Raw genomic sequence first — 57,671 nt, 5'->3', positions numbered from 1 at the left:
TCGGGCTTTTGGATCGTAGTAGCAAACAGCTGGCAACAAACACCTGTAGCCTATGAAATCGTGGTGGATTACGGAATTCGCAGGGCGGTGATCACGGACTTCTGGGAAATGGTCTTCAATCCTTCCGCGATGGTTCGCTTTACTCACGTGATCCTGGGAGCTTGGATTCAGGGAGCCTTTTTGGTAATGAGCGTTTCTGCCTACTATTTGATCAAAAAGATTCATGTGGAATTTGCCCAAAAGTCAATTGCCATTGCCCTGGGGCTTGCGGCCATTGCTTCCTTGGCACAGCCCTTGGTTGGGCACGAACATGCCAAGGTGGTCAGCGAGTGGCAGCCTGCCAAACTTGCGGCATTCGAAGGACTCTATGAAACCCAAACGAACGCCCCACTTTATCTCATAGGTTGGACTGATCCAGAAACTCGCGAGACTTCCGGAATTGCCATTCCCGGAATGCTGAGCTTTTTGGTGCACGGAGATTTTGATGGAGAGGTAAAAGGATTGGAAGAGTTTCCCGAAGAAGACTGGCCTGCCGTAAATGGAGTCTTTCAAAGCTATCACCTAATGGTCGCCTTGGGAATGCTGTTTATCGGAGCGACACTTCTGAGTCTGTTTTTGCTTTGGAGGAAAAAGCTCTTTACCCAGAGTTGGTCCTGGCTGCTCAAATTGTACATCCCGGCGGTGGCCCTGCCTGTACTCGCTAACCAACTCGGTTGGCTCTCTGCTGAGCGCGGACGTCAGCCATGGATCGTGCAGGGGCTTTTGCGTACCAGCGAAGGCGTATCCAAATCCATTTCAGCTCCTGAAGTGATGATTTCCTTGATCTTATTCGTGCTGGTTTATATTCTCTTATTCTTTGTTTGGCTTTATGTCTTGGACCGGGAAATCAAACATGGGCCAGATCATCTATCATCAGGAGTAGAAGCCGGTTTTCATAAAAAGTCCGAACGAATGGACGCCATCAAACCTCATTAAATCATGGATTTCAACGTAGTCTGGTATGTTTTGGTAGGAGTCCTCTTGATCGGCTATGCGATCCTGGACGGATTTGATTTGGGAGTGGGAATTCTTCATTTGAGAAGCAAAGGAGATCATGACCGCCGTATCCTGATGAATGCCATCGGGCCTGTATGGGATGGAAATGAAGTTTGGTTAATTACGGCTGGAGGAGCGCTTTTTGCGGCCTTCCCCAATGTATATGCGACGGCATTTTCCAGCTTTTACCTGCCCTTTATGCTCTTGCTGATCGCCTTGATTTTCCGTGCCGTCTCGATCGAATTCCGAAGTAAGGAGGCTAATCCCCGCTGGAGAAGCTTTTGGGATAAAGGATTTTCTATTGGTTCCATAGTTGCCACGCTCCTTTTTGGGATTGCCATTGGAAATGTGGTGATGGGGTTCCCGATCGGCGGCGATATGGAATATCAGGGAAATTTCTTTGACCTGCTCAATCCCTACTCTTTGATGGCCGGTTTTTTTGCTTTGACCATGTTTTCCCTCCACGGAGGAATCTATCTAAACATGAAAACAGAGGGGGAACTTCAAAAGCAAGTTCAAAGCTGGATCAAAGTGAATTACTGGATTTTTGTGGTTTTCTATTTGATTTTCTCTGGACTAACCTTGTATTTCAAGCCGGAGATGATTGCCAATTTCTCCTTTGGTAAAATTGACCTTCCGGGAAACAAGCATGAATTGGTGGAAAATCATCAAACACTGATTTCCGTCTTTGCTTGGACCATCGTGCTTCTGAATGTTTTGGCGATTGCCAATATTCCGAGAATGCTTTCCAAAGGCCGGGAGGGATGGGCCTTTATCTCATCAGCCTGTATGATTGCGGCGATCGTGATGCTTTTTGCTTTGGGTATTTTCCCCAATCTGATGGTATCCAACCTTGATCCATCTTTCAATCTGGACATTTACAATGCCGCCTCCTCAGCCTATACCTTAAAGACGATGGCGATACTAGCCGCTTTCGGACTGCCTTTTGTGGCATCCTACACGATCATTATTTATTGGACTTATCGGGGGAAAGTGAAGCTGGATGAAAGTAGTTATTGATTTGCCTAAGTGAGAAAAATCACTGCAAACCCGTAAATGATAAGTGAAATTCATCTTCACAAAACCTAGTGTTAAGATGAAACGAATCTTTCTCCCAGTTGCCTTGATGGTAATTTCCCTAACGGGTTGTCAAGAAGCAGAAAAGCCCTCGTCCACCCCATTGCTTTCCGAGCAGGAGTTAAATGATCTTCTTTTTACAAGAGAGGAAGAAAAGCTAGCTCATGACGTATACACCTATGCGTTTGAAAAGTACGGAACTTCTGTTTTTCAGAATATTTCCCGAAGTGAAACCCAACATATCGCTTCCGTCCTTCAGCTAATGGACGCTAATAAGCTTACGGACCCGTTGAATGGAAGTACCTCACCCGGAGAATTTTCGGATCCAGTCCTAAAGAGCCTATACGCGGAACTCACCTCTAAAGTAGACCAGTCTTTAGCTGATGCTATCCGAGCAGGACTTCTGATCGAGGACATGGATATCCAGGACTTGAGGCTTGCCGTAGCTTCTACCCAGAAGCCAGAACTGATTCAACTTTACGAAAAGCTCCTTTGCGGATCAGAAAATCACATGAGAGCATTTTACAGACAGGCACAGCTCCTTGGCGTGGAATATACCCCTGCCCACCTCACTCAATCTGAATTTGATCTTATCATTCAATCCGAAACTTCTTCCTGCCAACCCAATTGATTTATGCATTATATTCTGATTCTACTTACTCTTCTCTTTTTCTGTGGAGGAAAAACTCCTCAATGGGAACAAAGCTTCGACACCGACAGAAAGCTTTTCGTCAAACAAGTCTTGTCAGGGGAAGGACTGATTTTGCTGCAAAAGCACTGCTACACCTGCCACAACCCCAAGTCAAAATCGCATGATGAAATTATAGCCCCTCCGCTTTGGGGAATGAAAAAACACTACCTCGAAGCCTATCCTGAAAAAACAGACTTTGAAAAAGCCATGATAAGCTTCATTGAAAATCCAACAGAAGAAAAAGCCTTGATGAAAGGCCCAATCAAACGATTTGGGCTGATGCCCAAGCCCATGGTCGATGAGGATGACTTGAAAAAAATCGTCGAATACATCTATTCCAATGAACTCGAAAATCCTGCATGGCACATAGAAAAAGACAATGAGAAAAAACCCAAATCCGACCATCTGAGGTGACCTTGGTCACGATCGGCCGGAAAAGGGTTAGTTAAATTTGTTCTATCAAATTCAAAAAACAATAACAATCATACACATGGAAACTACAACACCAACTATGCCACGAATCGGAGACCTAGCTCCGGATTTTGAGGCAATGACCACTACAGGGAAAATAAAATTTTCCGAATACATCAAAGACAGCTGGACTATTTTATTCTCTCATCCTGCCGATTTTACACCGGTTTGTACCACAGAGATGAGCGGATTTGCTCTGGATCAAAACTTCTTTGATGAGCATCAGACCAAATTGATCGGTCTAAGTATCGATTCTATCCATGCCCATATCGCTTGGGTGAATAATGTGAAGAAAAACACTGGAGTCCTATTCGAGTTTCCGATCATCGCAGACATTGACATGAGGGTATCCAAACTCTATGGAATGCTGCAGCCCGGTGAAAGCGAAACCGCAGCTGTCCGTGCGGTATTCTTTATCGATCCTACCGGAAAGATCCGATTGATCATGTACTATCCTCTCAATGTGGGCCGAAACATGGAGGAAGTCAAAAGAGCATTGGTGGCTCTTCAGACTGCTGACAAACACAAGGTTGCTTTGCCACTTAACTGGACTCCGGGTGAAAAAGCGATTGTCCCTCCACCCAAAACTGTGGAAGAGATGATTGCCCGAGAAAACAGTGATTATGAGATGGTAGACTTCTATTTGGCTAAGAAAGATCTGCCATTGAATTAGATTTTTGGATTAAAGGGTTAATTAAATGGGAAAGCCTTTTCGAAATATTCGGGAAGGTTTTTTTGTTTTTTGATCAAAAAACAGAATTTCCAGGAAATCGATTTCACAAAATATCAAAAACCTATTTTTATATATTTTGCACAATTTTCTATAAAACAGGTTCATTTTTAAACCTATTTTTTGGTTTTAGACAAAATCAACGATTTATAAAGCATAAAAAAAGGGAGCCTTTTTTGATTTTGGCTCCCTGTTGGGGTTTATTGTTAATGGATTAAAACCATATAAACTTTGGCTAAGTACTGGGTTGAGCTATTTTTCTTGTTGCCAAAGTTGGATAAACCTATCAAAAGCAAATAAAAAATCAAAATTTCGATAAAAAATTTCTTGTTTATTTTTTTCCTGTTCTTTGAAATGACTTCGGAGTCATATGAAACTCCCGCTTAAATACCCGGATGAAATAGGCAATATTATTAAAACCCGCCATGTGACATACCTCCTGGATTTGATAGTTGCCGACCGATAGGAAGTATCGGGCCAGTTTCAACCGCTCAATGAGCACAAACTCCATTGGGGTCAATCCCAACTCTTGTTTGAATGTTCTGAGAAAATGCGCCTTGGACATACAGGCCTGAGAGGCCAATTCCTCCAATTGGAGATTTTCCCTGATATGGGTCTTTATGTAACCCACCACATGCGCCAATCGATTGCCTGAAGCTAGCTCCTTGTAGGTTTTTTCAAGCATCTCGCGGGCTTGGGTCTGTGTCAGTCGGATCAATAGCTCTTTAAGGGCCAATGAAGCAATCAGGTCTTTTTCTTTAGATCGCTCTTTCACTCCTATGCGAATAAAGCGATTAATAATCTCGGAAAGATCTTGAGTATTGATCAGATGAAAATAGGAAAGGTCCAAGCCCCATTCTTGGGTAAGTACTTTGGAAGAAAAACGTTCATTAAGCAAATTGAAGGTATTTTCTATCATTTCCTTGGAGATGGAAAGGGCAATGCATTGAGTCGGATTGTCCAATTCTGCCTCCGGAAAATCAATTTTCATCACCTCGTTGGGAGGTACAATTACTGATTCACCGGGAAGGTAATCAAAACCGGGATTACCGAATAGGTGCATCACTTTTTTCCCCTTTAGCATGGTGGTCAACACCAAATCTCCAAAGACAAGATTGACCTTTTCTGCTGCTTGATGGGTTTCAAAAATATTGAGTTCGCAGTTGTCCAGAGTATAGGTAGTCCGATTTTCTACCAGAGTCTTGAGGTCATTAGGCCTTCTCCAAGGCACAGTATATTGAAAGGGATTTTGGGTCATGGGAATGGGCTGGAATTGAGCTGATTATCCTAATTTTTCAAAAAATAGAAAAAAGAGCGAAGTAAAATTCTGACAAAAGTCACTTTAAGCGAATAAATTGATTATTCAGTGCAATTTTTTAAAATTCCTAAAGGGGAAATTTGGTCAAAACCAAAATAACCCAACATATGGAAACGCTAACTCTTTCAAAATCCAAGCCAGTAGACCGGCCTCTGATCAAATCCCAATACGACCATTTTATCGGCGGGGAATGGGTCAAACCTGCCTCAGGAGAGTATTTCGATAATATTTCTCCTATCGACGGGAAAGTTTTCTCCAAAGCAGCAAGAGGAAACAAAGAAGATATCGAGAAGGCACTTGATGCAGCCCATGAGGCGTTTGTGAGATGGTCAAAAACTCCAGCAGCCGAAAGAAGTCGAATCCTTCTCAAAATTGCAGATATCATCGAGGACAATCTTGAACTTTTGGCAAGGGTAGAAACCATCGACAATGGAAAAGCCATCCGGGAAACCCGAGCAGCCGATTTGCCTCTATGCATCGATCATTTCAGATATTTTGCCGGAGTAATCCGGGCAGATGAGAGCACGATGTCCGAGCATGACGAAACCACAGTCAGCATCAATCTACATGAGCCACTAGGTGTGGTGGGACAAATCATCCCTTGGAATTTCCCCCTTTTGATGGCTACCTGGAAGATAGCCCCTGCCCTGGCAGCAGGATGCTGTACCGTAGTGAAGCCAGCTGAACAAACTCCCACCAGCATCATGGTGCTGATGGAGCTCATCGCTGACGTAGTACCTCCCGGAGTGATCAATGTGGTGACTGGATTTGGAATCGAGGCGGGAAAACCACTCGCTACTTCCACAAGAGTGGCAAAGGTGGCCTTTACCGGTGAGACGACTACAGGCCGACTGATCATGCAATATGCTTCCGAAAACCTCATTCCCGTGACCATGGAGCTGGGTGGAAAATCCCCCAACATCTTCATGAAGTCTGTCGCAGATGCAGATGATGAGTTTTTTGATAAAGCGGTAGAAGGTGCCGTCATGTTTGCGCTCAATCAAGGGGAAGTGTGCACTTGTCCATCTCGAATTTTGGTTCACGAAGACATCTATGAAGTATTTATGGAGCGAGTCATTGCCCGCACCAAAGCGATCAAACTGGGCCATCCCCTTGCAGAAGACACCATGATGGGTGCGCAAGCCTCTAATGATCAATACGAAAAAATCCTCTCCTACATCGAGATCGGTAAGCAGGAAGGTGCTGTGGTCCTGACCGGTGGTGCTAAAACAGGCCTAAATTCCGGACTGGAAAACGGGTACTATATCCAGCCCACCATCCTCAAAGGCCACAATAAAATGCGAGTCTTTCAAGAAGAAATTTTCGGACCTGTCACTTGTGTCACCACCTTCAAAACCACAGAAGAAGCAATCGCCATTGCAAACGACACGCTCTACGGCCTAGGAGCCGGTCTGTGGTCCAGAGATGCTCATGAGTTATATCAGGTACCGCGAGCCATTCAGGCGGGTCGTGTTTGGGTCAATTGCTATCACGCCTACCCTGCACATGCTCCTTTTGGAGGATACAAAAAGTCTGGTTTTGGCCGAGAGACTCACCTGATGATGCTCAACCATTACCGTCAAACCAAAAACATGCTTATTTCCTACAGCAAGCAGAAGCTGGGATTCTTCTAATTCATAGCCAATTTCAGGAAAGGCAGGAGAATTTTCTTCTGCCTTTCCATTTAAAATGAAAACATGCCCCAAAGAATCCTCATAACCCCAAAAGCGGCAGAAATCATAACTGTACTAAAAAAGCGATATGCCTGCGAACTGATGTTCCACCAAAGCGGTGGTTGCTGTGATGGTTCGGCTCCCATGTGTTTTGAAAAAGGAGAATTCAAACTCGGTTCCCAGGATGTATTGATCGGTGAAATCGAAGGATGCGAGTTTTTCATGACACAGGACCAATTTGAATACTGGAAACATACCGAACTGACGCTGGATGTGGTCGAAGGAAGAGGTAGTAGCTTTTCTCTTGAAATTCCACTCGGACTCCGGTTTTTGATTCGTTCCCGAGTTTTTTCCTATGAAGAGTATCTTCAGCTACCTCCGATAAGATTAGGAAATGATCCTGCATTGTAAGAAATGAGCTGAAAATCTCTCTTTACACTCATTTTAGCTATATTAATCGGCAAAACCCCAGCCGATGAAAAAAATAATTCTCTTTCTCGCCATTCTCTTTGTGGTCTATCTGATTGGGATCAATACTGTTCCCTCCTACATAGAAAGCCAGCGAAACCCTGTAAAAAGTCCCGCACCCTACTCAGTCTCAGCCGAGGCCCAAGCGCTCTACGAACGATTGGATTTCATCAGTGACTTGCACTGTGATGCTTTGCTTTGGGGAAGAAATCTAAATGAACGCGGGGATCGAGGCCATGTAGACTTTCCCAGAATGCGGGAAGCCAATGTGGCTCTGGAGATGTTTACCATCGTATCCAAATCTCCGGCAGGGCAAAACATGCAAAGCAATTCCGAAGATGCCTTTGATAATATCACACCTCTTACCATTGCCAAAGGGGAAAGTCCATGGAACTGGTTTAGTCTGATCAACAGGACCCTTGGCCAAAGTGAAGCGCTTGCTCAGTTTGTGGAGAAGGAGGAAGGAAAAGCCATCTTCATCCGATCCAAGGCCGATCTCGAGGAGCTTCTAGACGCAAGAAAAAGCGATAAAAGCACCATCGGAGCCATGCTGGGAATTGAGGGTGGGCATGCCTTAGAAGGATCTATGGAAAACCTGGATAAGGTCTATGCCGCAGGGGTACGAATGATTGGCCCCACTCACTTTTTTGACAATGAATTTGGAGGCTCAGCACATGGGGAAAACGGGGCAGGACTTTCTGATTTTGGAAAGGCAGCGGTCAAGCGTATGAATGAATTGGGGATTTTTATTGATTTGGCGCATGCCTCACCAGCCATTGTAGAAGATGTATTGAACCTTACTTCCGAACCAGTCATCGTTTCTCATACCGGAGTTAGGGCTGTCTTGGATTCTCAGAGAAATCTGAGTGACGATCAGATTCAAAAAATCGCAGCCAACGGAGGAATCATCGGAATTGCCTTTTTTGATATGGCTGTCGGCGAACCCGAGTTGCCCAATATCATCGCCTCCATCAAGCATGTGCGTGATTTGGTTGGTGTGGAATATGTAGCCTTGGGTTCGGATTATGACGGTTCAGTAGCCGTTCCTTTTGACATCACAGGGCTTCCTTTGATCGTGGAAGGCTTGATGGAGGCGGGATTTTCTGAGGAGGAAATCCGCGCAGTCATGGGGGAAAATGTCAAACGCTTTTTCCTACAAAACCTCAACTAATCATGGAAGAAAAGCAGCATCTCCCCAATACCAATTTTGGAAAGCTTCAGGAATACCTCCGTGAATTTGTCTACGGGGGCATAGACGGGGCTGTGACCACCTTTGCCGTTGTAGCCGGTGGCTATGGGGCAAACCTCGACCCAGGTATCTTGATTATCTTGGGTTTTGCCAATTTGTTGGCAGATGGTTTTTCAATGTCAGTGGGAGCCTATCTTTCTGCCAAAAGTGAACGGGACAATTTCGACAAACACGAAAAAATCGAATATTGGGAAATCGAAAATCTTCCCGAAATCGAGCGAGAGGAAGTGGCTGAAATCTATCGGGAAAAAGGCTTTAAAGGTGAGCTTTTGGATAAAATTGTCGACCACATCTGCGCGGACAAGGATCTCTGGGTAGCTGAAATGATGAAAGACGAATTGGGCATGATGAAGGAAACCAAAAGCCCATTTAAAATCGGCTTGGCCACCCTGATTTCCTTTATTTTAGTAGGCTTTATCCCCTTGATGGTCTATCTCTGGAATTTCTTCTTTCCGATGGAAATCAACACCTTCTTTTGGACTAGTGTACTAACAGGGCTGGCTTTTTTGATTGTAGGGTGGCTCAAAGGAATCGTCAATCAAACCTCCACCCTTCGCAGCATTTTAGAGACAGTGGCTTTAGGTCTGTTGGCAGCAGTAGTAGCCTATTATGTCGGCGATGTTCTGGAAAGTTTTTTCAAATAACTCATGAAGACAATTGATGAAGTTTTGATCCGAATGGATCAGATTGTAGACGAATGCAGGACCTCCGATAGCCGAATTGGCTATTTCTCCATTCTTTACCGACAAGTAACCCGAAGAGTAAGAGACGGGATTTTGGCCGGGGAATTTGAGGATAATCCCCGGATGGAAATTTTGGACGTACTTTTTGCGAAACGATTTATCGATGCCTATGACTTATGGAAATCCGGTCAGAAACCGACCGAAAGCTGGAGATTGGCTTTTGAAGTAAGCAAAGATTCAGGGCATTTGGTTCTACAGCATCTTTTCCTCGGAATCAATGCCCATATTAATTTGGATTTGGGAATCGCTGCCTCAGAAACCATGGAAGGCAAAGATTTGAATGGCATTAAAGGGGATTTTGACAAAATCAATTCAATGCTAGCCGAACTGGTTGATGGAGTCAAGTCCAATATCAGCAAGGTTTCTCCAGTTTTCGGCCTATTGATTCCTTTGGCAAAAGGTCGGGATGAAATGCTCCTCAACTTCTCTATTCAAATCGCCCGGGATGGAGCTTGGAAATATGCCGGGGAATACCATGCAGACCCTGACAAAGCCTTTCAGATTAAGGATCGGGATAAAAACATTGCTTCCTTGGCCAACAAGCTGATCAATCCGGGAAAGTTTCTGGGCTTTTTGATAAAAATCGTAGGAATTGCAGAATGGAAATCCGTTCAAAAAACAATGGACCAGCTCGATCAGGTGGCCAATAAAACCCTCCAAGGGTCCTAAACGCCAGAAGGGTTAAAACTTTTAAAACACCACTTCTTCCAGAAACTTACGGCAATCATACACTGGGATTTCTGAAAAATAGAACCCTTCAGAATCCTCCGTAATGATGGCTTTGCAGTCAACCTGCAAAGCGGAATAATACTCCAAACCATCTTCAAAGTCCAACACACTGGGATTTGAAACAGCACTTTTGACAGTTTGGGAGTCCACAGCCGCAATGTGAATTTTGGAAGAAAGAACCTGCATTTTTTGCTTCGCTAGCGCTGTTCCTGATTTTTTCTCTGCAAAATAAAAAGCAATAGCCAGGCAAATCGGTGTAGTGTAGAGTTGGAACCTTAGCTGATCCGCCAAACTCAAAATCCTAGCAGAGTGGGGAAAAAGTGGGTATTCCTTATTCAACACAGATACCAGGACATTCGCATCCAGAAACACCCTCATTTTTTAGAATCGAAGAATTCATCCTTCATTGCCTTACGACTGGAAGGCATGCGCTTATATTCTACCTCTCCTTCGGAGACCCTACTCACCCAATCAGCAATCGGCAGCTCATCCAAAGACTTGTAATTTTTGGAAGTCATCTGGGCATAAAGAAACTCTGTCAGTCTAGAAAGACTGATGTTATTTTGGTCGGCAAAATCCTTGGCTCGATCAATGATGTCTTTATTGAAAGACAAGGTGATCTTGGTGTCCATAACTCGCTGATTTCTAAGTATGCCGTAAAGAAAAATAATTTTACACGTATTTCAAAACAACTCCCTGATTTTCTTTCCTTTTCACTCCCAATTGGCCAATTCCCGATCAGTTTCCGCCCGGTTTTTCCGGTTGGTTCTTTCCTTCTTCAAGTCTGTAGCATAGAAATGAGTATCCTGAAAGTAACCTACTCGTGCCTCTGATTCTCCTTTGGCAATGGTCCATTTTTCCCCTTTGAAGAGCTTCACTTTATCTTCATGAAGCTCCAAGAGTTCATCATAAGGTCCACGACTGGAAATCAGTTTGACAAAAATGGGAGCAGTCTCGATTGCTATAAAAAGCAGCATGATAAAGATATTCGCAAGAGCCATCGCAGAACTTTCCGTAGTCAACCCAGCTAGCTCATCCATCCGTGCTGCCAACCCGTCAAATCCTTCTATTCCGGGCTGTTTCTTTTCAAACTCCGCCTGACGAAGGGCCATAAATTTCCTGATTTGGGCTTCCAAAGTATCGATCCTCACTTGATTTCGCTTTCGCAGTTCATCCAAAGCAAGCTGAGCGGCATCGAGTTGTTGCTCCTTCTTTTTTGCATTAGTCCCCAATCCTACAATGCCGCTGGTGCCAGAAGTCTTTTCCCCGAATCGCTCTGCATCGTATTCCTCTTGTAGTTGATCCCGGAAAGCTTCAGCCTGTGAAACCTCTGATTTCAGGGTGTCGATTTTTCCCTCCAGCTCCTGGATTTCAGGAAAACCTTTGGCCAGATTGGCTTTAGACTGAGCGATAAATTCGGTCTTCTTCTCATCCAATTTCCGATTGATCTCTCGCTCAAACATTTTCAATTCCAAGGGCTTAGAAATCACCAAAGCAAGTAAAACTGCCAAAACCAATCGTGGGATGGCCAGTTTCCATTCTGCCCAAGCATTTTCCTTTTTTCGCATGCTGGATACGATAAACCGGTCCAGATTGAAGATCATCATCCCCCAAAACAGCCCAAAAAAGATAGCCGGAAGCAGACTTTGGAACACGGTAAATAAGGCATATCCAGCTGCCAAGGCCGCCAAAACTCCTGTGAAAAAGACGGTAGCACCGATTCCTACATACTTATTAGACTCGGTAGGGGTTCTTTTCAAAATGGCAAAATTGGCTCCGCTGCAAAACCAGAAAAACCGGGTGATCGAATTCATAGCAAGGGGATTTGGTAGATGAATAGCTGTATAACGCGAAAACACGACCAAAGAAATCAACCGAGCGGTCCATTCATTGATTTTGGGATGAAAAGGGGCGATTCTGGGATAGAAAGTGGCTTTTTGATCTTCACGGAATGCTGATTGACAAAATCAAAAATTGCTCGGAATGTTCACATTCGGTCAAGAGTATGAACGGTTTTGGTTCAGGTGATTTTTGATTTATGTTTGAGGCTATGAACAGATTTTCGCTTCAACTAATCTTCTCACTAGCTTTAATCAGTCAACTGGGTTTTGCACAGCAAGTACCATTTGAAAACGAGGTTAAACAAATTTCAGCCAAGTATGACAGCTTAGGCTGGAAAGCAGGATCGACGGTGTTTACCGGAAGCTCAACCATACGAATGTGGAGTAACCTGGAAGAAACTTTTCCTAGGGAAGATCTGATCAACACAGGTTTTGGAGGATCCAAAGCTTCCGATCTGGAACGGCATCTGTTCCCTTTGGTGATCAAGTTTGAGCCCAGCCGGGTCTTTATTTACGAAGGAGACAATGACCTCTGGGCAGGCGTGGAAGTTGCTGATATCCTGACCAGCTTAGACAACATTGTCACCCGCATTCACCTTATCAATCCTGACATTGAGATTTTTTTGATCGGAGCCAAACCCAGTCCTTCCCGCTGGGAGAAAAGAGCCAGCTACCAGATTTTCAACCAAAAGCTGAGCGAATACTGCCGGGCCAAGGAGAAGGTAGAGTTTGTGGATGTATGGAAAGCCCTGACCAATTCAGATGGGAGTCCAAGGCCTGAGCTTTACATCCAAGACCAACTTCATCTGAATCAGGAAGGGTATGTGATTTGGGCGGGGATATTTGAGGGATATTTCAAGAATTAGCCTATTCGTTCTTACGGAGCTTGGCTTCAAAAACGTTTAGTGGCAAAATTCCTCCAACTGACCAAGTGAGGCCTTCCCATCGCCGGTCAAACTGACTTGAAGGGGCATCCCCATATTGCACTTGGTACTCTCTGTTAGAGCCGAGGGAGAAAAAGGTACCCAATTCGAAATTAAAGAAGGCCGAATTAAACACCCTTAACCTGGAATGAATACCGGTCATAAAGAAAAATGGGCTTTTTGCTGAGGAAATGATGGAATACGTTTCTTGATTTTCTCCGACTTGGATCGTACCTGATCGGCTATCATCATCCTTCAGAGTGATCATTGACCAATTAGCGTTAATAAAAGCACCTATTCTGAGATTCTCCTTTTCCCCCGTAGGAATATCATAGCGCAAAGTAACTGGCAGAACCAAAAAGGATAAATCAGAATTCATTAAATATTCTCTTCTCTCCCAAATCGGAAAATAAATAGCGCTAGATGAATGATGGATAACTGATAATCCAGATTCCAAGGAGAGATTTAGCTTCCTATATCCAAAGCCCATTCCATATTTCAGACTCAAATCTTCTATTCCCGTTTGTAAATAATCAGGGACAATTCCATATCTCATCCCAAGATGAGGAAAAAAATAGTAGCCATTATCATCACTCAGGGATCGATAATTTTCACTTTTTACAATTCTAGAAGCTTTTTTAGAAGCATTGGTTTGTATCTGAGCCAAAGAATAACTGGCAATTCCACAGCTCATCAAGAGTAAATAAAAAGCTTTCATTGTTAGATCAATTTGATCTATAACTAAGCTTCAAAGAAAAAATTATAAATCCTCACAACTATTTTTCCCTCAACCCTTTCCTACTCCAAAAAGTAGCCAGAATCGACCCGGTCACATTCTGCATCGGTCCAAAAACAGCCGGAGCTAAACCCACGGTTGCTATCTTTCCCAAAATATTGGAAAGCCCAGAAGCCAAACCTGCATTTTGCATCCCAACCTCAATGGCGAGTGTTCGGGCATCTTGCTCCTTCATCCCGATCAATCTGGAAAATCCATACCCAATCCCATAACCCAGCAAATTATGCAGCAAGACCAACAGAATCAAAATCGGACCTATCGCCAACAAACTATCCCGTCCGGCTGCGGTAATCACCAAAATAATCAAGGCAATCCCGAGCATAGAGACCAGAGGTAGGAGTTTTTCAATCCAGGAAGATTTTGAACCCAAGACCTGATTCACGATAAGCCCAGCTCCCACAGGCAGCAGGATGATTTTAAAAATATCCCACATCATCTTGAGGAGATCAATCTCGATAAACTGCCCGGCCAAAAGCTTCATCAAAATCGGAGTCATCAGTGGTGCAATAAGTGTAGTAATCGAGGTCAAAGTCACGGAAAGTGCCACATTCGCCCGGGCTAGAAAAGCCATGACATTCGAAGCGGTCCCACTTGGAGATGAACCAACCAAAATCAGCCCAGCAGCGACCTCTGTTTCCAACCCGCTGACTTTGGCCAAGCCAAAACCGATTATGGGCATAATACTAAACTGAGCCAAAATTCCGATTCCCACAGATTTAGGACTTTTAGCCACAGCCCCAAAATCCCTCCAACTCAAAGTTGCTCCCATCCCAAACATGATGATCTGAATCAGAGGATTGATCAGTCCGGTCAATTTGAAGCCTTCGATTTCCTGAAAATACTGAGGGAAAAACATCCCCAAAGTGACTACTCCCAAAATAGAAACCGGAAAACTGAAAGCCTTCCATGTTGGTTTTGATTGCAACCCAAAAGCCAAGGCAAACCAAAAAAGCACAAACGCATACCCGGATTCTTCCAATCCGACGATCAAAAACGACCCTAACCAAAACAAAAAAAACAGGATGGGAATCAAAAAAGAAAGTCGAACCATGGATGAAGATTTTGAGCCCTTAAAAAAGCATCATTTTTGGAATTTGGACAAGCAGCAAATCAGGTAAGTCTCTGTCAATTGCACTTTTGGGAATTCAGAAACTTCATGGGGCGATAACCTTACTCCCAAATTAAATTCTTACTTTTGCGCCTTCAATTAGGCAAACCATGCAGAATATTCGGAATATCGCGATCATCGCTCACGTTGACCACGGTAAAACAACCCTCGTGGATAAGATCATCCACGCTTCAAAAATCTTCAGAGAAAATCAGCAATTCGACGACCTGATTCTCGACAACAACGACCTGGAACGTGAACGCGGCATCACTATTCTTTCCAAAAACGTATCTGTACGCTACAAGGACCACAAAATCAACATCATCGACACTCCAGGCCACGCCGACTTTGGTGGTGAAGTGGAGCGTGTATTGAAAATGGCCGATGGGGTAATCCTTTTGGTGGATGCCTTCGAAGGACCTATGCCGCAGACCCGATTTGTATTGGGCAAAGCGCTTGCTCTTGGCCTTACCCCTATCGTGGTAGTAAATAAAGTAGACAAAGAAAACTGTCGACCTGATGAAGTTCATGAGGCAGTTTTTGAGTTGATGTTCAACTTGGATGCTACAGAAGAGCAATTGGAATTCCACACCTTGTATGGTTCTGCCAAGCAAAACTGGATGGGACCGGATTGGAAAAATCCGACCGACTCCATCCTTCCTCTTTTGGATGCGATCTTGGAATATATCCCTGCTCCAAAAATCTCCGAAGGAACCCTTCAGATGCAAATTACCTCTTTGGATTACTCCAGCTTCGTGGGCCGGATTGCCATCGGTAGAGTAGCAAGAGGCACGATCTCCGAAAACCAGCAAATCGCCCTTTGCAAAGCGGATGGATCCATCAAGAAAATGAGAGTAAAAGAGCTTCATACCTTTGAAGGTCTTGGAAAAAACAAAGTACAGACCGTAACTGCCGGGGACATCTGTGCAGTAACCGGCATCGAAGACTTTGAAATCGGCGATACCATCGCAGACGTGGAAAATCCTGAGCCCCTTCCTCGTATTGCCATCGATGAGCCTACGATGAACATGCTCTTCACGATCAACAACTCTCCTTTCTTCGGAAAAGAAGGAAAGTTTGTGACTTCCCGTCACCTGAGAGACCGATTGATGAAGGAAACGGAGAAAAACCTTGCGCTACGGGTAGAGCCTACGGATTCTGAAGACCGATTCTTGGTCTACGGCCGAGGCATTCTTCACTTGTCTGTCTTGATCGAAACCATGAGAAGAGAAGGATACGAGCTTCAGGTAGGTCAGCCACAGGTAATCTTCAAGGAAATCGACGGAGTAAAATGCGAGCCGATCGAAACCTTGGTAGTAGACGTACCGCAGGAAACAGCCGGAAAAGTGATCGAATTGGCCACCCAACGAAAAGGTGAGCTTTTGATCATGGAGCCAAAAGGAGATCTTCAGCACTTGGAGTTCAAGATTCCTTCCAGAGGTCTGATCGGTTTGAGAAACAACGTGCTTACCGCCACTCAGGGTGAAGCGATCATGAACCACAGATTTACCGCCTATGAGCCTTTCAAAGGTCCAATCCCAGGCAGAATCAATGGATCTTTGATCTCGATGGAAGGCGGTCAGTGTACGGCCTATGCTATTGACAAACTTCAGGATCGGGGTATCTTCTTTATCGAGCCGGGTGACGAACTCTACACCGGTCAGGTGATCGGAGAGCACTCCAGAGACAATGACTTGGTGGTGAATGTGCAGAAAGGTAAAAAGCTGACCAACATGCGTGCTTCCGGGTCTGACGACAATGTGAGAATTGCCCCTCCAAAGCGTTTCTCATTAGAAGAATCTATGGAATACATCCAAAAAGACGAATACCTCGAAATCACTCCAAAATCTATCCGAATGAGAAAAATCCATTTGGATGAGAACGAAAGAGCCAGAATGGCTAAAAAAGAAGCTTAAGCAGAAAACAAAAAACCTCCTAAGGGAGGTTTTTTTATTCCATTTAGTTCCTGAGTATTTACCGAAAAACTAATTGAGAATCAATACTCTGACCATCACCAAAGATGATGGACCTCTTGCTTGATGTATTTTTCATAGACTTCCGCGGCCGCATTCATTTGACTTTCTGAGAGCGGAGGTAGATCAGCGGCTTGTACATTTTTCAATACTTGATCTGGCGATGAAGCTCCCGGGATTACAGTCCCGACTTCCTCAAACATCAATACCCATCGAAGAGCCTGAGCAGCCAAATCCACATTTCCTGAAAACTCCCCCTTCAACTCTTCGACAGCCGGAAATGCCTTCTCCAAAGGTACCCCTGAGAAGGTTTCTCCTTTGTCAAAAGCCTTTCCCTCCCGATTAAAGTGTCGGTGATCATCCTTTGAAAATTGCGTCTCCTTCGTGATTTTCCCGGTTAAAAGACCGCTTGCCAAGGGTACGCGGACAATCAGCCCAATATTATTTACTTTGGCATGCCTGAAAAAAAGCTCGGATGGGCGCTGACGAAAAAGATTGAATATAATCTGGACGGTGGATACAATATCATATTTCATCGCTGTCATCGCTTCATTGATTCGCTCCACTGATACTCCCATTGCAGCAATTTTCCCTTCCCTCTTCAAATCTTCAAAAAGAGAGAAAATTTCACTCCTTAAATAAACGGGGCTGGGAGGACAATGCAATTGAATCAAATCGATCTGCTCCACTCCAAGATTCCGGAGGCTATCCTCCACATACTTTCTCAATCGAACAGGTGTGTAACCTTCATCGACATGTGGCTGAATCCTCCGGCCGCATTTGGTAGCAATGAAGATTTTCTCACTTCTTTCCTTGACAGCCTTTCCTACCGCGGCCTCACTTAATCCTCCGTCATACACATCAGCTGTATCCACAAAGTTTACACCCTCATCAAATGCTGCATGCAGGATGAGGTTTGCCTTTTTTGGCTCAAAAGCACTTCCCCAGCCGCCTCCTACCTGCCAGGTGCCTATACCTATTTCAGATACTTGCCAATCCGTTTTCCCAAGAACTCGATAGTTCATAATTTTATATTGTAAAGACAGCCACGTTTGAAAAAAGCTAAAACGGTCTGATAAAGGAATAGCAATTTAAATTTTTATCTTTAAATCGCTTTCAAATTACCTTCTCACAGAGCTAATTTCTATCATCAAAATACATGACTTCAAGGAGAAAAGTCTTAAAATCCCTGGGAATGGCGAGTGCTGTTTCCTTATTTCCATTTCATTTTACTCAATCCAAATCCATGGCCCAACCACTTATTCATCAGGTCTATTTCTGGCTGCACAAAGAGTCTGATTTGAAAGAATTCATGACCGATGCCGCCCCTATGCTAGGAAGGTGTAAGGATGTCTCCCGCTTTATCATGGGAACTCCAGCCCCCACTGAAAAAAGAGAAGTAGTCGATCATAGCTTCCATGTGTCTTGCACACTCTTTTTCGATTCTCTGGAAGCACAGGCAGCCTATCAAACTGACCCCTTGCATTTGGAGTTTATTGAAAAGTATTCTGCAATGTGGAAGACAGTTAAGGTTTACGATATAGCCATCTAAACCTTTCCCACCCTTTACTTCGTTTATCGAAAAAAAAATCAGTTATGAAGAAGCTCAATTGGATATTTGGATTGGTGCTGGTAGGACTTTGGGCTTGTGACCCTGAGGAAACCCCCACTCCGGTAGTTCCGGGTCAGGAAGTGAAAAAGGCTATTGTTGATGTCATGAGAGAGTGGTATTTCTGGAATCTGGAATTGCCTACTTCGATCGATATTGCCCAATATGGAAGCAATGAGGATCTCCTCAATGCAATAATTTTCAAGCCACTGGATCGGTTTTCCTACCTGACGACACAGGAAGCATTCAACAACTCCTTTGTTGGGAGAAATGCAGGACATGGATTCGGGTTTGCCTTCACGGCTGAAGAAAGGTTATTTGTTTCCTTTGTCTTCAGAGAGGCCCCTGCCGGAAAAGACGGCTGGGAAAGAGGCTGGGAAATCATAGAAATCAATGGCAAACCGATTGCTTCCTATAAGACTTCCTCAGGAGGGTATGATTTTCAGCTGGGTCCTTCTGACCCGGGAGTCTCCAACACTTTCACTTTCCGACTTCCTGACGGTACCACGACCACCCGCACCAATGTTAAGGCTGAGTACCAGTCCAATTCTGTATTAGATAGGAGAGTTTTTGAAGAAGGAGGAAAAAAAGTGGGCTATTGGGCCTATCAGAGCTTTAGAGCCACTGCTGGACTTTCTCCTACACGGAGTCAGGAAGTCCAAAACTCCATGGAGTATTTCCAAAATCAGGGAATCAATGAACTAATCATTGACTTGAGATACAACGGCGGAGGTTCTGTGGCTGTGGCAGAACAGATTCTCAACTACTTGATCCAAGTCTCCAATACCGGAAAAGTGATGTACACCAACAAGCTCAATTCCTTAAAATTCAGCTTGAATGAAACGGAGAATTTCAATAAGATCGGAAATCTGAATCTCAATCGAGTCATTTTCATTACCTCGAGAGGCTCAGCCTCAGCATCTGAACTGATCATCAATAGTCTGGACCCCTATATGGAAGTGGTATTAATTGGAGATAACACCTTTGGCAAACCGGTAGGCTCCTTTCCTCTTTCCCGCTACAGCCGAACGCTGGAGACAAATAATGTCGAACTGGTACCCATTACTTTTGCAATTGCCAATTCTCAGGGAAAAGCAGAATATTTCGAAGGATTCCCTGCCAACTTCCGGGTTGGAGATAGTCCTGAATTCAACTGGGGTGACCCTAGAGATCTTCGGTTAGCAGCTGCGCTTCAGTACATTCAGGATGGAGGAGTCAGCGGAAGATGGGCAAATACGTATTACAAACCCGTTTGGGAGATGATTGATGCCTTCAAAGGCTTGGAACAGGAATTTCCAGCCTATTAACAATAGGCTCGAAGAGTAAGCCCGGAAGAATTTTCGGGCTTATTTTTTTTGGTGCCTCTGGATGAGTACATCCATCACCTCATCGAGTTCATACCCCTTGGCTTCGAGCAGTATGAGGTAGTGAAAAAGCAAATCGGCAGCCTCTCCAAGGAATAATTCTTTGTTGTCATCCTTGGCTTCAATGACTATTTCCACCGCTTCCTCTCCTACTTTTTGGGCGACTTTATTGATGCCCTTTGCAAACAGTGAAGCTGTGTAGGACTTATCCGAAGGGTTGTTCTTGCGGTCTTTGATGATGGCACGAAGTTGATCGATAAAGCCAGTTTTGGAGGTATTTTCTTCATCCCAGCAGGTATCCGAACCCGTATGGCACACAGGTCCTCTCGGGTTCGCCTTCACTAAAATGGAATCCCCATCACAATCCCCTGCAATCGAAACGACCTCCAAAAAATTTCCGGAAGTCTCTCCTTTCGTCCATAGGCGATTTTTGCTTCGAGAGAAAAAGGTCACCATTCCGGTCTCTTGGGTTTTCGCCAAGGCCTCTTCGTTCATATAGCCCTGCATCAGGACTTTTCCGCTCAAGGCATCTTGGACAATGGCCGGAATCAGGCCGTTCATTTTAGTAAAGTCGATGTTCATGTCTTCTATTTCTTTGAAATACTGTAGAAATACAATCGATATTTTGCCCGATAAATCGGGCTGATATAAATAGATATAAATTATACTCCTACAATTTCATCCTGACTTTTCAGAATCTATTTCTACTTTATTTCAACCGTATTTCTAATTATTTCCTAATACTTATCCCCTCTCCAATCAAATAACTCTTCAACTCCGGAATTCCTATTTCTTTAAAATGGAAAATACTCGCAGCCAATGCTGCATCTGCTTTTCCAAAGGTAAACACATCTTTGAAATGAGGCATATTCCCAGCACCACCTGAGGCAATGACAGGAATGGATAAGACTGAGGATATCTCCGCTGTCAATTCATTGGCAAAGCCTGCCTTGGTCCCATCATGATCCATTGACGTGAGCAAAATCTCTCCCGCTCCCCGATCGGCCACTTCCTGAGCCCAGGCTTGGGTTCTTAGCAAGGTGGGCTTTCTCCCTCCGTGAGTATGGACAAAATCTAATCCATCCACATTTCGGGTATCGATAGCCACCACCAAACACTGCGAACCAAATTCTTTGGCCATTTCGTCAATTACTCCTGGATTTTTGACTGCGGCGGAGTTAATGGAAATCTTATCTGCACCCGCTGCCAAAAGCACTTTCACATCCTCCACAGTTGAGATTCCTCCACCTACCGTGAAAGGAATATTAATCGCTTTGGCCACTTTGGTCACCAATTCAGCCAGCGTTTTTCGCTTGTCTACTGTCGCTGTAATGTCCAAAAAGACGAGTTCGTCCGCCCCTTCGTCCGAGTAGATTTTTGCCAATTCGACCGGATCACCTGCATCCCGAAGCTGGACAAAATTAACCCCTTTGACTGTGCGGCCGTCTTTGATATCGAGGCAAGGGATGATTCGTTTGGTTAACATGATTGGCTATTCAATAACTTCTTAATTCTTTATTCGAGGTTCAGTGTTCGATATTTTTGTAATTACGATTTACGATTTTGGATTTACGACATCCTTGTGGACTTCAATCCTTTATTCGGAAATTTCAACTTTTGGAAAATATGTTTGAGGTTCTTCAAAGTGTCGTAAATCGTCATTCGTAAATAGTAACTTAAAAGGCTGCCAATTCCTCCAAAGTCACTCTCCCCTCATAGTACGCCTTCCCTACAATCGCTCCGTAAACCCCAACTTTCTCAAGTTCTTCCAAGTCTTTGACTGAAGATACACCTCCACTAGCGATGAGCTTCAACTCAGGAATTTCCTGCAAAATCTCACGGTACAAGTCCACTGATGGTCCTTGAAGCAAACCGTCTTTGGCCACATCGGTGCAAATCACATAGCGGATTCCTTTGTCGAAATAGCTTTGGATAAAAGGAATCAATTCCACCGAAGTGGTCTCTTCCCAACCTCCCACAGCGATTTTCCTGTTTTTTGCATCTGCACCGAGAATAATTTTCTCCGATCCGTACTTGGTAATCCATTCGTCGAAAAGAGTTGGATTTTTCACCGCAATACTTCCTCCAGTCACCTGCTTAGCACCCAGGGCGAAAGCTTTTTCAATCTCGGCATCGGACTGAATACCTCCACCAAAATCCACCTGCAAACTCGTCCCTGCACAAATTCGCTTTAAAACATCTCCATTGATGATTTTTTTAGCTTTAGCACCATCTAGGTCCACTAGATGCAAGCGAGAAATTCCGGCACTTTCAAAGCGCTTCGCCATTTCGAGCGGATCGTTGTGGTATTCTTTTTTGCTGCTGTAATCGCCCTGACTGAGGCGAACGCACTTGCCTCCGATAAGGTCAATGGCGGGAATGATATACATAGTAAGACTTTAGATGCAAGACCTAAGACACAAGACTTGCGGGATTTAAGGTTTGAGGTTCTATTGGGCCAACTCCCCCTTTCAAAGGGGGCTGGTGGGATTAATTTACGATCTACGAATGACGATTTACGACCACTTTCTGAACTTCAATCATTCCACTCAAAATTTAAACTTTGAGAATTAGGTCTGAAGTCCCAAAACATGTCGTAAATCAAAAATCGTACATCTTAAATCCTTTAAATGTTTAAGAAGTTAGCTAGCAATTTCTCCCCCACCGTACTGCTTTTCTCCGGGTGGGCTTGAATCGCCCAGTAATTATCCCGATGAAGAATGGCAGTAAAGTCATGAATGTAATGGGTAGTAGCAATTGTGGCTTCGCTCAACTCAGCGTAATAGCTGTGCACGTAGTACAGGAACTTCGAATCGGGAAGGTCCTTCAGCAACACGTTGTCAGCAAGATTTTCGATCTCATTCCAACCCACATGAGGCACTTTGAATTCCTGTGAATTCTCCGGAATAAAGCGCTTCACCTTCACAGGAAAGATTCCCAAGCACTCGGTGTCGTTTTCCTCAGAATGTTCACAGAGCAACTGCAAGCCCAAGCAAACGCCCAAAAAGGGCTGCTTGATATCCTTGATCACCTGATCAAGTTGGCGGGCCTTGAGATAGGTCATGGCGGAGTTCGCTTCACCCTGCCCGGGAAAGATGACCTTGTCCGCCGCGTGGATTTCCTTCGGATCATCCGTCAGCACCGCATCTGCACCCAATCGCTCCAAGGCATAGAGGACCGATTGTACATTGCCGGCGTTGTATTTGATTACTGCTATTTTCATTTGTTGAAGTCCGGTGTCCGATGTCCGGTGTCCGATGAATTTCATCCGACATCGGTCATCCGACATCCAACCGTTTTCTTATGTCTTGTATCTAGCTTCTAGTTTCTTTCTCAGCTACCATCTCCTCCAACACCTCCTCAATCTCAGGAAGAGAATTGAAAAGCTGTTCGTAGCTGTCGATCACCCAATATTTATCCTGGAAGCGATCTTTCCAGTATTCGGTACTCATGATGTGGCGGACATCGTAGGGAAAGTGCTTCGGTTCGTCAGAAAGGGAAAACTTGGTCTCTCCAGCCGAACTCAAAATCCCAGCGCCATACACCCTCAATTCTCCATCTTCCCGAATCAATCCAAACTCAATCGTAAACCAATAAATCCGGCTCAGCAACTGAATCGCCCAAGGATCCTGAATGTGCTTCAGGGCAATTCCGCTCAGCTTTTCCAGAAAATCAACATAGTGCTGGTTGGTCAGCAAGGGCATGTGGGCAAAGGCATCGTGAAACATGTCCGGCTCCTCAAGGTAGTCCAGCTGTTCCATTTTGCGAAGCCAGGTAGACGAAGGAAAACGCTTGTTGTTCATCAATCCGAAAAACAAATCGTCATCGATCAATCCCGGCACGACTTGGACCGCCCAGCCTGTGGTTTTTAAAAGGATCTCGTTTAGTTCCTCAAAGTTGGCAATACGATCCGCGGTGAAGTTTACAGTTTTCACCCCTTCCAAATAGGCCTTGGAGGCTGCTTTGGGAAGGTTGGGCATCTGCCTTTCGAAAAGGATTTTCCATACCTTAAAATCTTCCTCGGTGTAGGCGGCGTAATCCTGCCTCATTTCTTTCAGTCTGGGGTCGGAAAAGACCCAGTCTTTGGCTTGGTTAATCATTTTATAGTTGGGTTTATCTCTGTTCATTTTACTTCTAAAACTGGAAAAGGCCTAAACCGGTTACGGAATAGGCCTTTTTATATCTTCAGCAAAAACCAAAGTCATTCCTATCCCTCATTGGAGGAAATAATTAGAATGATGCACGAAGGTTCTTGGCGTTGGATTCATGGTGTGAATTTAAGCAGGGATTCGTCTCGGCACAAACAAATTTTACAGGAGGTCGAAAGTTTCCCTAAAGTAGCTTGACCTATGCCTTGCGACAATTAGTAGTGTTTCTCTTTTCCGAATTTTTCATAAATAAAGTCTTGATTTTTGGGTGAAATCAATCCTTTGGGAATATTGAGCTTCTCCTTTAAAAACCACCGGGAAAGGGTTTTGGCAGAAATCCCAAACTCTTGGGCGATTTCCTGACGGGATTTGGGTTTTCGGGACATGGGAAAAAAATGTGAATGACTTGGATAATATAAACTACATCCAATCATACCTGATGGACTGTTAAGAAACAAATCTAAATTGATAATTGTTAGACAAATTTTAAGCTGATTCCCGAAGAAAAAATTATTGAGAAATGCCCTCAAAAACTAAATTGTCCGATTTATTTAAAAAATAAGTCCACATTTTTGAAGTGAACCAAATTAAAACACAATGAAAAACTTAAAATCAATTTCCGCAAAACTTGGGTTAGTTTTAGCCTTCCTCGGATTCTTCGGGTTTAATTCCCTAGATGTGCAAGGCCAAGATGCAAAGATCTATGAAGCCTGTCCAGGAACAGAGATAGCTTTGCATCGTCAACTTCAGACCGGAACCTCGGTGAGTGTTGGGGAATTGGGTGTCCCAAAATTTAGTCCAATATATGTATGTGAAGAAGGGGGCTGGTGCTGCCCAATGGAATACGCATAACGCCACCGTTTTTAAGACTATTTTCCATGGCTTTCCTCTGAAAGCCATGGAAAAATTCAATAATAAATGAAGAAGATAACCTATCTAATTGCTATTATTTTATTAGCCTACTGCCAGCCCAAAAGGGAGGAAATAAATAGTCTTTCTCCAAATACTTTTGCTATCTATCCTACAGAAGGTATTACAATACCTTTATCAAAAATAGTAGAACGAGCCGAAGTAATCCATCCTAAAGAAAGTGAAATTATAGCGCATTCTAGAACTCCCATCATATTTGAAGACAAACTAATCATAGTCGATAGTCAAAAACAAAAGAAAATCCAAATATTCAATACCAAAGGGGATTTTCTTTATACCATTCAGGCGACAGGGGAAGGACCGGGAAAGTTTAAAATTCCAAGCTTGGTAAGGATAAATGAAAATGGAGACCGACTATTAGTCTACTGCGCATTAACAAAAAAAATACTTCAGTTTGATTGGAAAGGTAATTTTTTAGAAGAGACCCATATAAATGAAATAGGTCTTATTGGTGATCTTATCGAAAAGGAAAGTGAAATTATCTTCCTAAATGTGATGACTGTCGATTCTAAAAAAAGAATCGGAAAATTAAATCTACAGACCTATGCTGAAGACAAGAAAATCACATTTTTTGAAAACTATCCAGGAGAATTTATAAAAGTGTTAGAAGATAAAACCCAATACTTTTTTCCGACCGTTTCAAAAGAGGAATTCTATTTTCTTGACATTTACTCCAATAATTTGGTAAAAATGGATTGGGAAGGAAATCACTCGATAATTCGATTTACTATTCAAAATAACCCCTTGATATTAGATCCCGAAAAGGTCCACAACCCCATGGATATTTACGATCAAATTTATTTATCTGACGCCTTTTATCTCTACAATTACATCAATGTCGGAAATAACAAAATACTTCTACCAATAATTAAAGGACCATCAGTACATTGTACTATTTTGCTTGATACTGAAAAAAACAGCGTTGAAGTAATTTCCAAATTCGAAAACGGACTTGATAACTTATTGCCGAGTGAAGCAATAGCAGCTCCTGGAGACATCCACTCCAAAACAGCAATTGTTTCTCTAGATTCCGACTACGTATATGAAAGAATGAAATCCATGGACCTAGATCAAAATGAATTTACTAAGGAGCTTAAAAAGTTAAATACCCCAGAAAATCAAAATCCAGTATTTATCATCTACCACCTAAAGTAACAAGAAAGAAAATAATCCTTTTCGTAAAAATCTTTCTGATCCAAGCGGCTAGTCACGCACTTTGGGCAAAATCCAAATTCAATTATCCATCAGATCAGCTTTTCAGCCGCCTTGTTGGATCATACTTATGTTTACCTCAACAGGTATCAAAAACTTCGCTTGAAAGTGATTCGTTTTTGGTGTAATATTACATCAAATCAATTAACTATGGCACGACAAAGCATTTCCCTTACCCCTCCAAATGACGAATGGTTGAAATCCCAAGTGGATAATCAGGAATACTCCAGCAAAAGCGAATTGATCAATGATCTGATCCGTCAGGCCAGAAAACAGCAGGCTGAAATAGATTGGCTAAGAGCAAAAATTGAAAAAGCCGAAAAAGGTGGATTTACCTCCGATACCAAAGAGCAGATTTTGACTGAAGCAAAAGCTTTGGTGAATGGCTGATTATAAATTAAGCGAAGAGGCCAAAGAAGACTTGATCCGAATCTATCGGTATGGGGTAAATAGATTCGGCATGAGTCAGGCGGACCGATATTTCGAGAATTTTTTCGAGTGCTTTGAAAGGATTTCCGAGCGGCCCTTATCTTTTGAATCCATAGAACACATTAAATCAGGATACAGGCGTTGTGTCTGTGGAACCGACAGCATTTACTTTCGAGTAAATCAGGAAACGGTCGAAATAATGGCTATTGTTGGACGACAGGATTTGTCCAATATTTTGTAATCCTTTGTAATTCTGTCGCTTTCTGTCCTGATTCTCCAGAATCTGGACTTTAAGAATAAAAAATGCTGCTTTTGGAAAAGCAGCATAACAGCGGAAACTTGTTATCCTGCTTCTCCCGAAGCAGGACAGTTATTCAAACCTGTATCGTTTTTTACAACAGCTCGAACGTTTTCCTTTTCGCAAAAATCTCTCTGATCCAAGCGGCTAGTCTCGCACTTTGGGCAAAGTCTAAGGTTTGTTGTCCGTCGGAGTAGGCTTTCTCAGGAACTTCATGAGATTCGTAGATGATACCATCTGCACCAGCCATCACTCCTGCCAAAGCCATCTGAGGCACATAGGCCCGGATTCCAATGCCATGAGAAGGATCGACGATTACCGGTAAGTGAGATTTGGCTTTCAGGATCGGAATGGCATTGAGGTCAAGCGTATTTCTGGAAGCCCGTTCGTAGGTTCGGATACCTCGCTCGCAAAGGATCAGTTTTTCATTACCGCCGGAGAATACATACTCCGCAGATTGCAGAAGTTCCTCGATCGTACCGGAAATCCCCCGCTTGATCATCACGGCTTTGTCCACTTTGCCGAGTTCGTCAAGGAGATTGAAGTTTTGAGAGTTTCGAGCGCCAACTTGGTAAATGTCCACGTAAGGGTACATTTCGTCGATTTGAGAAGTCTGCATCACTTCGGTGACGATCTTCACCCCTGCTTCGGATGCGATGGAATGCCACAATTTCAGTCCATCGATACCCATGCCCCGGAAAGCATAAGGGGAAGTTCGAGGCTTGAAGACCCCACCACGCATCATGGTAATGCCATTTTCTACGCAGTGGTTGACAACTTTACGGATTTGATCTTCGGATTCGATCGAGCAAGGGCCGGTGATGATGGCCATTTCTCCATCTTTGATAAAAACCCCATCGCCGAGATCAACTGAAGTCGGCTTGGCCTTCCACTTTTTGGACACGAGCTTGTATTCGTCCGAGACGATGTGGATGTCCTGAATGCCGTCCATCTGACCGATGCGGCGGATGTCAAATTCATTTTTGCCGATACCGATGATGTAGTCACCGAGTTGGGTTTTGACCTCGGTGGTTTTGTAGCCGCTCTCATTGACTTTAGAGATCAGTTTTTCTTTTTGGGAATCGGTGATATCGGGTTGAAGTTGGATAATCATGGGGAAGTACGAATTACGATTTTTGATTTACGCCATTGTGAGTAGTGTTGAAACTTTTCCAAAGTTTCAAGCTTTGGAAAAGTTCCTATCGAATAACTGACTGAATGTAGTCTTGGATCTCCTGATTGAGGTCTTGAGCATCTTTGATTTTTTTAATAAATGCCGAACCGATAATCGCTCCGTTGCTGTACTGAGAAGCGGTCGTGAAAGTTTGGGCATCGGAAATACCAAAACCGATCAGTTGGGGATTTTTGAGATTCATGGCTTTCACCCGCTCGAAATAGGCGATCTGTTCTTCTGAAATATCCGCCTTGGCTCCCGTAATCGAATGGGAGGACACCATGTAGATAAATCCGTCGGTGTTTTCATCGATTTCCCGGATACGCTTTTCGGAAGTCTGCGGTGAGATCAAAAAGGTATTGACCAAGCCGTAGGAGTCAAACAGGCTTTTGTATTCATCCAAATACTGCTGCATGGGAAGGTCAGGCACGATGAGTCCGTCCACGCCGACTTCCTTGCACTTTTTACAAAACTCCTCCATCCCAAACTGCATGATCGGGTTGAGATATCCCATCAAGACCACCGGCAGATGGACTTTGGCACGGAAACCTTTGAGTTGCTCAAAGAGTTTTTTCATGCTCATCCCATTTTCAAGAGCGATCATGTTGCTGTCTTGGATCGTGGGACCGTCGGCTATCGGATCGGAATAGGGAATCCCGATTTCGATAATGTCTGCGCCTCCCGCCTCAATGGCTTCCATGACCGGAATAGTATTTTCAAGCTCGGGAAATCCTGCCGTAAAGTAAATCGAGAGCACCCGATCCTGTTTGGTATTGAATAAGTAGTGTATGCGATTCATTGGTACGTTTGCAATATTTAAACCTAAAGTTTGAAAAGTATGATTTACGAAGTACGATTTACGAGCTTGTGAGTAGTGTTGATCCATTAATCAAAATCAATCTGCTACTGGATTTGATGATTAAGATCCTAAAGATTTCGTAAATCCAAAATCGTCAATCGTAAATCAATAATTTCCCCACTTGATATATGTCTCCAGGTCCTTGTCCCCTCTTCCGGAAAGGTTGATCACAATCACATCGTCTTTTCGGTATTCGATCATGTTCAGGGCATGGATGGCGTGGGCAGTTTCGATAGCAGGAATGATTCCCTCGGTTCGACTGAGCAGAATCCCTGCTTTCATGGCATCTTCATCCTCCACAGCCACAAACTCTGCACGCCCAATATCAAACAAATGCGCGTGAACAGGTCCGATCCCAGGATAATCCAAGCCTGCTGAAATGGAATGTGGCTCGACCACTTGTCCGTCTTCGGTTTGCATCAAGATGGTTTTGGATCCGTGCAAAATACCCGGAGTACCCAATACAGTGGTAGCTGCGGATTTCCCCGAACTGATTCCCAAACCAGCAGCTTCGGCTGCAATCAAACGGACTTCAGGTGTATTGTAATAGTGGTAAAAGGCTCCTGCCGCATTCGATCCACCACCTACACAGGCGATGACCGCATCTGGATTTTCACGTCCTTCTTTTTGCTTCAGCTGCCATTTAATTTCCTCAGAAATAACCGACTGGAATCGAGCAACCATTTCCGGATACGGGTGCGGCCCAACGACTGAACCGATGATGTAATGGGTATCAACTGGATTGTTGATCCAAGCACGCATGGCCTCGTTGGTGGCGTCTTTGAGGGTTTTGGAGCCGGAAGTCGCGGGCACGACTTTGGCGCCGAGGATTCTCATTCGTTCCACATTGGGACGCTGACGCTGAATATCCAACTCGCCCATGTAGACTGTACAATCCATGCCCATCAAGGCACAAACCGTCGCAGTCGCTACCCCATGCTGACCGGCACCGGTTTCGGCGATGATTCGCTTTTTACCCAGTCTTTTGGCCAAAAGGATTTGGCCCACCGTATTGTTGACTTTATGCGCGCCGGTATGGCAAAGATCTTCCCGCTTGAGGTAGATTTTGGCTCCGTATTGCTCAGAAAGACGATGGGCAAAATAGAGCGGAGTCGGGCGCCCGACAAAGTCCCTCAACAAGGTCTGAAACTCCAGTTGAAATTCCTGACTAGCTACAATCGCATCATAATTTTCCTTCAATTCTTCAATATTGGGATGAAGCATCTCGGGGATATATGCCCCTCCAAACTTCCCGTAAAAGCCTTTTTCATCTACACGTATCATGAGCTTTAGTTAATGGTTAAACGTTAAGGGTTAAGCATTTTTGACGCATCAAACCCACAGACTTTGATTTAATTTTTATCGAGATTCTTTTTGAATCGCTTCAGTTTTTCAATGTTTTTTAGACCGGGAGCATCCTCAAATTTAGAGTTCAGATCCACGCCTTGGAGTTGGGGGATTTGCTCTCGCAAAGCCAAGACTTCTTCAGCACACTCTTCATCCAAACCTCCACTGAGCAGAAAGCCTTTGTCAAAGGGATAAGTTTTCAAAATTTCCCAGTCAAACCGCTTACCCGAACCTCCATGGGCCGCTGTAGCGGTATCGAAAAGAAACTTGCTCACAAATGGCAGGTAGCCTTCCAGACTTTTCAAATCGATCTCTTCTCCCACCGAGATCACTTTCCAGAGTTCCGCCTCGGTTTTTTCAGCCAGACTTTTCACAAAATCAGGCGACTCACTTCCATGAAGTTGGATCGCAGAAAGGCCAAATTGGTCCACTTTTTTGAGAATTTCCTCCACTGTTTCATTGACAAATACTCCGACTTTCTTGACCGGAAATTCTTTCAATTCAGCAGCTTTTTCATCTGAAACATAGCGGGGAGATTTGGGATAAAAGATCAATCCCATCCAATCCGGCCCAATCTCCGAAATCAAACTCCGGATATTGTCCGGTTCACGCATGCCACAGACTTTGAGCTCCATCAGGCTTGGCTTAGCTCGGATTCCAAGGCTTTCAGCTTTCCGAATTCCTTGATAAAATTGTAAGCGGCCTGCTCCGGACGACTTGACTTCATGAAGTTTTCTCCGATCAGGAAGCCATCAAAGCCCGCTTTTTTCAGTTCCACCAGCGTCTTCGGTTCAGAAATCCCACTCTCTGACACCTTGACAAATTGAGGAGGAATCCGCTCAACCAACTGCAGAGAAGTATCCAAAGAAACATCGAAAGTTTTGAGGTTACGGTTATTCACCCCTACCAAATCCAGAGCGTCACAAAGACTTCGATCCAGCTCTTCGCCATCATGAACCTCCATTAAGACCTCAAGTCCCAAACTCTTGGCGAAATAGGCCAAAGACTTCAATTTTTCAGGCTCCAAAGCTGCCGCAATCAGCAGAATGCAATCTGCCCCGATGGATTTGGCTTCGATGATTTGATATTCATCCACCACAAAATCCTTTCTCAGAATCGGACAAAAATTGAATTTTCGGGCGATTTTAAGATCCTCATTGGTACCTCCGAAGTATTCCTTATCGGTCAGGATGGAAAGGGCAGATGCCCCAGCCTGCATGTATCCGATACTGACTTGCTCCACTGAAGCTGAAGCATTGATCCAACCCTTGGACGGGGACTTCCGCTTGAACTCGGCGATGATTCCTGACTTTTCCGGATGACTTACATATTTTTTCATGGACACCACCGGCCCGGAGAAGTAGATGCTTTTTTCCAGCAGTTTGACAGGAATCAGACTCTTTTTCTCGTCTACTTCCTTGTATTTATCAGCAATGATTTTTTCCAGAATATTCATAAGAATTTGTTAAGCGAATGAAACGGTGGTTTGGGGATTGACCAAACCATTAAATACCTTAAGTGCCTTGCCGCTAAGCAACACTTCCTCGGCTTCCAAAACCGCATCAGCAAAGCTCAACCCTTCTCGAGCTGTCACCAAAGCCGCCGCCGCATTGGCAATAACGACTTGGTTTTGAGCATTTTCCCCTTTTCCCTTCAATATATTTTCAAAGATTTTTGCTGACTCCTCCACTGTAGCCCCTCCTTTGATGCTTTCAGCAGAAAGCCTAGAAAGTCCGATAGTTTCAGGATTATATAATTTCTCACCCGAGTTGGAAATCATCTTAAACGGACCCGTGAGAGAAATCTCATCATATCCATCCAGCGCGTGAAGGATTGAAAATTTCCCTTCGGTTTCTTGGTATAAATACCCGTACAAACGAGCCAATTCTAAGCTAAATACGCCGACCAATTGCTTTCTCGGAAAGCTTGGATTTACCATTGGACCGAGCATATTAAAAAAGGTCTTGACCCCAAGTTCCTTCCGAATCGGCGCCACATTTTTCATAGCCGGATGGAAAAGCGGTGCATGCAAAAAGCAAAGACCTGCTTCATCCAAAGAGCGGCGGATTTCCTCGATATCATTGGTAAATTGGTAGCCAAAATATTGGAGCAAATTGGAGGAACCACAAATGGAAGAAACGCCCGTATTGCCATGCTTGGCCACATTTTGCCCCGCACCAGCGACGATAAAGGAAGAAAGCGTGGAAATATTAAACGTATCTTTGCCATCTCCTCCTGTACCGCAAAGATCCATGGCATCGTATTCGTCGATTTCCACGGGAATACAAAGCTCCAGCATCGCTTCACGAAATCCCCGAAGCTCTTCCACTGTGATGGATCGCATCAGGTAAACCGTCATAAAAGCGGCAATTTGACTGGTATTGTAGCCTCCAGTGGCAATATTTTTCAACACTTCCCGGGCTTGTTCCTGAGAAAGCGTTTGATGGGCAATCAACTGATTTAAAATATCTTTCATGGGTGATTATGGAGTGGGTGAACTTCAAATTTAAGAATCTAACCAATTCTGCATGATTTTGACGCCGTTTTCTGTCAAAATACTTTCCGGATGAAACTGAACCCCTCTTACATCAAACTGTTTGTGGCGCACAGCCATAATCTGTTGATCGGGCGTCCTGCCGATTACCTCTAAGTCAGAGGAAAGCGTAGATTCATCAATTACCCATGAATGGTATCGGCCGATTTTAAAGGTCTTAGGAACGTCTTTGAACAACAAATCATCCTGCACCGTCACCTCAGAAGCTACCCCGTGAAGGACTTCAGAGAGATTGATCAGATCCCCACCAAACGCCTCCCCAATTGCCTGATGTCCCAGGCAAACTCCCAAAATGGACTTGGAGGAGGAATATGTTTTCAACAATTCCGGCATGATTCCAGCCTCAGAAGGAACTCCAGGACCGGGAGAAAGGAGAATCTTATCGTAGTTGGCGACATCTTCCAAGTTGATTTTATCATTTCGAAAGACATCCATCTGCGCTCCATACCCCAACTGCCGGACGATATAGACCAGGTTGTAGGTGAAAGAGTCGTAGTTATCGAGAACAAGAATACGCATCGTTTTATTTTTCAATTCGGTTGCAAGGTGGTAAAGTTGTAAAGTGGCTAGGTTCATGAACCCTAATCCCCGGATTTAATCCTTTTTATTTTTCAGGTAAGTAATTAATGCTTTGATCTGCTTTGAAAGTCCGATCAATTCCTCTTTTAAGATTAAATAATCTTCTTTAGAGACTCTTCCAACTTCAACTAGAAGGGCTAATTGGCTTCTCAATTCTCCAGCTAATCCTTTAGCATATCCTAGAAATTTGATGAATTGAATTCTATTATTATACTCAAAACCTTCAGCAATATTATTTGAGATGGAAACAGCAGATCCAATGAGCTGATCTCTTGATTTATAATCATTCTTCAAGGGGAGTTGGTCGGATAAACGATAAACCTGAACTCCGATAGCAATTGATTTTTGCCAAATAACCAATTCTTCAAAACTATTTGCTTTCATGATTTTAAAATTCGGATTAGCTCAACTTTACAACCTTACCACATTCCAACTTTACCACTCAAATATTCTCAGCAGCCCGTAAAGCCACTCTCAGTGCTTCCAGCTTATTGGCCACTTCCTGCAACTCTGAGGGAATCGAGCTTTTGGCTACCACTCCTGCTCCAGCCTGGAATCTCAGGTGATTGTTTTCAGAGACAAAGGATCGGATCAAGATGGCATGATTAAAATCTCCATTGAATCCCAAGTAGCCGATCGCACCACCGTAGAATTGACGGCTGACATTTTCGAGTTCGTCGATCAGTTCCATTGCCCGGTATTTCGGAGCTCCTGAAAGCGTACCCGCAGGAAAAGTATCCGCAACGAGTTGAAGCGGATTGGCTCCCTCAGCAAGTTGACCGGTGACTTTGGAAACAAGGTGAATCACATGGGAGTAATATTGAATTTCTTTGAAAACATCTACTTCAACCAAATCAGAAGATCGGGAAAGGTCATTTCTGGCCAAATCCACCAACATCACATGCTCAGAATTTTCCTTGGGATCGTCGAAAAGCTTCTTAGCCAATTCCGCATCCTCGATGTCATTACCTGTTCGCCGGAAAGTACCCGCAATCGGAAAAATGGTCGCTTTACGGTTTTTGACCACAATCTGTGCTTCGGGCGAACTTCCAAACACTTTGAAAGAACCGTAGTCAAAATAGAACAGATAGGGGGAAGGATTGACCGATCGAAGAGCCCGATAGACGTTGAATTCATCGCCTTTAAACTCCGTGGAAAAGCGTCTGGATAGCACGATCTGAAACACATCCCCTCTGAAGCAATGCTCACGGCCTTGGTTCAATATCTTCAAAAACTCCTCGTCGGTGTAGTTGGAGACCTCGTCGCCTACCCTTTTGAAGGAGTAAGCCGGGATGTTTTTATTATTGAGAAGCGTCTCGATCTCAGCGATATACTCCGGATTATTGGCTCCGGCTACGCGGTGCTCGAAAAGGTGCAATTCGTTTTTATAATGATCCACCACGATGATATTCTGATACATCGCATAGTGCATCATCGGGATTTCGTTGGGTGAAGTTTTGCTCAGTTTGATATCCTCAAACCAGCCCACCGTATCGTATTGAATGTATCCGAAAAGTCCGTTGGTACTAAACTTAAACTTATCCAGAGTCGGGTCAAACTTATTTCCAAATGCCCGCAGACAGTCCATCAGGCGCTTTTGTGCGGTGACTTCGTAGACTAGCTCTTTCCCATCGGGAAGCTTCTCTGTGACCTGCCCGGCATTGAAGTCGAAGGTTGCCAAAGGATTAAAACAGATGTAGGAATAGCTGTTTTCCTGCCCGTGATAGTCAGAGGACTCCAGCAGAATCGGATTGGCAAAACGGTCCCTAATCTGCAGGTAAATGCTCACCGGCGTGATGGTATCGGCCAGTCGCTTGCGGTAGGTGGTGAGAATCGGATACTTAATGTGATTCATCTGTGGTTATTTTTTGGCATTAAAAAAAGGCTTACCGGGGAATCCAGTAAGCCTTCTATGGTATGTGCTGCGCAAAATTTAGGCAACGGCTTTCTGAGCTTTCCCTTGGAAAGAACTAGAATGCCACCACCAATATTTGTTTGCGATTGTTTTCATAATCAGTGAGCAAATTTAGAAAGAGATTGGAAAAGACAAAGCATCGTTTCGGATTTTTCAAAAAAAATAATTTTATGGTATCATTTTGATAAATGAGCAGATAGGATTTGCTAACCAAAACATTTGAACCTCAAGCAAATGATTTCGTTGAAGCTATCAACTAACAGCCACTCCCATGCAAACCCGTACTCTTTTTCTTCTTATCGGATTGTTGATTCTTTCCTTCCAAGCCAATTCACAATCCACCGCTTCTTGGGAAGTACCGATGATCGAAGTGAAATACCAAGAATCCGGAGGTGAAAACACGCTGTTGAAAATCGATCCCGGATTTCAATATGCAGATCTTCATTACGATGGGCGTGTTTTCCGACTGTTCTACCATAATGGCAGTGGAATTCTAAAAAACGCAAGAATTGTAGACAAAGACTCCAAACTGCAAGTGGCAAGAGGAAAAGGAAGTTACTTTTGGGGAAATGCCCGGTTTGAGTTTGTGGGTGGAGAAGTTTTCAGATTGAAACGAACACGAAATCGAAATGGACATGAAATCATCGGGCCTTTCGGACCACTCTTCGTCGTAGAAAATTTCGGAATTAACCCCGTGAAGACCCTGAATGAACAAGATTTCCTTGCCCACACCTTTTTTGTGTTCGATCAGATAAAAGCTACTCAAAAGCCACCAGCTGATGTGATCTACTACGCAGCACCTGTCACCACTTTCAATAACAGGAAATGATTGATTAGCTTCGCAAAAAAAAGTATGGCCAAAGCAATTTCACAGTATTTCAAGCGGATTTTTGAGGATTATCAGGTTTTGGTCATGGTTAATCCCGGAGATTGGACCGGAACAGAATTAATCGTCCATCCAGATGGAAAAATAGAAAAAACTGGCATTGAAGCCGATGAGGAGATTTTTGAAGATTTGGATGCTGATGGCTTTCAGTCTTGCAGCCCTTTGGAATTTCAGCTTTTGCTTGCAAAAACCCAATCCTAAGCTTTGACCGAAGATACCGAAAGAAAGGGCAACCACTCCTCAGCTTGTCTTTCTGCATATTCCGCTAAAAAGTAGGAAAGTGATGGTTTAATAGGTTCTTTTTTCAAAACCATACCAGCCTGTTCTGGGGTTTTGTCCCCTTTGTTCACATTGCAGCGATTGCAGGCAGTCACCAGATTAGTCCAGGAGGTTTTCCCTCCTTTGGACCGGGGAATAATATGATCGATCGTCAGGTGGCGGCGACTGCCACAGTACTGGCATTCCCCGTTATCTCTGCGAAAAAGGTTATTCCGATTCAGAAGTACACCTCGATAGGGGACATTTTTGTATTGGCTGAGGCGGATTACTGCCGGATATTCAAAGCTTCGGCTCACCGTACGGATTTCCAAAAGCTGGTAAGTCGAGAGGATATTGGCTTTTTCCAGTAAAACCAAGACAATAGCCTTCTGAGGACTGACCACAGCCACTGGAGAATGATCCAAATTGAGAACTAACACCCGCTTATCCATACCTTAACTTACTACTGATCTCGCGTCAAAAACGACTTGTTCACTACTATTGTTTCTCAGAAAATCTTCCCATTCGTCCATATCTGAGATTTTGAGTTTATTATCCATCCACAGGATTTCCTCAGCCCCCAGAAAAAGTCCAAAATGGGATTTTTGCTTTTCCAAATCCCTGAAAATAAAAAGATCTCCTGGTACTGCCTCCTCGGGTGTCACACTTTTTCCCGGAATCTTCCCGGAAATCCAATTGTAGCCTGCTATCCCAAAAATCAGGGCGAATCCCTGCTCTTCGTCCAAACCAAAAAGACTCCGACCACCTGACTGGAAAGGCGCATTCAAGAAACGGGTACCGATCTCGAGGAGCTCCTCTCGGCTCGCCTTGTTGGCATGCGCGCGGTAATTTCCCGTAAAACCGATGTGATCCTGCCAGTTGAATAATTCAAACTCGGAAAAATGAAGCCGGCTACCGGGAAGCAGATAGAGGTTGGCTCCCAAATACTCAATGACTGCTATGGGACTGGTGACAATCTGAAAATCCTGATCCAAAAAGTTTTGGTATTCCACACCGGTGATTTCCTTGATCAAAGGAGCCCAAACCCAGCCTCCCATGCCAGTGTCCTCATGGTAAATTCTGAACCAATTTCTGTCTGAAGTAAGACCTACGATCTGATAACACTCCCCAAAAAGCAACTGAGTGACTAAAGCTGAATCAAAAGTGGGCTGCCTGTAAACCGGTAGAATGGTCTGCCTGCAAATCCCATACGCATCAATCAAAGGCCATTCGTTGGAGCTCTCTTTTTGCATCTTTTTCCTTCAGATCCTGTCTTTTATCATGGAGTTTCTTTCCTCTTGCCAAAGCAATTTCCAGTTTGGCCTTGCCTCGGTCATTGATAAATATACGAACGGGAATGATTGCAAGCCCCTTTTCCGAAGACTTAGTTTCCAGTTTCTCCAATTCTTTTTTGTTGAGCAGGAGTTTTCTTTCCCTCACTGCCTCATGATTGTAACTCGCCGCCATGCTGTATGGCGCAATATGCATCTGCCGGATGTACAGTCCCCCTTGATGAAACACGCAGTAGGCCTCCGTAAGGGATACTTTCCCCTCCCGGATGGATTTGATCTCGGTGCCTTTTAGCATCAATCCAGCCACATAGGTATCAATAAATTCAAATTCGAAGCTGGCCTTCTTGTTTTTGATGTTGACGGATTTTTCGAATCGATTGGGCTTGGATGACATATCAAAATTTCATTTTGGCAAGGGGAGTGACATCAAGACCGACAAATTCTCCCTTCAGGTACTTATAATGAGCCGCCATGGCGATCATGGCTGCGTTGTCGGTGCAGTATTCGAATTTGGGAACAAAAAGTTTCCAACCCCGCTTTTTGGAAAGGTCTTCTAAAGCCGCACGAAGTCCAGAATTGGCAGAGACTCCTCCAGCGATGGCAATTTCTTTCACCCCGGTTTGCTTTACCGCTTCTTTGAGTTTGATCAGCAGCATTTCGATCAGGGTGTGTTGGATACTCGCACTAAGGTCGGCCAGATTCTTTTCAATAAAATCAGGATCTTGAGCCAGCTTATCTCTGAGAAAATAAAGAACTGCCGTCTTGATACCCGAAAAAGAATAGTTCAAACCGGGCATCCTTGTGATAGGAAATGAGAATGCCTTTGGATTTCCTTCTTTGGCATAGCGATCGATCAAAGGCCCTCCCGGGTAGGGAAGTCCCAACAGTTTGGCTGTCTTGTCAAAAGCTTCTCCCACTGCGTCATCCTGAGTCTGCCCGATCACTTCCATATCCAGGTGATCTCTTACCAGTACCAGCTGAGTATGCCCTCCACTCACAGTCAGACAGAGAAAAGGAAACCCAGGCTTGGGATCATCAATAAAATGGGCCAAAACATGAGCTTGCATATGGTTCACATCGATCAGTGGAATATTCAAAGACCGGGCAAAAGCTTTGGCAAAGCTGACCCCGACAAGCAAAGCGCCCATCAGACCAGGTCCTCGGGTAAAGGCCACCGCAGACAGCTGATCTTTGGATATGCCTGAGGTAGAAATGGCCTCTTGGATAACAGGAATGAGGTTTTCTTGGTGGGCTCTCGAGGCCAACTCGGGAACTACACCGCCATATTTTTCGTGGACTGATTGTGTGGCCACAATATTATTAAGTACTTTGCCATTTAAGATAATAGAGGCAGAAGTCTCGTCACACGAGGATTCAATTGCTAGTATAGAGATATCGTTGGTACCCATTGGAAAAGAGCCCGAAAGTTACGGATTTTTTGCACAAAGCCTTCCGCTTGCTGTCTTGGGTGATATTCTCCACCCTGTTGTTATTTATTTTTTTAGCCTTGGCTCTTCAGGTCACTTCTGTACAAAACTGGGCGATCGACCGGGTCACTTCTTTTCTGAATTCTGATTCGGAATTTACCACCGAAATCGGCAAAATTAAGCTCAATTGGTGGGATGCTCTGGATCTGGAAGATGTCAAAATTTATGATTCCAGGGACAGTCTCATGATTGGAGTAGACCGGGCTCATGCAGACTTTGCCTTACTCAGCCTACTTCCTCCCGGGGATATTGAAGTAGATATGATCCGATTGGAAAAAGCAAAAATCCATCTGCTGACGCAAACTGGTGACAGCCTACTCAATATCAACAGATGGGTCAATGAATTGAGTGAACGCTTCGGATCATCGGAACCGAGCACAAAACCGATCAGCCTAAAAATCAACACCATCGAGCTCCGTCAGTCCGAATTTTTCTTGGTTGATCTCAATTCAGAACCTATTGAGCAAGGCTTGGATTATGCCAGATTACAGTTTGACGAAATTACGGCCAATGCTGAAAACTTCACCTTGAATGGCTCCACGATTGGTATTGACATCAAAACGCTGACGGGCAAAGAGATCAATTCGGGACTACGAATTCGTGAGCTCAAAACTTTGCTCACTTATGATCCTGCCTTTTTAGAACTGGATAGACTTTCTCTGAAAACCAATAAAAGTGCAATACAGGATTACCTCAGACTGGATCTGATAGGACCAGAAGGCTATTCAGATTTTCTAAATCAAGTCAAGATCACCGCCAAGATGAACGAGACTCAGGTCCATCTTTCCGATTTGAGGCTTTTTGTTCCTGATTTACCGGAAATAGAAGATGTAATTTTTCTGAGCGGAACGGTACTGGGTCCTGTTGCTGAGATCAAATCCGATGAATTTCTGATCAGACTGGGAGAGAAAACAGCCATTTTCGGTTCCTTTTTGCTGGATGGATTGCCTGATTTTGAAAAAACCTATCTCAACCTCTCGCTTAAAAATTCGGTGATTTCAGCCAAAGATTTGGCCCCTTATCTTCCCGCAGATGTAGAAAAACAAATCAACAAATTTAATCTGATTCGATTTGACACGGATTTTCAAGGAGTTCCTACTCGCTTTGTCACCAATGGTTCTTTCAAAACTAGCATTGGCAATCTGGATGGAAGAATCACGTATGATTTGGTAAACAACCTTCCCTACATTGTTTCAAGAGTAAAAGTCCAGAATCTGGATTTGGGAATTTTGGCAGAAGACCGGCAACTACTTCAAAAGGTCAGCTTGGAAGGAAATGTGGATTTGAAAGGTAATTCGATCGAAAATCTCTTGGTCAATATGAAAGCCTCAATCAGTCAGATTGGGGTAAATTCATACAACTTCAGCGGAATCAGCACAGACGCTACCTATGGGCTAAACCTATTCAGAGGCAAGCTAAATATTGACGATCCCAACCTCATGGCTCAAATCGATGGGTATCTCAACCTCAAAGAAGGGGTGGATTCAATTCGGCTGGTGGCTAACCTTGATACGCTAAATCTTGATCAAATCAATTTATCCGAAAAGCCTGCCTTCATTGCAGGAAAAATGGATATCAACACTAAGGGGGTGACTCTGGACGAGATCACCGGCATCGCCAAGTTTACTGATATGAAATTCGGCTATGAAGACCGATTTTTGGACTTTGGAGGAGCCTATTTCCAATCCTTGTTTGCTGGAGGCACGCGTACCATCTCTTTCAATTCGGACTATCTGGTGGCCGCTGCCTCAGGACAGTTCAATTTGGGTCAAATGCTCCAGGATTTGGAAATCTTAGGGCAGCAATATTTGGCTATAGTATTGAATGAGCCTCAACCCACCGCGGACTTAGAAAAGAACTTTTCCGAACCTTATAATCTGGATCTCAATGTGAGGATGCCAGATATCAATCCCATTATCCAACTTTTCCAGCCTGATTTTAGCATTTCAAAGAATACGATTCTCGAAGGAGCCTTTTACCAAACCTCCGAAAATACGGTGTTTAACTTCTTCACAAGTATTGACACCTTATCCTACCAAGACAAGACGGCATTAGGAACTAATATTGACTTCAACACCTCCAAAATCATCAACAGCGAGGATATTTTGGCCTCTTTTTATATCTATTCCAAAGAGCAAAAGATAGGCGAACAATTGGCCTTCAATAATCTGGGATTCGAGGCGATCTGGAATCAAACCAATTTGGATTTGGAGTTCAGCTTGGATCAGGATTCTACTCAAAGCAAGGCCAGAATTGAGGCAGAGACCCAGTTTTCCAGTTCCGGCACTGAGATTCGCTTCAAGCCTTCTCTACTCAGGGTCCTCAACAGAGATTGGGCGTTTGACCCAACTAACCGAGTGTCGATTGCCCAGGGTGAAATCACCTTTGAAAACCTGAAAATACTCAAAGATGAACAGCTCTTGGGAGTAGAAGGTAAGATCAGTTCAGACCCTGAAGAAACACTTCGTATTGATATTCAAAACGTGAGTCTCGATCTACTTAATACAGTAACTCCATATGAATTTGCCGGAACAGCCACAGGGCAGCTACTTCTGTCCAATCTTCAGAATGAGGCAAATTTTAGAGGAAGAATTTCAATAGCCGATACAGAAATCAATCAATTTCCAATTGGAAATCTTCAAGCTAGCGCCAGTTTGGATGAGTCTGAATTGATCATTGGTTTGGTTAATGACATCAATGGAGTGGAGAAAATCACTGCAAATGGAACTATCGGTTTGGATAGTAAAAATCTCGATTTGGAAGCTCGCTTGGATGAAGCTAACCTTGTGATTTTCGAACCTTTTTTATCACAATACATCACCAACCTTGGAGGAAACATGTCTGGTAATCTACAACTCCGAGGCACCCTAGAAATGCCGGAGCTTATCGGTACCGGTAGGCTAAATCAGGCAAAATTCCGAGTCAATTATCTTAATACGAGTTATCAAATGGACGGGAGTGTCCTGTTCCAACCCACCTTGATCAGCTTTAGGGATTTGATACTTCGAGACATCAATGGTAGCAGAGCTACATTTACAGGGGGTATCAGACACAATGGATTCAGTGATTTCAATCTTGATATCACTTCCCGTTTGAACAACTTTCAGGTCTTGAACACCACTGCCAGAGAAAGCGAAATGTTCTATGGTACAGCCTTTGCGACCGGTTCTTTGGAAGTGAAAGGAAGTACAAGCAACCTCAATATCAACGCCTCAGTCACCTCCCAACCCAATACCCGGGTCTTTATCCCGCTGGTCAGCAGCAATGATCAATACCAGGAAGACTTCATTCAGATCATCAATATCCAGGATACCGTCCGGATCAATGCACTGGCGGAAGATGTCAATAGACTGGATATCCAAAATGTAAGGATGAATTTCAACCTGGATGTGACCCCTGACGCCTATGTTGAAATCATCATTGATCCCAAAACAGGAGAAAGTATTCAAGGTCGAGGCCGGGGAGTATTGACTATGAATGTGGATACCCAAGGAAATTTCGGTCTATCCGGCAACTATGAAATCACAGAGGGACTTTACAACTTCTCTTTGTACAACGTAGTCAAAAAGCAGTTTACCATACAGCCGGGAGGCAGAATCACCTGGTTTGGAGACCCACTTCAGGGAATAATGAATCTGAGAGCCGTTTATGAGGAAAATGTCAATCTCCAACCTTTAGCAAGTACTACCGCTTTACAGGAAAATAGTCAGATGAGACGGCGTTTTCCATTGAAAGTCTTGATGGATCTTGAGGGAGAACTCCTATCACCGGATATTCGGTTCAGCTTTGATTTCTCTGAGTTCCCGTCTTCCGGAGATGTGCAGACTACCATATCAGCATTCCAGAATCGAGTAGCAGCGGATGAGCAGGAAATGAACCGCCAAGTAGTATCTGTAATCATCAGCAGAAGCTTCTCTCCCGAAGGTGAATTTACCGGCGTTGCGACCATTTCTTCCAGCCTGAGCAGCTTAGTCTCCTCTCAGCTGAACAACCTCATCGGCAGCTTGGACAAAAACCTCGAGATCAGCATAGACTTGGCAACCTTGGATCAAAACGCTCTTGAAAACTTCCAACTGAGTGTAGCCTACACTTTTCTAGATGGTAGGCTTCGGGTATCCAGAGACGGAGGATTCACAGACAACCAAGGTAATGCCAATGCCGCTTCCATTATCGGAGACTGGCAGGCCGAATACCTGATCACGGAAGACGGGGTATATCGCCTGAGAATTTTTAACCGAAATAATTTCAATACCTTTACCTCGCTCTCTTTGACCCAAAATGTGCTCACCTACGGAGCTTCTATCACCCAAAATGTCTCCTTCAATTCTTTCTCCGAGCTATTCAATATCATTTTCAAGAAAAAAAACAGAAATAATCTGACCAATGACTCAGATGATTTCCTTAGAAGAGACTATCAACAGGATGAAGATTGGACCCCCATTGATTTGGAAAAGCTTCCCCCTTTCAGCCCTCCTGCAAAATCGGATTCTACCCGGGTAATTATCCCTTCAAAGGAAAATCTCTGAAACATTTACTGCCTTTGATCTATTCTTCTGAAAAAAGAATCATGAAAAAAACTACCCTTTTTTGGTTTCGCCGAGACCTGAGACTCGAGGATAATACCGGTCTTTTCTATGCTTTGCAGCAAGAAGAAAACGTCCTTCCTCTTTTTATTTTTGATCGGAATATCCTGGATCTGCTGGAGGACAAAAAGGACGCAAGGGTGGAGTTTATCCATCGGGAAATCCTTGATATTAAAGCACAACTTGAGAAAAAGGGGAGCTCAATGATCATCCGATACGGTAGGCCGGAAGAAGTTTTCCCTCAACTTTTGGAGGAATATCAAATCCAATCCGTCTACACCAACAGGGACTATGAACCCTACGCCAAACAGCGGGATCAAAAAATCGAAAAGCTATTAAAGGAAAAATCAGTCTCGTTCTTGGCCTTCAAGGATCAGGTCATATTTGAGCCCGAGGAAATCCTAAATGGCTCCGGAGAATTCTATAAAGTCTTTACCCCATTTAGCAAGACATGGCTGGAAAAATTCAAGGAAAGCCAAGTGGAGCCATTGGGAGAACCGACATGGAAAAACCTGAAAAAGACCGATCCACTACAGGAAATCTCCCTCAGGGATATGGGCTTTGAGAAATCGGAAATCGAAATCCCCCCTCGAGTTGCAGACAAAGACCTGATCAGTCATTACGACCAAACCCGAAACTTTCCCGCCAAAAACGGCACCTCCCGATTGGGAATTCATCTTCGCTTTGGGACTATCTCTATCCGAAAACTCGCCAAAACAGCCTATAGCCTCAATGATACCTACCTCAATGAATTGATTTGGAGGGAATTTTACATGATGATTTTGGGATACAATCCTCAAGTGGTGGATCATGCTTTCAAGCCTGCCTATGATCAGATTCCCTGGAGAAACAATGAGGAGGAATTTCAGGCTTGGTGCGAGGGAAAGACAGGTTACCCGATAGTGGATGCCGGGATGCGTGAACTCAATACCACCGGCTACATGCACAACCGGGTTCGGATGATTGTAGCTTCCTTTTTGACCAAACATCTCCTGATTGACTGGAGGTGGGGGGAAGCTTACTTTGCCAAAAAATTGCTTGATTTTGAGCTTGCCTCAAACAACGGCGGCTGGCAGTGGGCCGCTGGAACGGGTACTGACGCTCAACCATACTTTAGGGTATTCAATCCCGAGTCTCAAACAGAAAAATTTGACAAAGACCTCAAATACATCAAAAAATGGATTCCTGAATTGGGCACTTCAAAGTATCCCAAACCGATTGTAGATCATAAATTTGCCAGACAAAGAGCCTTAGATACCTATAAAAAAGCCCTAGATCAATGAATATTGGAGACCGAGTCCGGTTGCTTCACGGAAAAGAAGAAGGCGTAATCCGCAGGATTTCTTCCAGCGGAAAAATAGAAGTAGAAATAGAAGACGGATTTATCATCCCGGCACTCAAATCCGAGGTCGTTCTGATAGCAGCTACAGAAAAGAATTACTTCGGGGAGCAATCAAATCCAGACCAGGACTCCTTTTCTCCGGCTCCGATCTCGGCCCCTAAGGATCAAGGGCTTTACTTGGCATTTTTGCCCCTAAATGATCAAAATCTCAGTCTCTACCTGATCAACGACAGCAAGCAGATCTACCTCTCCCATGCTTCGGAAGTCTACGGAGAAAATCACCGGACCCTATATGCAGGTACGCTCAATTCGGGCGAAGCCAAAAAAATTGACGAGCGCCTTCTGAAGGAAATGGATGAATGGCCTGCCTTTCTGCTGCGTTTTATCCCGATCCAAAACCAACTGGAAAAAGCCATCCCGGCCTTTGAGCGACAGCTCAAAATGAAACCCACCCAGTTTTTTAAGCACCTGAGCAAAGCTCCCCTTCTAGACAAAAATGTCTATCTCTTCCCTCTCGAGCAGACTACCAAAGAATTGGACATCCGCAGCTTGAACTCAGAGCTCAGTCAAATCAATCCCAGTCCAGCCCCTGCTCCAGTTCAAAAACCATCACGCTCCATAGATCTCCACATCGAAGTGCTTCACTCCCAGCCCGAAAAGTTGAGTAATTCGGAGAAGATGCGGATTCAGCTGGAAGTTTTTGAAGAAAAACTCAATCAGGCCATCGCTTCCGGAATGGATGAAATTACTTTCATTCATGGTTTGGGGAATGGGGTCCTAAGAAAAGAAATTCACAAGCGACTGAGCCAATTAGGAAATATTAAGTACTTTCAGGACACCCAGAAAGACCAATGGGGCTATGGCGCCACTCTGGTGAGAATTTCCTAAAACATGTCCGTCAAAACATCGCCGGTATTCCAATACTTTGAGCAGCAGCATGCTGAGGCAAAGGCCCTATTCCTTGCCTTGGGAAAGCAAATCAAGACCAAAAAAGCGGTAGAACTCCTCTCCAAACTGGAGTTTTTGGAGCTTTACTCGGACTTGATGGCGAAAATCCACTTTGAAAACGAGGACTTGGGAGTCAGTCTTTTTTCTCCTTTTAAGCGGCTAAAAAAAGCTCTTAGGAAAATTCATCATCTCAAGCTGGTCGAGAGAAATATCCAAAGCAGAGAAGCACTGCATCATCAGCGGATGGAAAGTTTTTCATCCTATATCCTTTCGGAAAAGAGGAATGTCCAAAAAGAAGCCTTCGATTTGGCTATTGGAAGCACCTTGAAAATCTGGGACGATTTTCTGGTCAAAACCCATCAAAGCAGCAAGGGAATTAAGCCTCTGATGATCTCCACTGCTATAAATCAACTTGCCAATGAGGAACTGGGATACTTGCAGGAGGATATTGAAGTCCCGCTGAAGACACAGACTTTTCCGGAGCTTTTTGAAAGCCTGCGGAAAATCATCATGCTGGAAAACCTGCTGATTCACTTGGGATTCAACCCCATTTTTGTATCCCAGATTCATGGAGAAATCCAGGCATTGAAAGAAAGTCTGAAGCCTTGGTACGCCAATCACCTGACTCTGCAGGCTTTGTCCCATTTTTTGGCAGAAAAGGAAAACCCTTCCAAAAAATACCTGGAATGGGCCAAGGAACTAAAAGCGGAAAAGAAAAGCCTGTCTTCCCAAATAGAAAAACAGGCTATCCGACTGATGGAGAAGCTGGCCGTCTGATTAGATTTTGGCCAAAGCCTGAGCCAAATCGCTCATCAAATCCTCGGCATCCTCTACCCCCACACTCAGACGGATCAATGAATCCACCAAACCCACTTTTTCGCGTTCTGCTTTAGGAATAGAAGCATGAGTCATACTTGCAGGGTGGCCACACAGAGATTCTACCCCACCGAGGGATTCTGCCAGAGAGAAAAGGTGCAGGTTTTCCATGACTGTTTTGGCGTCTTCGAGTCGGTTTCCAGCCAAGGTAAAGGAGATCATCCCTCCAAAGGAGCGCATTTGCTTTTTCGCCACCTCGTGGTTGGGGTGATCCTCAAAACCCGGCCAATAGACCTTCTCTACTTTGGGGTGATTTTTTAGAAAAGCAGCGATGGTCTTTCCGTTTTGGGAATGTCTTTCCATCCGCAAGTGAAGCGTTTTGATCCCTCTGAGTACTAAAAAGCAATCCTGAGGTCCCGGAGTGGCTCCACAGGCATTTTGCAGAAAAACCAATCGGGAAGCCAATTCATCGTCCTTGACCACCAAGGCGCCCATCACCACATCGGAGTGTCCTCCCAGGTATTTGGTCACTGAGTGCATCACGATATCTGCACCCAAATCCAGTGGATTTTGAATAAAAGGAGAAGCGAAAGTATTATCGACCGCCAAGAGTAAACCATGCTTTTTGGAAAAAGCTGCCATGGCCTCCAGGTCAATGATATTCATCATGGGATTGGTGGGCGTTTCCACCCAAATCATTTTGGTTTTTTCGTTGACATAGGCCGAAAGCTGCCCAGGATCAGCCATCGATACGAAATGGAATTTGATCCCGTACTTTTCAAATACCTTGGTAAATAGCCTATAGGTACCACCATATAGATCATTGGTGGAGATAATCTCATCACCGGGACTGAAAAGCTTAATGACAGAATCAATAGCTCCCAAGCCTGAGGAAAAGCAAATCCCGTGTTTCCCGTTTTCCAAAGCAGCCAAGCTGTCTTGAAGAGCAGTTCGGGTAGGGTTGTGGGTACGGCTGTACTCATAGCCTAAATGATCTCCCGGAGACTTCTGCACATAGGTAGAGGTCTGGTAGATCGGGGTCATGATTGCCCCTGTGGAAGGGTCCGGACTTACTCCGGCATGTATGGCTTTGGTACCAAATTTCATTGTGGATATTTTTGAGTTTATATTCTTAAGTGAAGGATATTTGATCGAGAGTGATTTCCGGCGAAAAACCGACTTTACATGCTAAACTTGCAGGTAAATACAACCAATAGCCCTGCATAAGGCATCAAAGATGACAAAAAAGGCGAGCATTTTCAAAGTTTTGGGAAGGTACTTCAAGACCCATCCACTCTCTGTGATCGGGTGGGTTTGGGTGAGCATAGTACCGGCTGTAGGCTCGTTTATTCTCCTTTCCCGGTATTTTCTCCTGGAACAAATCGAGCTCAACTCCCCAGGGATTCAACTCCTGGTATTTGCAGGAATTTCCCTAGTCCTTGGTCTAGCTTTACTTCCTACCACATTGACTGCCATTGCTGTGGGATTCTTTTGGGGATGGATTGGATTTCCTGCTTTGGTAGGAGGATATATTTTAGCCAACATGATCGGCTATGGATTAGGAAAGCTCTTGAATGAGGATTTTATGGAAATTCTTTATTCCCAACAGCCAAAATTGGAAAGAGAAATCGAAAACAGACTTACCCATCCTTCCAGTCTTATCTTTTTCATCCGCTTGAGTCCTGTAATCCCTTTCGCGCTTTCCAATTTTGTATTTGCTTCACTGAAAATACCCTTGAGAAAGGTGATTTTATTTGGGATACCGGGCATGCTTCCCCGGACTTTCATTGCATTTGCCACAGGCTTGATCGCCAACTCCTTTTTGGGTGCTCGAGAGTCCATGAATCATCCCCTGCAAATCGTTATCGTATTGGCTTTGCTGATCATAAGCATGTGGGGAATTTATCGTACCTGGACCAAGGCTAAATCCTAGCGGAGCAGGTACATTTTTCCATAGCCCTTGGTGAATCCACGGTCTCCTGCAGTGGGTCTATGCTCGACGAACTGGCCGTTTTTCCTTACCAAAACCCGATAGATATACACTCCGTTGGCCAGCTGATCTCCAAACTCATCCCTTCCATCCCAGGCATACTCGGTAATATTATTACCAATGCGTATCGGGCCTAATTCGTCTTGCAGGATTTCCCTAACCACCCTTCCTGTGACGGTCATAATCTGGATTTTGATCTCATCGGGTACCTCCGCCCCAGTCACCGTGAAGACAAACCTTACGGAAGTACTGAAGGGGTTCGGATAGGGATAAAAGTTGGTGATCGTGGATTCATTGACTACCTCAAAAGTAATCTCATAAGGCTGAGCAGAATCCTCATTGGTCACACGAAGGGTATAAATTCCATCTTCCAAAGGTCCTGGCAGTAGTGAAACTCTGAAATCTTCATTCTCTGAGGCCGAAGACCAAGTCAGATTGGGATTGGAGAAGTTGATGCGTTGAAACTGGCAACCCTCACAGTTTTGCTTGAGGAAGATTTCCATTCCCAAAGTGTCGGTTTTATAGATCAGGGTTTGGTCATTTTTCAGCAAAGCGGTAATCAGCACATTAGGGGAAACCAAATCTCCATCCATGATGTAGATTCCGTCAAAATTAACATCCAGAAGAGAGGTGGAATTGTCGGCTTCGACGATAAAAGTTTTGCCCAAATCGATCAGATTGTTTCGGTAAGTCTGCTCCTGAAGGATTCTTGGGTTGGCAAATACCTCAAGGGATGTTTCACCTGCTCGACCCAAACTGTTGAATTCTACTGCAAACTCCAGAGATTCTCCGGCTTTGAGAGCCGGGAATTTTTTGGAGAAATTTTCCACACGCTTGGTGGTGGTATTGGTCAAGGTCCAATCCACGCGGATCGAGTCCAGAAAATCATATACGGAAGCATTCTTGAAAATGAAGTCTACCTGAGTCAGCTGACCTTCCCGGAGGGAAATCGGTTCACTTGGATTTTTCTGAACCAAAACCCCTTCAGGCACCCCATCAAAATTAACCTGCCAGCGATCCAGCTGGGCAGGAGCGGTAGAGTTGGGATCGTCCATCAGATACTTGAGCCGCAGGTATGGGTAAACTTGAGGATTGATAAAAGAAAGGTCAACTTGCGGATCACGAATGGAACCAAGGATCACTTCCTCAGTGCCGTCCTCTTTGACTCCCAATACATCGAAAAAGGTGTTTTCCTCATTGATCCAAGTTCTTGCATTGACATTTTGGAAAAACCGCTCCCAATTGGACGAAGGTCCGATTCTAGGGGTGAATATCACGCCTTGGGTGATATATCCTTCCAGTCCGGTCTCGAAGCTTAGGGTTTGCTGATTGGCAGGGACTTCAAAGGCCGCATTGCCTACAATCTCAATCGCCTCACCTGGTCGCATGCCTTTTTTTCCATAAAGGATATAGGGATCCCCATTTTTCAAAGCTCTCAGCGTAGCCTCGCTTGCGCCAAACTGACGGAGACTCTGGTATGCCCGATCTGGCCAGTCTCCAAAATTCACATTGCCTACCGAGAAGATGACTACATAATCCTGATCCTTGACCGCTCTTACATAGTCCTGCAGGATAGTATTTGCCGGGTCAGTAATCCAGGCATTCCGAATGCTCTGAATCATCTGAGGAACTCTCCCACAAGCCCTCGCATCGAGAATATCAAAGCCGGGAATAGGAATAGCCAGATAAGGAAGCAAGGATTTGTTATCAAACGACACTAGGCCCAAGGAGCCGTTAGGACAAAGTCGGCTGTTGGCATTGTTGGCATTGTCGATGATTTGAGGGATTTGATTTAGATAAAATTGGGTATTTCTGAAGCTGAGCGAATCTACTCCGGCTCCGACTGTAAATACCTCAATCTCTGCTGTCTGCTTGATATATTCCCAAGTTCTTGTGACTTCCGGCAAGGCCAGATTATCCAGTTGATTGATTCTCAACTGATCTTCATTCCTTTGGGTCCAGCCATTTGGAGCGTTTGGAATAAAGGAGAAGCTGGTCGTCGTCCATTCGTCTGTCTCTCCTGGGGTAGGTTCCTGATACCTCGATCTCCAGAAGTAGGTGGTGGAATCGGTGCCGGCACTCAAGTGAACAGGCCATTCTGCCAAGCCTGAAGTCGTCACTCTCAATTCCTGCCTGAAAGGAGAATCGAACCGTGACGTGATATCCATTTGGAGAATAAGTGTCCGGTTTTGGGTTAGTTTACCGGGGGCCTGTGCTATCAGAGCGATTTCATTTTCGGATACTATTCCGAAGTCAGTAGGGAAAAGATGAAGTGTACCACTCAGTGGAATAAATGAAGTGAAGGATATGGAGTTGTTTAAAAAGGTCATTTCATCCACCTCCTGATCGGTATTCACTGAGATGGAAAACTCATTTTCTCCAGCCGCTTCCAAGTCGAAATTGGGGATGGAAAAAACCAGCGTATCAATTCGGGTCACTGAAGAAATCCTGACCGGATCAAATTCAAAAATGGTCCCATCGGGGAGCTTTCTCGTGACTTTATACCGAATCGAATCCGAATTGGTAATCCCTATGTTTCTGAGAACAAAGCTTAATTTGAGACTGTCTGATATCGCCGAGAGAGGACTGTCGTCAAAGGTTCCTACCTCCACTTCCTCTGTATCCAATGAATAATCAGGTTTGTCTGCTGGAAAAAGTCTCGACCCAGGATCACCAAGAATGACCATTTGCTCCATATGAGAATAACTCAAGGGGGTAGTGCCATAGCGCTGAACATACCTTGTCTCGGCAGCCTGCTTGACCTCACCGACAGTTCGCCAGATTTTAGAACTGTCAGCAAAAGCATAGGTGTAAAACTCGTCAGAATACCTCCTTAAAAACACATCCACCCCAATGGAAGAGTTGGCCATGACGTGAGAGGCTCCTTTCTCAGGAGTGATTACCCAATCCTCGCCTTGGGTGTACACAGTACCGAAGGCAGATCCGTAATCGCAACCATTGAAGAGCATTAAAGGATATTTCCCTTTGTTTGCATAGCCTAAGGTAGGATCGGAAACAAAGCCGATTTCGATATCAATCACCGTTGGGGCTCCGTGACCGAAAAAGGTCAGCATACTTTTTCCCGAATTCAAGTCTCCAGTGATATCAATAACTTCCACCACCGAGTTGGAGCGCTTGCGGTAGGTTTTGACCTCCCCTCCTAAGAATGGTCCCTCAGCAATTGACTTAAATCCATTGAGAAAATTGAAATACCTCTCCAATTCAAACTCTGAAAGGCCTCCACTGAGATGGACCAACTCTTTTTGCCAAGGTTCTGTCGCACCCAAAAGATCTTTTTCAATGGCTTTATTCAGGTAATCTTCCAGCTGTTGGGAGTTTTTGGCGGGAATTCTCCCTATGGCCAAGGCCGGAGTGAGTGGATTTTGTGGATCCAAGTTCAATGCATAGACATTATCAGAAAAAGGGAAACCTCCTACTGGCACCAAGTCCTGAAAAGGAAATGCCTGAGGAGCTTTTCTGTAAAAAACATTCTGCCCGTTGAGCCTGGCTTGAGAATAGATAGCCAAAGCTCGCCCAGCCAAAAGCATGTGTGTGGGCCGATGAACTGGGTAGTAGGCCCTTAAAAACTCGTAAAGCGCCACTGCTGACTGTTCTCCATAGGCAAACTGATCATATAAATCTTCCATCCTCACGGTCAATGTGTCAAATCCCCCTCCTTGAGAAGATGCTCTGTGGGAAGCATATGACTTTAGCGGGTTGGTGTATTGTGCACTGGGTTTTTCCAGCTCTCGATGCCCCACGAGTATGTAATCTGCCTTTTGTCCCAAATAATTTCTAAACCTAACCGGTTTGACTTTCTCTACCTGGAAGACCTTTGAAGTCTGTTGTAAAAGAATCTTACTGGTCTTAGTCGGTACTCCTGCTTGGAGTCTTTGGGAGGTGGGTGAGGATACTGAGAGGATTTTCTCGGGAGAAAAAATATCAGAAGCCTCTATGGCTACATAGGGTTCCTGAAGAGAATTGATTGTCAGCTGGGCATTTCCCTCCGGAAAATAAAGGACTTCTGAGGGGAAATTCACTTGCGAAACCGCTCTGGTATAGGTGATCTTGGCGTAAGCAATGGAGATATTGTCTGCTCCTTCGGTCCCTGAGGAAGTGACCCGAATGACAATACTTCCATTTGAGTTGAAATCTGAGCGATTGAGTCCCAGAGTAAGTTGGGGATAATTGAATCCCTGAAAGTTGGTAGAGGTCAGATTTCGTTGAGAAGAAGAAGTCGGACCAGCTGTGATGACGGTAATATGATTATTTTCTGATCTACCGACTAGACCAATTTCCAACTGAGCATTAATAACTCCTGGCAAAGGACCTAAATCCGAAAACACCAACTCCCGAGTACTTCCCTTAGTGATAATGCCGCTCATCCATCCTTGTCCCAAATCAAAGCTGGAAAGCCGGAATCCAAACTGATACCCTATTCCTAAAGAGTAATTGTCGGAAAACACTTGGAGCCTTTCTGTTTGAAATGAAGAGGCTTGAGGGCCATTTTGGGTTGGAGCAGCTCTCAATGACATTCTCTTTCCTGGAGTGCCAGGGGTAATCGTAAGAAAAAATGCCGTTGAATCCGTGTAGGTATTGTAATAAGGGTTGGGAATTGACTCAAACTTGGTGTACAACTTCCTATCCAACTCTGCATCATTTCTTCTCCCTACAAATTCAATGAAGTCCCCGCTTCCCAAATTCCCGTCTTCTTCGCCTTGGATATAAATCCCCACTTCTTTTCCCCGATGATACATTCGGATGTTTCTGGGATCCGTGGAGTTCAGATTGATTCCTGCTGCAGATAAGACCTCAGGATTTATCCTGTAGATCCCATCCTCGGCTACAGAGATTTTATAATAGGCCTGGGAATAGGAGTACCAAGGAGTCTCTTGTGCCTTGGAAGTATGATTAAATCCAAAAAACAAAGTCAAAATGAAATGATATCTCAATAAGTTTTTCATTCCCAAGCTTTAAATTTTTTAGACTCAGGCTTTAACTTCTCCAAACTCACCCGCAAACTGAAGATATGAGAATAAGGGCTTTCCGAAACATCTCCAAGATCAGAGAGAGCATAATCGATCTGGAACATTTCGCTGATCAGCACGCCTACTCCTACACTTGGAAGAAAATTGAGGGATTCGTTCCCTTGAAAATCCTTGATGTATTGGAAATTACTCATCCCTCCTCGAAGAAATGCTGTCTTCTTAAAGCCCAACTCCAGTCCAAACCTTGGATCAATACTCAGGGCATCACTTGAAATCAGGGTATTTCTGGCTCCGTCAAAGGTTGTTTCCAGATCAAGTGCGGTCAAAAGCTGAAAAGACTCTCCCAATTTCCAATCGTAGGCAATACTGGCGATAGCCTTGGGAAGGGTAATCTCTACAGTATTGACCGGGATTTCATTATTGGTTTGGGAATAAATATCTCTTACTTGGTCTGCGTCATGGGTCCAGGCATTGTAAGTGGTGGTGATATCCCGAATCATCAAGCCCAAAGTGAGCCTTTTCTGGATATAAAGCGCTCCCAAATCCAAACCAAAACCCCAAGCCTGAGCGAATTTGCCAACATTTCGATGAATGACCTTGGCATTAGCTCCTACTTTCCACTTATCTGAAAAATCACGGGCAAAGCTCAAAAGCAAGGCATAATCAGCCGCATTGAAAAACTGGATATTGTCATAATTCAAAGCTCCATTGGCATCGTAGAGAAATCGGGTATCTGGAATATCGTCGACACCAAAGCGAATAAGCGATACTCCCAGCTGGTTTTGATCACCAAGAGGAGTGCTAAATCCCAAGTAATCGTACTGGGCAATCCCCGCAAAATATTCGGCATGCATCAAAGAGATCTCATATTGATGCCTAAGCCCAGTAAGTGCCGCAGGATTCCAGTATGAGGCGGTCACGTCCCGGACAGCTCCCACTTGGGCTCCTCCCATTCCCAAGGCTCGGGCTCCTACACCGATACTTAAAAATTCATTAGAATACTTGGGAGTAAGGCTTTGCCCAAAGACATCCCTACAGAGAACGCTTTGGATAAATACAAGCGAAAAAAGGAAAAGCCAAGTCCGTGTTGTGTTCACAATCCCAAAATAACTCAAATTCTTATCCACCAAGCAAACTCCTTTATTCATTTGTACTAAAAACAAAGGAATGTCCATTAACGCACACTTAAATGTAGCAATCCTGAACAACAAGGCAAGAAAGATTTCACATACCCCAAAACAGCTATTTTTTTGAAAAATTTTCTCCCAATACCCAAAAACAGCCTTCAGAGAATCTATTCCAACTTTTTGGCATCAATTAAAAACCAAAAATCAATCGTGACCGCAAGGAATTAGGCAATACAAGGTAGCTTGGAAAAGATTGGTATCATTTTTCAACAAGAATGAGGAAATGAAAAAAGTCTTTAGAAAAAAACACCAACTAACCACTCACCCATGAATGTCGCCAATACACAGATTCAGATGCGCAAAGGACTCCTCGAGTATTGCGTCCTGCATATCATCTCCCGGGGGGAGGTCTATACCACAGACTTGATCGAAGAGCTGACTCAGGCTCAGATGATCGTGGTGGAAGGCACACTCTATCCCCTGCTCAACCGACTCAAAACTGCCGAAGTGGTCAACTACCGTTGGGTGGAATCAGAATCAGGACCGCCCAGAAAGTACTATTCCATCACAGAGGAAGGAAGAAAATTTCTGGAGACACTCTCCGAAACCTGGAAATCCCTGGTCAATTCCACTCTGGAAATCACCTCAAAAAATTGATCAGCGACTAATCACCACAACTTGAATCCCATGAAAAAGACGATAAGCATCAACATCAGCGGCATCCTCTTCCACATCGAAGAAGATGGGTACGATACCCTCAGAAAATATCTGGACGCCATCAACAGCCACTTCTCAGGCTATAAAGACAGCAAGGAGATCATTTCGGATATCGAAAACCGAATCGCGGAAATTTTCCTTTCCAACCTAAAAAACAACAAACAGGTCATCACCGCCGAAAATGTGGACAAACTCATTGAAAAAATGGGGACCATCGCTGATTTCTCTTCCATTGAAGAAGAAATGGCCGAAGACCAAGGCGAAGAAAAAACCGCTCAGGAGGATTTTTACAAATATGTGACCCCTCCCGGTACCACAGGAGGAGGGTACAAAAAGCTCAAAAGGCTGGAAACCAAAAAAATCCTGGGTGGGGTTTGTGCCGGAATCGCCAACTATTTCACCGTCGATCCGCTTTGGATTCGGCTGATTGCCATTCTTTTGCTTTTCAGCGGAAATGTCAATTTCAATTTTGGGCTATTTGACATCCTTCCTTTTGACAATTTCCGATTCAATCTAGGTTTGGGCTTTTTCGCCATAGTAGCCTACATCGTGCTTTGGATAATTCTGCCCGTTTCCTATGAATTGGTAGAAGACAAAAACATCAAAAAGCTGTACAGAAACCCTGACGACAAGGTATTGGGAGGGGTATCTAGTGGTCTGGCTGCATATTTCGGTGTAGATGTACTCTACATGAGATTGGCCTTTGTGCTCCTCGCCTTTGCTGGCGGTTCGGGTATTTTGATTTATCTCATTCTATGGATCATTACACCGGTAGCAAGCTCCATCACCGAGCGAATCAAAATGAAAGGAGGAGAAATCACCCTGGATAGCATCGATTCTACTCTGAAAGAAACCATCAACCCAGTCCCACCTCAACCTGAGTCCACCGCAAGAAAAATCCTGATGGCACCATTCCGGGTACTCGGAAAGGTCATTGATGCTGTAGGTTCAGCTTTGGGTCCCTTGGGGAGATTTCTTGCCCACGTCATTCGGGTCGTATTCGGTCTGATCATTTTCTTCCTCGGGCTTGCCTTGACGATCGCTCCATTGATCGCTTTATTCGCCTACTTTGGGGTAAGTGATGCAGATTACCGAGTTTGGCTGGAAAACTTCCCCGTAGAACTCTTCACCGGATTGGTACCAGTTTGGCTGGTGGTAGCTACCTTGGGATTGGTTTTTATTCCTGGGATAATCATCCTTCTCCTCGGCTTAAGTGTGCTTGCGCAAAAGAACCTGATCGGTGGCCGATTTGGCTTGGTGGCTTTGGGATTGTGGCTCCTTTGTATTGGGATAGCCGCATTCCAGATTCCTAAGATCGTGGTCCAATTCAAGGAGGAAAATACACATGAGATCACTTCTCAACTTCCTTTGAGCGAAGGGACCCTGATTCTCAAAGCAATAGATGTGGATGATGAGGATATCTTCAATAAAGCTAACCTGAAACTGGTGGGAACTGCTGACTCCTCTGTCGTACTGGTACAGGAAAATTCTTCACGGGGAAAAACTAAGGCAGAAGCTTTGGAAAATGCCAAAAAACTGGTCTACAACTATTCAGTCCAAGACTCTGTGGTCACCTTTGATGAAGGATACGACTTGAGTCAGCTGGAAACCTTCCGCGATCAGCGATTGAATCTGACCCTGAAAATCCCTTACGATCGCCCCTTTATCATGGAAAGATCCATTTTGGAAATTCTAAGGAGCACGCTCTATGTTAATGGATTCCGATCCTCGGATGTACGACCTGAGGCGGTATGGGTCTTCAATGAAGCCGGTCTGATCTGTCTGACTTGTCCAAATAAAGGAGACAACGAATCAGACTGGGATGATTGGAAAGAAGAAAAAGCCAAAACTGATTCTCTGACCCGAGCTACCTTGGACAGTGTAAGTAGAGCAAAATTCAAAGACTCCTATTTCATGAAGGACTAAACCCAACCTTAATCTTTGACAAAAAAAGGCACATTTCAGTGCCTTTTTTTGTACCTTCTGGAATAAAA

Annotated in this window: 56 protein-coding genes (1 of these 56 running past the window's edge); 27 read left to right on the top strand and 29 right to left on the bottom strand. The window is 44.3% G+C overall.

Translation table 11 applies throughout. The features are described 5' to 3' along the window. From AAA942_RS19265 to AAA942_RS19245, 5 genes are all read left to right on the top strand, one after another. Positions 1–975: the 3' portion of a cytochrome ubiquinol oxidase subunit I gene (locus tag AAA942_RS19265; RefSeq protein ID WP_338221934.1), read on the top strand. 420 nt of this gene lie to the left of the window's left edge; 975 of the gene's 1,395 nt are visible here — the last part of the coding sequence; the start codon falls outside the window, past its left edge; the stop codon is at positions 973–975. A gap of 3 nt (positions 976–978) precedes the next feature. Then, positions 979–2,055 carry a cytochrome d ubiquinol oxidase subunit II gene (cydB, locus tag AAA942_RS19260; protein WP_338221933.1) on the top strand — a complete coding sequence of 359 codons (1,077 nt, stop codon included), beginning with the start codon at positions 979–981 and terminating at the stop codon, positions 2,053–2,055. A 76-nt stretch (positions 2,056–2,131) separates the two neighbouring features. Continuing rightward, positions 2,132–2,743, top strand: a complete 612-nt coding sequence (locus tag AAA942_RS19255; RefSeq protein ID WP_338221932.1) for a DUF2202 domain-containing protein — start codon at positions 2,132–2,134, stop codon at positions 2,741–2,743. A 3-nt stretch (positions 2,744–2,746) separates the two neighbouring features. Continuing rightward, the gene (locus AAA942_RS19250) at positions 2,747–3,217 is read left to right on the top strand and encodes a c-type cytochrome (RefSeq protein WP_338221931.1); all 471 of its coding nucleotides are present in this window, start codon (positions 2,747–2,749) and stop codon (positions 3,215–3,217) included. A gap of 76 nt (positions 3,218–3,293) precedes the next feature. Next, entirely contained in the window at positions 3,294–3,947 is a 654-nt protein-coding gene (locus tag AAA942_RS19245; RefSeq protein ID WP_338221930.1) for a peroxiredoxin, read from the top strand. A gap of 388 nt (positions 3,948–4,335) precedes the next feature. On the opposite strand, the gene AAA942_RS19240 is transcribed toward AAA942_RS19245, so the two are convergent. Beyond that, on the bottom strand, positions 4,336–5,262 hold the full coding sequence (locus AAA942_RS19240; protein ID WP_338221929.1) for an AraC family transcriptional regulator: 927 nt from the start codon (positions 5,260–5,262) through the stop codon (positions 4,336–4,338). 167 nt (positions 5,263–5,429) lie between these two features. Between AAA942_RS19240 and AAA942_RS19235 the strand changes: the two genes are divergently transcribed. The 5 genes from AAA942_RS19235 to AAA942_RS19215 all read left to right on the top strand — a co-directional run bounded on the left by AAA942_RS19235 (position 5,430) and on the right by AAA942_RS19215 (position 10,124). After that, positions 5,430–6,956 carry an aldehyde dehydrogenase family protein gene (locus AAA942_RS19235; protein ID WP_338221928.1) on the top strand — a complete coding sequence of 509 codons (1,527 nt, stop codon included), beginning with the start codon at positions 5,430–5,432 and terminating at the stop codon, positions 6,954–6,956. Between the two features lie 63 nt (positions 6,957–7,019). Beyond that, entirely contained in the window at positions 7,020–7,406 is a 387-nt protein-coding gene (locus AAA942_RS19230) for a DUF779 domain-containing protein (protein WP_338221927.1), read from the top strand. Between the two features lie 64 nt (positions 7,407–7,470). Next, positions 7,471–8,634 carry a dipeptidase gene (locus AAA942_RS19225; protein ID WP_338221926.1) on the top strand — a complete coding sequence of 388 codons (1,164 nt, stop codon included), beginning with the start codon at positions 7,471–7,473 and terminating at the stop codon, positions 8,632–8,634. 2 nt (positions 8,635–8,636) lie between these two features. After that, positions 8,637–9,356, top strand: a complete 720-nt coding sequence (locus AAA942_RS19220; RefSeq protein ID WP_338221925.1) for a VIT1/CCC1 transporter family protein — start codon at positions 8,637–8,639, stop codon at positions 9,354–9,356. 3 nt (positions 9,357–9,359) lie between these two features. Further along, entirely contained in the window at positions 9,360–10,124 is a 765-nt protein-coding gene (locus AAA942_RS19215; protein WP_338221924.1) for a DUF5995 family protein, read from the top strand. A gap of 21 nt (positions 10,125–10,145) precedes the next feature. Here the strand turns inward: AAA942_RS19215 and AAA942_RS19210 are convergent, their stop codons facing one another. The 3 genes from AAA942_RS19210 to AAA942_RS19200 all read right to left on the bottom strand — a co-directional run bounded on the left by AAA942_RS19210 (position 10,146) and on the right by AAA942_RS19200 (position 11,998). Further along, positions 10,146–10,562, bottom strand: coding sequence for a PIN domain-containing protein (locus tag AAA942_RS19210; protein ID WP_338221923.1), 417 nt, complete (start codon positions 10,560–10,562; stop codon positions 10,146–10,148). Next, positions 10,559–10,816, bottom strand: a complete 258-nt coding sequence (locus tag AAA942_RS19205) for a DUF6364 family protein (RefSeq protein WP_338221922.1) — start codon at positions 10,814–10,816, stop codon at positions 10,559–10,561. Before AAA942_RS19205 ends, AAA942_RS19210 begins: the two co-directional genes overlap by 4 nt. Before the next feature lie 81 nt (positions 10,817–10,897). After that, positions 10,898–11,998, bottom strand: a complete 1,101-nt coding sequence (locus AAA942_RS19200) for a DUF4407 domain-containing protein (protein ID WP_338221921.1) — start codon at positions 11,996–11,998, stop codon at positions 10,898–10,900. 236 nt (positions 11,999–12,234) lie between these two features. Here AAA942_RS19200 and AAA942_RS19195 point away from each other — a divergent pair, with 236 nt between their 5' ends. Continuing rightward, on the top strand, positions 12,235–12,891 hold the full coding sequence (locus AAA942_RS19195; protein WP_338221920.1) for a GDSL-type esterase/lipase family protein: 657 nt from the start codon (positions 12,235–12,237) through the stop codon (positions 12,889–12,891). Position 12,892: 1 nt separating this feature from the next. On the opposite strand, the gene AAA942_RS19190 is transcribed toward AAA942_RS19195, so the two are convergent. Both AAA942_RS19190 and AAA942_RS19185 read right to left on the bottom strand, forming a co-directional pair. Then, a complete protein-coding gene (locus tag AAA942_RS19190; RefSeq protein WP_338221919.1) occupies positions 12,893–13,666 on the bottom strand; it encodes a hypothetical protein in 774 nt (257 codons plus the stop codon). A gap of 58 nt (positions 13,667–13,724) precedes the next feature. Beyond that, the gene (locus tag AAA942_RS19185) at positions 13,725–14,795 is read right to left on the bottom strand and encodes a bile acid:sodium symporter family protein (RefSeq protein ID WP_338221918.1); all 1,071 of its coding nucleotides are present in this window, start codon (positions 14,793–14,795) and stop codon (positions 13,725–13,727) included. Positions 14,796–14,962: 167 nt separating this feature from the next. On the opposite strand from AAA942_RS19185, the gene typA reads away from it, so the two are divergent. Next, positions 14,963–16,768, top strand: a complete 1,806-nt coding sequence (gene typA / locus AAA942_RS19180; protein WP_338221917.1) for a translational GTPase TypA — start codon at positions 14,963–14,965, stop codon at positions 16,766–16,768. 95 nt (positions 16,769–16,863) lie between these two features. On the opposite strand, the gene AAA942_RS19175 is transcribed toward typA, so the two are convergent. After that, positions 16,864–17,850 (bottom strand): aldo/keto reductase, encoded by a 987-nt coding sequence (locus AAA942_RS19175; RefSeq protein WP_338221916.1) that lies wholly within the window; start codon positions 17,848–17,850, stop codon positions 16,864–16,866. Positions 17,851–18,071: 221 nt separating this feature from the next. On the opposite strand from AAA942_RS19175, the gene AAA942_RS19170 reads away from it, so the two are divergent. Continuing rightward, entirely contained in the window at positions 18,072–18,377 is a 306-nt protein-coding gene (locus AAA942_RS19170) for a Dabb family protein (protein ID WP_338221915.1), read from the top strand. 44 nt (positions 18,378–18,421) lie between these two features. Then, a complete protein-coding gene (locus AAA942_RS19165; RefSeq protein WP_338221914.1) occupies positions 18,422–19,741 on the top strand; it encodes a S41 family peptidase in 1,320 nt (439 codons plus the stop codon). A 39-nt stretch (positions 19,742–19,780) separates the two neighbouring features. Here AAA942_RS19165 and hisIE read toward each other — a convergent pair whose 3' ends face one another. From hisIE to AAA942_RS19135, 6 genes are all read right to left on the bottom strand, one after another. Further along, positions 19,781–20,389 (bottom strand): bifunctional phosphoribosyl-AMP cyclohydrolase/phosphoribosyl-ATP diphosphatase HisIE, encoded by a 609-nt coding sequence (gene hisIE / locus AAA942_RS19160; protein WP_338221970.1) that lies wholly within the window; start codon positions 20,387–20,389, stop codon positions 19,781–19,783. Positions 20,390–20,528: 139 nt separating this feature from the next. Beyond that, the gene (gene hisF / locus AAA942_RS19155) at positions 20,529–21,284 is read right to left on the bottom strand and encodes an imidazole glycerol phosphate synthase subunit HisF (protein ID WP_338221913.1); all 756 of its coding nucleotides are present in this window, start codon (positions 21,282–21,284) and stop codon (positions 20,529–20,531) included. A gap of 190 nt (positions 21,285–21,474) precedes the next feature. Further along, a complete protein-coding gene (gene hisA / locus AAA942_RS19150; protein ID WP_338221912.1) occupies positions 21,475–22,188 on the bottom strand; it encodes a 1-(5-phosphoribosyl)-5-[(5-phosphoribosylamino)methylideneamino]imidazole-4-carboxamide isomerase in 714 nt (237 codons plus the stop codon). Between the two features lie 236 nt (positions 22,189–22,424). Next, positions 22,425–23,021 (bottom strand): imidazole glycerol phosphate synthase subunit HisH, encoded by a 597-nt coding sequence (gene hisH, locus AAA942_RS19145; protein WP_338221911.1) that lies wholly within the window; start codon positions 23,019–23,021, stop codon positions 22,425–22,427. A 91-nt stretch (positions 23,022–23,112) separates the two neighbouring features. Further along, entirely contained in the window at positions 23,113–23,898 is a 786-nt protein-coding gene (locus AAA942_RS19140) for a phenylalanine 4-monooxygenase (RefSeq protein ID WP_338221910.1), read from the bottom strand. A 263-nt stretch (positions 23,899–24,161) separates the two neighbouring features. Then, complete coding sequence (locus AAA942_RS19135) at positions 24,162–24,332, bottom strand: hypothetical protein (protein ID WP_338221909.1); 171 nt, start codon at positions 24,330–24,332, stop codon at positions 24,162–24,164. 211 nt (positions 24,333–24,543) lie between these two features. On the opposite strand from AAA942_RS19135, the gene AAA942_RS19130 reads away from it, so the two are divergent. The 4 genes from AAA942_RS19130 to AAA942_RS19115 all read left to right on the top strand — a co-directional run bounded on the left by AAA942_RS19130 (position 24,544) and on the right by AAA942_RS19115 (position 26,758). Further along, entirely contained in the window at positions 24,544–24,798 is a 255-nt protein-coding gene (locus AAA942_RS19130; protein ID WP_338221908.1) for a hypothetical protein, read from the top strand. Positions 24,799–24,864: 66 nt separating this feature from the next. Continuing rightward, positions 24,865–26,031 (top strand): 6-bladed beta-propeller, encoded by a 1,167-nt coding sequence (locus AAA942_RS19125; RefSeq protein WP_338221907.1) that lies wholly within the window; start codon positions 24,865–24,867, stop codon positions 26,029–26,031. A 207-nt stretch (positions 26,032–26,238) separates the two neighbouring features. Further along, a complete protein-coding gene (locus AAA942_RS19120; protein WP_338221906.1) occupies positions 26,239–26,478 on the top strand; it encodes a ribbon-helix-helix domain-containing protein in 240 nt (79 codons plus the stop codon). Further along, on the top strand, positions 26,471–26,758 hold the full coding sequence (locus tag AAA942_RS19115; protein WP_338221905.1) for a type II toxin-antitoxin system RelE/ParE family toxin: 288 nt from the start codon (positions 26,471–26,473) through the stop codon (positions 26,756–26,758). The genes AAA942_RS19120 and AAA942_RS19115 overlap by 8 nt, the downstream gene beginning before the upstream one ends. 151 nt (positions 26,759–26,909) lie before the next feature. Here the strand turns inward: AAA942_RS19115 and aroF are convergent, their stop codons facing one another. From aroF to AAA942_RS19070, 9 genes are all read right to left on the bottom strand, one after another. Next, on the bottom strand, positions 26,910–27,929 hold the full coding sequence (aroF, locus tag AAA942_RS19110) for a 3-deoxy-7-phosphoheptulonate synthase (RefSeq protein ID WP_338221904.1): 1,020 nt from the start codon (positions 27,927–27,929) through the stop codon (positions 26,910–26,912). A gap of 85 nt (positions 27,930–28,014) precedes the next feature. Beyond that, positions 28,015–28,788, bottom strand: a complete 774-nt coding sequence (gene trpA, locus AAA942_RS19105) for a tryptophan synthase subunit alpha (protein ID WP_338221903.1) — start codon at positions 28,786–28,788, stop codon at positions 28,015–28,017. A 165-nt stretch (positions 28,789–28,953) separates the two neighbouring features. Next, positions 28,954–30,132 (bottom strand): tryptophan synthase subunit beta, encoded by a 1,179-nt coding sequence (trpB, locus tag AAA942_RS19100; protein ID WP_338221902.1) that lies wholly within the window; start codon positions 30,130–30,132, stop codon positions 28,954–28,956. 68 nt (positions 30,133–30,200) lie between these two features. Beyond that, positions 30,201–30,830, bottom strand: coding sequence for a phosphoribosylanthranilate isomerase (locus AAA942_RS19095; protein ID WP_338221901.1), 630 nt, complete (start codon positions 30,828–30,830; stop codon positions 30,201–30,203). Continuing rightward, a complete protein-coding gene (gene trpC, locus AAA942_RS19090) occupies positions 30,830–31,651 on the bottom strand; it encodes an indole-3-glycerol phosphate synthase TrpC (protein ID WP_338221900.1) in 822 nt (273 codons plus the stop codon). Before trpC ends, AAA942_RS19095 begins: the two co-directional genes overlap by 1 nt. A gap of 9 nt (positions 31,652–31,660) precedes the next feature. Next, positions 31,661–32,671, bottom strand: coding sequence for an anthranilate phosphoribosyltransferase (gene trpD, locus AAA942_RS19085; RefSeq protein WP_338221899.1), 1,011 nt, complete (start codon positions 32,669–32,671; stop codon positions 31,661–31,663). Positions 32,672–32,701: 30 nt separating this feature from the next. Next, on the bottom strand, positions 32,702–33,268 hold the full coding sequence (locus tag AAA942_RS19080) for an anthranilate synthase component II (protein WP_338221898.1): 567 nt from the start codon (positions 33,266–33,268) through the stop codon (positions 32,702–32,704). A 75-nt stretch (positions 33,269–33,343) separates the two neighbouring features. Continuing rightward, complete coding sequence (locus tag AAA942_RS19075; RefSeq protein WP_338221897.1) at positions 33,344–33,712, bottom strand: four helix bundle protein; 369 nt, start codon at positions 33,710–33,712, stop codon at positions 33,344–33,346. Between the two features lie 58 nt (positions 33,713–33,770). Continuing rightward, positions 33,771–35,183 (bottom strand): anthranilate synthase component I family protein, encoded by a 1,413-nt coding sequence (locus AAA942_RS19070; protein ID WP_338221896.1) that lies wholly within the window; start codon positions 35,181–35,183, stop codon positions 33,771–33,773. A 331-nt stretch (positions 35,184–35,514) separates the two neighbouring features. On the opposite strand from AAA942_RS19070, the gene AAA942_RS19065 reads away from it, so the two are divergent. Together AAA942_RS19065 and AAA942_RS19060 are read left to right on the top strand one after the other, a co-directional pair. Then, positions 35,515–36,072 carry a hypothetical protein gene (locus tag AAA942_RS19065; RefSeq protein WP_338221895.1) on the top strand — a complete coding sequence of 186 codons (558 nt, stop codon included), beginning with the start codon at positions 35,515–35,517 and terminating at the stop codon, positions 36,070–36,072. A 24-nt stretch (positions 36,073–36,096) separates the two neighbouring features. Continuing rightward, positions 36,097–36,330 carry a hypothetical protein gene (locus AAA942_RS19060; RefSeq protein ID WP_338221894.1) on the top strand — a complete coding sequence of 78 codons (234 nt, stop codon included), beginning with the start codon at positions 36,097–36,099 and terminating at the stop codon, positions 36,328–36,330. Here the strand turns inward: AAA942_RS19060 and AAA942_RS19055 are convergent. The 4 genes from AAA942_RS19055 to tsaD are packed head-to-tail and all read right to left on the bottom strand — an operon-like array spanning position 36,327 to position 39,088. Beyond that, on the bottom strand, positions 36,327–36,839 hold the full coding sequence (locus AAA942_RS19055; RefSeq protein WP_338221893.1) for an HNH endonuclease: 513 nt from the start codon (positions 36,837–36,839) through the stop codon (positions 36,327–36,329). The two genes, AAA942_RS19060 and AAA942_RS19055, sit on opposite strands and share 4 nt — an antisense overlap. A gap of 3 nt (positions 36,840–36,842) precedes the next feature. Beyond that, positions 36,843–37,640 carry a hypothetical protein gene (locus tag AAA942_RS19050; RefSeq protein ID WP_338221892.1) on the bottom strand — a complete coding sequence of 266 codons (798 nt, stop codon included), beginning with the start codon at positions 37,638–37,640 and terminating at the stop codon, positions 36,843–36,845. Next, positions 37,603–38,073, bottom strand: coding sequence for an SsrA-binding protein (smpB, locus tag AAA942_RS19045; RefSeq protein WP_338221891.1), 471 nt, complete (start codon positions 38,071–38,073; stop codon positions 37,603–37,605). Before smpB ends, AAA942_RS19050 begins: the two co-directional genes overlap by 38 nt. Position 38,074: 1 nt before the next feature. Then, entirely contained in the window at positions 38,075–39,088 is a 1,014-nt protein-coding gene (gene tsaD / locus AAA942_RS19040; RefSeq protein WP_338221890.1) for a tRNA (adenosine(37)-N6)-threonylcarbamoyltransferase complex transferase subunit TsaD, read from the bottom strand. A gap of 29 nt (positions 39,089–39,117) precedes the next feature. On the opposite strand from tsaD, the gene AAA942_RS19035 reads away from it, so the two are divergent. From AAA942_RS19035 to AAA942_RS19020, 4 genes are read left to right on the top strand one after another with little or no spacing between them, the layout of a single operon-like run. Continuing rightward, a complete protein-coding gene (locus AAA942_RS19035; RefSeq protein ID WP_338221889.1) occupies positions 39,118–43,692 on the top strand; it encodes a translocation/assembly module TamB domain-containing protein in 4,575 nt (1,524 codons plus the stop codon). A gap of 41 nt (positions 43,693–43,733) precedes the next feature. Next, positions 43,734–45,032 (top strand): cryptochrome/photolyase family protein, encoded by a 1,299-nt coding sequence (locus AAA942_RS19030; protein WP_338221888.1) that lies wholly within the window; start codon positions 43,734–43,736, stop codon positions 45,030–45,032. Next, positions 45,029–45,979: a Smr/MutS family protein gene (locus tag AAA942_RS19025; protein ID WP_338221887.1), complete on the top strand. Its 951-nt coding sequence runs from the start codon at positions 45,029–45,031 to the stop codon at positions 45,977–45,979. Before AAA942_RS19030 ends, AAA942_RS19025 begins: the two co-directional genes overlap by 4 nt. A gap of 3 nt (positions 45,980–45,982) precedes the next feature. Next, positions 45,983–46,816, top strand: a complete 834-nt coding sequence (locus AAA942_RS19020; protein WP_338221886.1) for a hypothetical protein — start codon at positions 45,983–45,985, stop codon at positions 46,814–46,816. Here AAA942_RS19020 and AAA942_RS19015 read toward each other — a convergent pair whose 3' ends face one another. After that, the gene (locus tag AAA942_RS19015; protein WP_338221969.1) at positions 46,817–47,983 is read right to left on the bottom strand and encodes a cystathionine gamma-synthase; all 1,167 of its coding nucleotides are present in this window, start codon (positions 47,981–47,983) and stop codon (positions 46,817–46,819) included. A 109-nt stretch (positions 47,984–48,092) separates the two neighbouring features. Between AAA942_RS19015 and AAA942_RS19010 the strand changes: the two genes are divergently transcribed. Continuing rightward, positions 48,093–48,788: a TVP38/TMEM64 family protein gene (locus tag AAA942_RS19010; RefSeq protein WP_338221885.1), complete on the top strand. Its 696-nt coding sequence runs from the start codon at positions 48,093–48,095 to the stop codon at positions 48,786–48,788. Here the strand turns inward: AAA942_RS19010 and porU2 are convergent. Next, positions 48,785–53,809, bottom strand: a complete 5,025-nt coding sequence (gene porU2 / locus AAA942_RS19005) for a putative type IX secretion system sortase PorU2 (protein ID WP_338221884.1) — start codon at positions 53,807–53,809, stop codon at positions 48,785–48,787. The two genes, AAA942_RS19010 and porU2, sit on opposite strands and share 4 nt — an antisense overlap. Further along, complete coding sequence (locus AAA942_RS19000; protein WP_445083357.1) at positions 53,806–54,930, bottom strand: putative type IX sorting system protein PorV2; 1,125 nt, start codon at positions 54,928–54,930, stop codon at positions 53,806–53,808. Before AAA942_RS19000 ends, porU2 begins: the two co-directional genes overlap by 4 nt. Before the next feature lie 357 nt (positions 54,931–55,287). Here AAA942_RS19000 and AAA942_RS18995 point away from each other — a divergent pair, with 357 nt between their 5' ends. Both AAA942_RS18995 and AAA942_RS18990 read left to right on the top strand, forming a co-directional pair. Continuing rightward, positions 55,288–55,617, top strand: a complete 330-nt coding sequence (locus AAA942_RS18995; protein WP_338221883.1) for a PadR family transcriptional regulator — start codon at positions 55,288–55,290, stop codon at positions 55,615–55,617. Positions 55,618–55,647: 30 nt separating this feature from the next. Continuing rightward, positions 55,648–57,603, top strand: a complete 1,956-nt coding sequence (locus AAA942_RS18990) for a PspC domain-containing protein (RefSeq protein ID WP_338221882.1) — start codon at positions 55,648–55,650, stop codon at positions 57,601–57,603. The last annotated feature ends 68 nt before the right edge of the window (positions 57,604–57,671 follow it).

It is taken from the genome of Algoriphagus sp. oki45 (assembly GCF_036245605.1).
Lineage (GTDB): Bacteria > Bacteroidota > Bacteroidia > Cytophagales > Cyclobacteriaceae > Algoriphagus.
This window is presented reverse-complemented; position numbering and strand designations above follow the sequence as displayed.

Bases quoted from the DNA above. Each gene is read 5' to 3' on its own strand.
- cydB (WP_338221933.1), top strand. From the start codon at position 979: ATGGATTTCAACGTAGTCTGGTATGTTTTGGTAGGAGTCCTCTTGATC.
- AAA942_RS19255 (WP_338221932.1), top strand. From the start codon at position 2,132: ATGAAACGAATCTTTCTCCCAGTTGCCTTGATGGTAATTTCCCTAACG.
- AAA942_RS19250 (WP_338221931.1), top strand. From the start codon at position 2,747: ATGCATTATATTCTGATTCTACTTACTCTTCTCTTTTTCTGTGGAGGA.
- AAA942_RS19245 (WP_338221930.1), top strand. From the start codon at position 3,294: ATGGAAACTACAACACCAACTATGCCACGAATCGGAGACCTAGCTCCG.
- AAA942_RS19240 (WP_338221929.1), bottom strand. From the start codon at position 5,262: ATGACCCAAAATCCCTTTCAATATACTGTGCCTTGGAGAAGGCCTAAT.
- AAA942_RS19235 (WP_338221928.1), top strand. From the start codon at position 5,430: ATGGAAACGCTAACTCTTTCAAAATCCAAGCCAGTAGACCGGCCTCTG.
- AAA942_RS19230 (WP_338221927.1), top strand. From the start codon at position 7,020: ATGCCCCAAAGAATCCTCATAACCCCAAAAGCGGCAGAAATCATAACT.
- AAA942_RS19225 (WP_338221926.1), top strand. From the start codon at position 7,471: ATGAAAAAAATAATTCTCTTTCTCGCCATTCTCTTTGTGGTCTATCTG.
- AAA942_RS19220 (WP_338221925.1), top strand. From the start codon at position 8,637: ATGGAAGAAAAGCAGCATCTCCCCAATACCAATTTTGGAAAGCTTCAG.
- AAA942_RS19215 (WP_338221924.1), top strand. From the start codon at position 9,360: ATGAAGACAATTGATGAAGTTTTGATCCGAATGGATCAGATTGTAGAC.
- AAA942_RS19210 (WP_338221923.1), bottom strand. From the start codon at position 10,562: ATGAGGGTGTTTCTGGATGCGAATGTCCTGGTATCTGTGTTGAATAAG.
- AAA942_RS19205 (WP_338221922.1), bottom strand. From the start codon at position 10,816: ATGGACACCAAGATCACCTTGTCTTTCAATAAAGACATCATTGATCGA.
- AAA942_RS19200 (WP_338221921.1), bottom strand. From the start codon at position 11,998: ATGAATTCGATCACCCGGTTTTTCTGGTTTTGCAGCGGAGCCAATTTT.
- AAA942_RS19195 (WP_338221920.1), top strand. From the start codon at position 12,235: ATGAACAGATTTTCGCTTCAACTAATCTTCTCACTAGCTTTAATCAGT.
- AAA942_RS19190 (WP_338221919.1), bottom strand. From the start codon at position 13,666: ATGAAAGCTTTTTATTTACTCTTGATGAGCTGTGGAATTGCCAGTTAT.
- AAA942_RS19185 (WP_338221918.1), bottom strand. From the start codon at position 14,795: ATGGTTCGACTTTCTTTTTTGATTCCCATCCTGTTTTTTTTGTTTTGG.
- typA (WP_338221917.1), top strand. From the start codon at position 14,963: ATGCAGAATATTCGGAATATCGCGATCATCGCTCACGTTGACCACGGT.
- AAA942_RS19175 (WP_338221916.1), bottom strand. From the start codon at position 17,850: ATGAACTATCGAGTTCTTGGGAAAACGGATTGGCAAGTATCTGAAATA.
- AAA942_RS19170 (WP_338221915.1), top strand. From the start codon at position 18,072: ATGGCCCAACCACTTATTCATCAGGTCTATTTCTGGCTGCACAAAGAG.
- AAA942_RS19165 (WP_338221914.1), top strand. From the start codon at position 18,422: ATGAAGAAGCTCAATTGGATATTTGGATTGGTGCTGGTAGGACTTTGG.
- hisF (WP_338221913.1), bottom strand. From the start codon at position 21,284: ATGTTAACCAAACGAATCATCCCTTGCCTCGATATCAAAGACGGCCGC.
- hisA (WP_338221912.1), bottom strand. From the start codon at position 22,188: ATGTATATCATTCCCGCCATTGACCTTATCGGAGGCAAGTGCGTTCGC.
- hisH (WP_338221911.1), bottom strand. From the start codon at position 23,021: ATGAAAATAGCAGTAATCAAATACAACGCCGGCAATGTACAATCGGTC.
- AAA942_RS19140 (WP_338221910.1), bottom strand. From the start codon at position 23,898: ATGATTAACCAAGCCAAAGACTGGGTCTTTTCCGACCCCAGACTGAAA.
- AAA942_RS19135 (WP_338221909.1), bottom strand. From the start codon at position 24,332: ATGTCCCGAAAACCCAAATCCCGTCAGGAAATCGCCCAAGAGTTTGGG.
- AAA942_RS19130 (WP_338221908.1), top strand. From the start codon at position 24,544: ATGAAAAACTTAAAATCAATTTCCGCAAAACTTGGGTTAGTTTTAGCC.
- AAA942_RS19125 (WP_338221907.1), top strand. From the start codon at position 24,865: ATGAAGAAGATAACCTATCTAATTGCTATTATTTTATTAGCCTACTGC.
- AAA942_RS19120 (WP_338221906.1), top strand. From the start codon at position 26,239: ATGGCACGACAAAGCATTTCCCTTACCCCTCCAAATGACGAATGGTTG.
- AAA942_RS19115 (WP_338221905.1), top strand. From the start codon at position 26,471: ATGGCTGATTATAAATTAAGCGAAGAGGCCAAAGAAGACTTGATCCGA.
- aroF (WP_338221904.1), bottom strand. From the start codon at position 27,929: ATGATTATCCAACTTCAACCCGATATCACCGATTCCCAAAAAGAAAAA.
- trpA (WP_338221903.1), bottom strand. From the start codon at position 28,788: ATGAATCGCATACACTACTTATTCAATACCAAACAGGATCGGGTGCTC.
- trpB (WP_338221902.1), bottom strand. From the start codon at position 30,132: ATGATACGTGTAGATGAAAAAGGCTTTTACGGGAAGTTTGGAGGGGCA.
- AAA942_RS19095 (WP_338221901.1), bottom strand. From the start codon at position 30,830: ATGGAGCTCAAAGTCTGTGGCATGCGTGAACCGGACAATATCCGGAGT.
- trpC (WP_338221900.1), bottom strand. From the start codon at position 31,651: ATGAATATTCTGGAAAAAATCATTGCTGATAAATACAAGGAAGTAGAC.
- trpD (WP_338221899.1), bottom strand. From the start codon at position 32,671: ATGAAAGATATTTTAAATCAGTTGATTGCCCATCAAACGCTTTCTCAG.
- AAA942_RS19080 (WP_338221898.1), bottom strand. From the start codon at position 33,268: ATGCGTATTCTTGTTCTCGATAACTACGACTCTTTCACCTACAACCTG.
- AAA942_RS19075 (WP_338221897.1), bottom strand. From the start codon at position 33,712: ATGAAAGCAAATAGTTTTGAAGAATTGGTTATTTGGCAAAAATCAATT.
- AAA942_RS19070 (WP_338221896.1), bottom strand. From the start codon at position 35,183: ATGAATCACATTAAGTATCCGATTCTCACCACCTACCGCAAGCGACTG.
- AAA942_RS19065 (WP_338221895.1), top strand. From the start codon at position 35,515: ATGCAAACCCGTACTCTTTTTCTTCTTATCGGATTGTTGATTCTTTCC.
- AAA942_RS19060 (WP_338221894.1), top strand. From the start codon at position 36,097: ATGGCCAAAGCAATTTCACAGTATTTCAAGCGGATTTTTGAGGATTAT.
- AAA942_RS19055 (WP_338221893.1), bottom strand. From the start codon at position 36,839: ATGGATAAGCGGGTGTTAGTTCTCAATTTGGATCATTCTCCAGTGGCT.
- AAA942_RS19050 (WP_338221892.1), bottom strand. From the start codon at position 37,640: ATGCAAAAAGAGAGCTCCAACGAATGGCCTTTGATTGATGCGTATGGG.
- smpB (WP_338221891.1), bottom strand. From the start codon at position 38,073: ATGTCATCCAAGCCCAATCGATTCGAAAAATCCGTCAACATCAAAAAC.
- tsaD (WP_338221890.1), bottom strand. From the start codon at position 39,088: ATGGGTACCAACGATATCTCTATACTAGCAATTGAATCCTCGTGTGAC.
- AAA942_RS19030 (WP_338221888.1), top strand. From the start codon at position 43,734: ATGAAAAAAACTACCCTTTTTTGGTTTCGCCGAGACCTGAGACTCGAG.
- AAA942_RS19025 (WP_338221887.1), top strand. From the start codon at position 45,029: ATGAATATTGGAGACCGAGTCCGGTTGCTTCACGGAAAAGAAGAAGGC.
- AAA942_RS19020 (WP_338221886.1), top strand. From the start codon at position 45,983: ATGTCCGTCAAAACATCGCCGGTATTCCAATACTTTGAGCAGCAGCAT.
- AAA942_RS19010 (WP_338221885.1), top strand. From the start codon at position 48,093: ATGACAAAAAAGGCGAGCATTTTCAAAGTTTTGGGAAGGTACTTCAAG.
- porU2 (WP_338221884.1), bottom strand. From the start codon at position 53,809: ATGAAAAACTTATTGAGATATCATTTCATTTTGACTTTGTTTTTTGGA.
- AAA942_RS18995 (WP_338221883.1), top strand. From the start codon at position 55,288: ATGAATGTCGCCAATACACAGATTCAGATGCGCAAAGGACTCCTCGAG.
- AAA942_RS18990 (WP_338221882.1), top strand. From the start codon at position 55,648: ATGAAAAAGACGATAAGCATCAACATCAGCGGCATCCTCTTCCACATC.